Origin of the sequence: Streptosporangium sp. NPDC049644 (assembly GCF_040675205.1) — a bacterium.
Lineage (GTDB): Bacteria > Actinomycetota > Actinomycetes > Streptosporangiales > Streptosporangiaceae > Streptosporangium > Streptosporangium fukuiense.
In genome coordinates, this window is record NZ_JBFAOJ010000060.1 from 1 (window position 1) to 57,142 (window position 57,142).

The following is a 57,142-nucleotide window of genomic DNA, read 5'->3' on the forward strand; positions in this document are numbered from 1 at the left end:
TCGGTACGGCGGAACGCCTGCCCCTGCCCTGCTCCGCAGGAGTCCGAATCCTCCCCCGCCTGAAGGCGGGGGTCTCCACGGAGGTATCTGATGAAGACCGGCGAGTACGACGCGGTCTCCGCCTCGGGGGACGCCTCACTGCGGCTGATCGCCGGCGGGACCGTCGCCCCGGTCAACACCGCCCTGATCCCGAACTACGCCGACGTCTTCGCCGGCCTGAAGGACAAGGCGTGGAACTCGGCCGGCGGGGCCGCCTACGGCGTGCCGCACGGACGCGGGGCCAACCTGCTCATGTGGCGCACCGACCAGGTCAAGCCCGCACCCGACTCCTGGGGCGCGGTGTTCGACCCCGCCTCACCGTACGCGGGGAAGATCACCGCCTACGACTCCCCGATCTACATCGCGGACGCGGCGCTGTACCTGATGGCGACCAGGCCCGAACTCGGTATCAAGAACCCGTACTCCCTGGACGAGGGGCAGTTCCAGGCCTCGGTCGATCTGCTCAAGCAGCAGAGGAAGATCATCGGCGAGTACTGGTCCGACTACACCAAGGAGGTCCAGGCCTTCAAGAGCGGTGACTCCGTGCTGGGCACCACCTGGCAGGTCATCGCCAATGTGGCCCTGGCCGACAAGGCGCCGGTCGAGGTGACGCTGCCCAAGGAGGGGGCCACCGGCTGGTCGGACACCTGGATGGTCGCCGCCGCCGCCAAGAACCCGAACTGCGCCTACAGGTGGCTCGACTGGATCATCTCGCCCCAGGCCAACGCCCAGGTCGCCGAGTATTTCGGGGAGGCGCCCTCGAACGCGAAGTCCTGCGAGCTGACCGCCGACCCGAAGCACTGCGAGACCTTCCACGCGACCGACGAGGACTACTACTCGAAGGTCTGGTACTGGACCACCCCCATCGCCCAGTGCCTGGACGGGCGCACCGACGTCACCTGCAAGGACTACTCCGAGTGGACCAGGGCCTGGACCGAGATCAAGGGCTGAGCCCGGCCGGAACCACCCGTGCGGTGGGCACCCGGGTGCCCGCCGCGCCCGCCCCGCGAGAAGGGCCGGAAACCCGCCTCGCCCGGGGAGAGAACCGACATTGACCGGGAAGGAGCCGACGTTGAACACCGCGGCACCGGCGAGACCCACACCGCCCCGCACCCCTCGACGCAGGCTCGCGGCCTTCCTGCACCGGCACGCGGGTGTGCGGCTCTCACTGCTGCTGTCGGCCCCCGCGCTCTGGCTCGGCCTCGCCTATCTCGGCGCGCTGGCCTCCCTGTTCGTGACGGCCTTCTGGAGCACCGACACCTTCACCGGCGACCTGGTCAGGGTGCCGACCTGGAGGAACTTCCAGGACCTGCTCACCGCGGACGTCTACCGCACGATCGCGCTGCGCTCGGTGGGCGTGGCGGTCGCGGTGACGCTGATCGACCTGCTGATCGCGTTCCCGATGGCGTTCGCGATGGCCAAGCTGGCCTCGCCGCGCGCCCAGCGCTGGCTGGTGATCGCCGTGCTCACCCCGCTCTGGGCCTCCTACCTGGTCAAGGCGTACGCCTGGCGGGTGATGCTCGGCTCCGAGGGCCTTCTCGGCTGGGGGTACGGGCTGACCGCCACCGTCCTCACCCTGTCCTACCTGTGGCTGCCGTACATGATCCTGCCGATCTACGCCGGGCTGGAGCGGCTGCCGGACTCGCTGCTGGAGGCCGCCGGAGACCTCGGGGCGCGTGGCCGGCGGACGTTTCGCACCGTGGTGTGGCCGCTCGCCCTCCCCGCCGTGATCGCGGGCTCGGTCTTCACGTTCTCGCTGTCGCTCGGCGACTACATCACCGTGAAGATCGTGGGCGGCACCTCGCAGCTGATCGGCAACGTCGTCTACGACAACATCGGCGCGGCCAACAACCTCCCCTTCGCCGCCGCGGTCGCCACCGTCCCCGTGATGATCATGCTGATCTACCTCGCCGCGGTCCGCCGCACCGGTGCCCTGGAGAACCTGTGAACCTGTCCCGTACGGCGCGCACGGCGCTGTGGGCCATGCTGGCCGCCGGGCTCGGCGTCGTCTACGTTCCGCTGCTGATCGTGATGCTCAACTCCTTCAACACCGACCGGACGTTCGCCTGGCCGCCCAGCGGGTTCACCGTGCGCTGGTGGGAGGCGGCGTGGAACTCCACCGGCGTGCGTGACGCGCTGTGGACCTCGGTCCAGGCGGGGGCGGGCGCCACGGTGATCGCCCTGGTGCTCGGCACGATGGTGGCCTTCGCGATCCAGCGCTACGACTTCTTCGGCAAGAACGCGGTCTCGCTGCTGGTCCTGCTGCCCATCGCGCTGCCCGGCATCGTCACCGGCATCGCGCTCAACAACGCCTTCCGCGCGGTGCTGAGCCCGTTCGGGGTGAGTCTGGGGCTGTTCACGGTGATCGTCGGGCACGCCACCTTCTGTGTGGTGACCGTCTACAACAACGTGCTGGCCAGGCTGCGGCGGACCGGCACCTCCCTGGAGGAGGCCTCGGCCGATCTGGGTGCCGACACCTTCACCACGTTCCGGCTGGTCACCTTCCCGATGATGCGCTCGGCACTGCTCGCGGGCGGGCTGCTGGCCTTCGCCCTGTCCTTCGACGAGATCATCGTTACCACGTTCACCGCCGGGGCCGGGGTCAGGACCCTGCCTCTGTGGATCTTCGAGAACCTGTTCCGCCCCAACCAGGCGCCCGTGGTCAACGTGGTCGCCGCGGCTCTCATCGTCGCCTCGGTCGTCCCGATCTATCTCGCCCAGCGCCTGTCTGGCGGTGACGCGGGAGTCCGCTGAGCGGGGGCGGCTCAGCGGGCGCGGTCGTCGTCGAGCACGTCGGCGGCGTGCACGACGATCCTGGGGTCGGGGGTGCCGACGACCTCGTGGTCCTTGTTCTCGTACTCGAAAAGGCTCAGCACATGGCGCATGGCCTCGACCCTGGCCCGCTTCTTGTCATTGCTCTTGATCACCGTCCACGGGGCCTCCTCGGTGTCGGTGTGGACGAACATGTCCTCCTTGGCGGCGGTGTACTCCTCCCACTTGTCCAGCGACTTCAGGTCCATCGGCGACAGCTTCCACTGCCGTATCGGATCGACCTGGCGGATGACGAACCGGGTGCGCTGCTCGGAACGTGAGACCGAGAACCAGAATTTCACCAGGTGGATGCCGTCGCGGACGAGCATCCGCTCGAACTCGGGCGTCTGTTCCAGGAACTCCAGGTACTCCCCGGGAGTGCAGAAGCCCATCACCCGCTCGACCCCGGCGCGGTTGTACCAGGAACGGTCGAAGAAGACCATCTCTCCGGCGGACGGCAGGTGGTAGACGTAGCGCTGGAAGTACCACTGGGTGCTCTCGCGCTCGCTCGGCTTCTCCAGCGCCACCACGCTCGCCCCGCGGGGGTTGAGGTGCTCCATGAACCGCTTGATCGTGCCGCCCTTGCCCGCCGCGTCACGCCCCTCGAAGAGGACGACCAGGCGCCCCCCGGTGTCCTTGATCCAGTACTGGAGCTTGAGCATCTCGATCTGGAGCAGCCGCTTGAGCCGGTCGTACTCGGTCCGGTTCATCCGTTCCCCATAGGGATACTTCTCCCGCCAGGTGTCGACGGGGGTGCCGTCCAGGCGGATCAGGATGGGGTCGTCGTCGTCATCGTCGTCGACCCGCAGGCTGGACAGGTCGTCGAGCAGGCCGCCGCGGGCCAGTGCCGAACGGAGGTCCAGAACGGGAAACCGCCCTTCTGCGGGCTCCGCCTCCACCATTGTTCCCTTCCCCTCGGGCGGACACGGGATCCGCCCCCGTCCTGCCCTCTACCTCGCTTTGAGCAGGCTAATCATCGGCGGGTGGCCCGGTTCGCACCGATCCCGTACGGCGTCGCATAAAACCTACTAAACCAGTAGGTCTTGACGGGATTGTGGACGCGTGCTGAAGTGATGTCATGCGCCCAGAGCTCCGGCCGACGGTCCGCGGGCACATCGGCCCGCGCCCCCTCCGCCTTTCCTCGTGTCACCGCTGACCCGCTGACGATTCGCCGGCGACGCGCCCCCTCGCGCCCGCCCCCTCCTCCTGGACGGACCAGCCAGAAAGGCCTCGACCATGCCCGTCGAATTCTCGGACACCGACGGCGGTGACACACGTGGAGCATCCGCGAAGGCACCGCCCCCGGCCCTCCGGGTGCGCACCCATCGCGGCTACGGGGGAAACCGGGTGCCGCTCGTCGCCGCGCCCGCCCGGACCGCCACACTCCCGGCGGGCGGCACGGCGGACACGGAGGCCGGCGGGCCTCCGCCGAGAGTGGTCACCACCCGTCATCCCTGGCGGTGGGTGGCGGCCGCGGGCATCGCGGTGCTGCTGGCCATGGCGGCCAGCGCGCTGATCACCAATCCGGCCTGGGAGTGGGAGGTGGTCGGGGAGTACCTGTTCGCCCCCTCCGTGCTGCGGGCCGTCGTCTTCACCCTGGAGCTGACCGCGCTGGGGATCGTCTTCGGCTTCCTGCTCGGCACCGTCCTGGCGCTCATGCGGCTGTCGGGGAACCCGCTGCTCGGCTCGGTCGCCTGGGGCTACATCGCCCTGTTCAGGTCGGTCCCGCTGATCCTGCAGCTGCTGTTCTGGTACAACCTGGCGCTGCTGTATCCGAGGATCTCCTTCGGTGTGCCGTTCGGCCCGGCGTTCTTCGACATCGGCACGATGGACCTGATCGGCCCGGTCACCGCCGCCGCGCTCGGCCTCGCCCTGCACCAGGCCGCCTACGCCGCGGAGATCGTCCGGGCGGGGCTGCTCTCGGTGGACCGCGGCCAGCGCGAGGCCGCCGCCGCGCTGGGCATCCCCAGGACCAGGCAGCTGTTCCGGATCGTCCTGCCGCAGGCCATGCGGTCGATCGTGCCGACCGCGGGCAACGAGATCATCGGCCTGGTCAAGGGCACCTCGGTCGTCTACATCATGGCCCTGCCCGAGCTCTTCTACCAGGTCCAGGTGATCTACAACCGCAACGGCCGGGTCATCGCCCTGCTGCTGGTCGCGACCATCTGGTACCTCGTCATGACCTCGGTGATGTCCGTCGCGCAACACTACGTCGAGCGGTACTACGGCAGGGGCCGCGGATGAGCGCCGCGATGGTCGAACTGCGGGGCGTGCACAAGAGCTTCGGCCCCCTCGAAGTACTGCGCGGGGTGGACCTGCGGGTCGCCCCCGGCGAGGTCGCGGTGATCCTGGGTCCCTCGGGGTCGGGCAAGTCGACGCTGCTGCGCACCGTCAACCACCTGGAGAAGGTGGACAGCGGGTCGATCAGCGTCGACGGCGAGCTGGTCGGCTACCGCAGGGTCGGCGACCGGCTGTACGAGCTGCCCGAGCGTGAGGTCCTCCGGCAGCGGACCAAGATCGGCTTTGTCTTCCAGAACTTCAACCTCTTCCCGCACCTGACCGTGCACCAGAACGTCACCGAGGCGCCCCTGTCTGCCCAGCGCAGGCCGAAGGCGGAGGTGAACGCGCTGGCGACCCGGCTGCTGGAGCGCGTCGGGCTCGCCGACAAGGCCCGCGCCTACCCCGGCCGGCTCTCCGGCGGCCAGCAGCAGCGGGTGGCCATCGCCCGTGCCCTGGCCCTGGAGCCCAAGGTCATCCTCTTCGACGAGCCGACGTCCGCGCTGGATCCCGAACTCGTCGGTGAGGTGCTCGACGCGGTGCGGGACCTCGCCGGGAGCGGCACCACCATGATCGTCGTCACCCACGAGATCGGCTTCGCCCGCGAGGTCGCCGACACGGTGGTCTTCATGGACGAGGGCCGGATCGTCGAGCAGGGTCCCCCCGCCGAGGTGCTGGACGCCCCCCGGCACGAGCGCACCCGCCTATTCCTCAGCAAAGTTCTCTGAAACCCGAACAAGGACCGACATGTCGTTCATATCGAGGCTCGCCCCCGCCGCCGTCGCCCTGCCTCTCCTCCTCGCCGCCGCCTGCGGCACCACCGACCCCTCCGCCGGCGCCACGGACCGGGCCGAGGTCCCGGTCGCCGCCGCCCCGTCCGGAACCGGCGGCGTCAGGATCAACACATCGCCGGAACAGCACCGGATCCGCGCCGACATGGTGGACGCGATCGCCGCCAAGGTCCCTGAGGCGATCCGGTCCAGGGGTGAGCTCACCGTGGGCTTCAACGGCGAGGGCGCGCCGCCCCTGGTGTCCCTGGCCGACGACGACACCACCCTGATCGGCGTCGAGACCGATCTCGCCTATCTGATCGCCGACGTGCTGGGCCTGAAGGTGAAGGAGGAGAACACCTCCTGGGAGAACCTGTTCCTGGCCGTCAAGTCCGGCAGGTACGACGCGGTGCTCAACAACGTCACGGTGACCGAGGAGCGCAAGGACATCTACGACTTCGCCACCTACCGGGTGGACCAGCTCGCCTGGCAGGTGGGCACCTCCAGCCCGATCACCAGGATCGATAAGCCCGCCGACATCGCCGGTCTGAACGTGTCCGTCGGGTCGGGCACCAACCAGGAGAAGATCCTGCTGGAGTGGGACGCGCAGAACCAGAAGGCCGGGCTCGAGGCCGCGCGGATCCAGTACTACCAGAAGTACGGCGACGTCCTGCTCGCCCTGAAATCCGGGCGCATCCAGGCCTACCTGGGCCCGAACCCGCCCATCGCCTACCAGGTCGCCGTCGGCGGCGACAGTAGGATCGTCGGGACGCTCTCGGGCGGCGGGTCGGTCGAGGGCCTGATCGCGGTCATGACCCTGAAGGGCAACGGCCTGGTCCAGCCGATCAACGAGGCGATCAACACGCTGATCGAGAACGGCAGGTACATCGAGGTGCTCAAGCGCTGGGGCCTGGAGAACGAGGCGCTGTCCAGGTCACTGATCAACCCGCCCGGCCTGCCGAGGCAGCCCAAATGACCGTCGACTCCTCAAGGCTCGCCCCCGGCGCCGGCCACGTCCCTCCCGTCGCGCCGGGCGAGGGCATCGAGACGCACCACGTGGCGGTCCGCGACCCGCGGGTCAGGCCGCTCCTTGAGGACCTGCACGCCGAGTACAACAGCCGGTACGGTCCCAACGAGGAGATCAACCGCTACCCCGACGAGCGGTTCACCCCGGAGCGAGGGGGTGCGTTCCTCATCCTCACCGAGGGCGGGCAGACCGTCGCCGGGGGCGCGTTCTTCCGTCGCGACGAGGAGACCGCCGAGCTCAAGCGGATCTGGACCCATCCGGGCCACCGGCGCCGCGGCCTGGGCATCGCCGTCGTCCGGGAGCTGGAGCGGGAGGCCGCGCGGCAGGGCTACCGCCGGATCCACCTGACCACCGGTCCCCGTCAGCCCGAGGCCGCCGGGCTGTATCTCGCGACCGGATACACCCCGCTCTACGACCAGGACGCCGACCCCGAGACGATCGGCCCCCACCCCTTCGAGAAGACCATCCGGGAGGCGCGGACCGGCTGACCGCGCCACCGCCCGCCGGCCGTTCCGGCGCACACCTCCCCGGCGCTCGGCTCGCAGGCCGGAAAGGGCCGGAAAAGCGGTGGATCGCGGACTACCGGTTCCCGACGGCCCCCGTCCCGGTTTCCTAGGAACGGGCCGAGGAGACCCAGGAGGCGTGCAGGTCGGCGTAGACGCCCGGCTGCCGTACCAGTTCGGTGTGCGGGCCGCGCTGCACGATCCGGCCCCGGTCGAAGACGAACACCTCGTCGGCCGCCTCGGCGGTGGAGAGCCGGTGGGCGATGGAGACGGCGGTGCGGCCCCGGGTGACGCCCTCCAGGGCGCGGGCCAGCCGTACCTCCGTCGCCGGGTCCACCGCGGAGGTGGCCTCGTCCAGCAGCAGCAGGTCGGGGTCGGCCAGGTAGGCGCGGGCCAGCGCGACGAGCTGGCGCTCGCCGGCCGACAGTGACTCGCCGCGCTGGCCCACCCTGGTCGACAGGTCGGCGGGCAGCCCCTCCAGCCAGTCGGCGAGCCCCAGCTCGGTCATGGCCAGCCGGATCTCCTCCTCGGTCGCCGAGGGGCGGCCGAAGGCGATGTTCTCGGCCAGGGTGCCGTCGAACAGGAACCCGTCCTGCGGGACCATGACGATGCGCCGGCGCAGCGAGGAGAACCTCACGGTCCGCAGGTCGTGGCCGTCCACCGTGATCCGTCCCGAGACCGGGTCCATCAGGCGGGTGAGCAGCTTGGCGAAGGTGGTCTTGCCCGAACCGGTCTCCCCCACCACCGCGATCCGCGAGCGTGGCGGGATGTCCGCCGAGACCTCGTGCAGCACCGGCGCCCCGCCGGGATAGGCGAACCCGACGTTCTCGAAGGAGACCGAGATGGGACCGCGCGGCAGCTCGACCCCCTCCGGTCCCGGGTCGGCGACGTCGGGCGGGGTGTCGAGCACGCCGAGGATGCGCCGCCAACCGGCGATGGCGTTCTGCGCCTCGTTGAGCACCTCGGTGGCGATCTGCATCGGCGAGACGAACAGCGTGATGAGGAACAGGAAGGCGACCAGGCGCCCCACGGTGATCTCGCCGGCCAGGCCGAGCCGCACCCCGACCAGCACCACGGCGGCCAGGGCCACCGAGGCGACGATCTCGGTCAGCGGGAACACCGTCGCGACGATCCGCTGGGTGCGGGCCTGCGCCGCCTTGTTGGCGTCGATCGCGACGTCGAGCCTTTCCGCGGTACGGGCCTCGGAGCCGTGGGCCCTGATCACCGCGGCGCCGACCACCGACTCGCTGACCGCCGAGAGCATGTCGCCGGTGCGCTCACGGACCCGGGTGTAGGCGCCCGACAGCCACCGCTGGAAGCGCGGCAGGACGACCATGAGCGGCAGGAAGCAGGCCCACACGGTCAGGGTGAGCTGCCAGGAGTAGACGAACATCAGCACGGTGGCGACCAGGAGCTGCCCCAGGGCGATGATGATCATCAACCCGCCCCACTGCATGAACGTGCTGATCTGGTCGACGTCGCCGGTGACCCGGGAGACGAGGGCGCCGCGCCGCTCGGAGTTCTGGGTGAGCACCGACAGGTCGTGCACGTGCCGGAAGCCGCGCACCCTGAGCGTGGCCAGGGAGGACTCGGTGGCCCGGTAGAGGCGGACGTTCATCAGGTACGCGCACAGCGCGGTGAGCACCACGGCGGCGGCGCACCACAGCACCGCGGTGCGTACGTAGGCCAGGTCGGGGGCCGCTCCGCCGAGCCCGGTGTCGATGGTCTGCTGCACCGCGATCGGTACGATGATCTTGCCGACCGTGGCCACCACGGCCAGCGCGAGCGTCCCGGCCAGCCCCTTGCGGAACTCCGGCGTGAGCGAGAGCCCATGCCTGACGGTGGCCATCCCGGAACGCTCGACCCCCTGAAACGAGCTCAAGCGCTGACCTCTTCCTCTTGCTCGGCGTCGAGCGCCTCGCGCTCGGCCTCCTGACGTTCGTAGGCGGTGACCAGGTTGCGGTAGCCCTCGCAGCGGGCGAGCAGCTCCGCGTGGCCGCCCTGGTCGACGACCCGGCCGTGCTCCAGGTAGACGACCTCGTCGGCCAGGGCGATGGTGGCCATCCGGTAGGCGATGACGACCACCGTGGAGACCTGGGCCGCGCCCCTCAGCCCGTACAGGATCCTGGCCTCGACCTGCGGGTCGACGCTGGAGGTGGCGTCGTCCAGAACGAGCAGCCGGGGACGGCGCACCAGCGCGCGGGCCAGCGCGATCCGCTGGCGCTGGCCACCGGAGAGGCTGGTGCCGCGCTCGCCGACCTGGGTGTCCAGCCCCGAGGGAAGGGCGCTGACGAACCCCTCGGCCTGGGCCAGGCGCAGTGCCGCCCAGACGTCCTCGTCGCCGACCGGCCGGCCGAGGGTGACGTTGCCCCGTACGGTGTCGTCGAACAGGAACGTCTGCTGCGGCACCAACGCCACCGCGTCGCTGACCCCGCCCCTGGTGACCTTGCGCAGGTCCGTGCCGTCCACCAGGACGTTGCCCCGCGCCGGATCGACCAGGCGGACGAACATCTGGGCCAGCGTGGACTTGCCGGACCCGGTGGGGCCGACCAGGGCGAGGGTGCGGCCGGGGCCGACCTCCAGGCTCACGTCGTGCAGGACGGGGAAGTCACCTTCACCCTCACCGCCGCCGTAGGCGTAGCCGAGGCCGCGGACCTCCAGCCTGGCGGGGGCGGTGCCGGCCAGCTCGGCGGCGCCGTGCTCCATGGAGCCGGTCGCGTCGAGCACCGCCCGGATCCGCTGGTAGCCGACGACGGCCCGGGGCAGCTCGGCGAGCACCCAGCCCAGCGCGCGGATCGGGAAGGCCAGCAGGGTGAACAGGTAGGCGACCTGGACGAGCACGCCGGAGCCGATCGCGCCGCTCTCCAGCCGCATCGCGCCGATCAGCAGCACGGCGAGCACGCCCAGGGTGGGCAGCGCCTCGAGCACCGGGTCGAACAGGCCGCGGACCCGGCCGACGGCGATGTTGGCGTCGCGCAGCTCATCGGCCTTGGCCAGGAACCTGGCGGTCTCCTCGTCCTCGCGGCCGAGGGTCTTGACGACCAGGGCTCCGTCGAAGCTCTCGTGGGCGATCTCGCTGACCTCCGCGCGCAACTGCTGGGCGCGGGTGGCCAGCGGGTTGAGCCTGCGCTGGTAGATCAGGTTGAGCACGGCGATGGCGGGAAAGACCAGGAAACCGACGAGAGCGAGGATCGGGTCGGTGATCACCATTGCGACGGCCGCGGTGACCAGCATCACCACGACGCCGACCGCCATCGGCAGCGGCGCGAGCGGCGCCCACGCGGCCTCGACGTCGGCGCCGGCGTTCGACAGCAGCTGCCCGGTCGGGTGCCGGTGGTGCCAGGCCAGCGGGAGCCTCAGGTACTGGCGGGTGACGTCCCGGCGGGAGCGGGCCTGCATCCGGTACTGCATGACCCCGGCGAAATACCGCCGTCCCGCCACGCCCAGCGCCTTGAGCAGGGAGACCCCGAGGATGAGGAGCGCGCCGACGGCCAGCGCGCCGGTCGTGATCCGCCCGTTCTCGAAGGCGGGCAGCACGACGTGGTCGGTCGCCCAGCCGAGCGCCCACGCCGCGGCGACGGTCATCAGGCCGTACAGGGCGCTGGACAGCACCGCGGCAGCGAAGATCGACTTCTCTGTCCGGATCGCCACTCCGAGGACACCGAGCCCCTGTCGCATGACCGCGCCTGTCACCTTGCTCGCCACGCGGGAGGTGTCCTTTCGACGGGAAACGTTGCTACCTGAATCCCAATCACTCTGGATCACCCGGTTATTCCCGAACCACCTCCGGCAAGATCGCACCCACACCTCTGGTTGCTCGCACAACGACCTTGTTAGGATCACCGAATGAATCACGCCCGCGCCGAACGCGCCGCGCTCAGCGACCTGTTCGCCCGGCTCGGCCCGGATGCCCCCACGCTCTGCGAGGGCTGGACCACCTTCGACCTCGCCGCCCACCTCGTGCTGCGCGAGCGCCGCCCCGACGCGCTCGGCGGCATCCTCCTCAAGCCGCTGGCCGGATACACCGACAGGGTGCAGGAGTCGTTGAAGACCAGGAAGGGCTACCCGGGCCTCGTCGAGCTCGTGCGCTCGGGGCCGTCCGGGCTCTACCGCCTTCCCGGCCTCGACCAGACCGTCAACACGGCGGAGCTCTTCATCCACCACGAGGACGTACGGCGCGCGCAGCGGGTCTGGGAGCCGCGCGAGCTGCCCGCCGACCTTGAGGAGAGGTTCTGGAAGCAGATCCGCGCCGGCATCCGGGTGTTCCTCCGCCGCTCCCCCGTCCGGGTGGTCCTGCACCGCATCGGCGGAGGCGTCGCCATCGGCGGCCCCAGGGACGCCCCGCAGCAGGTCGAGGTGACCGGCCGGGCCGGGGAGCTGCTGCTGTTCTGCTTCGGCCGCCAGGCCCACGCCAAGGTCGACGTCAGCGGCGGCGACGAGGCGGTCGCCAGGCTGATGGACGCCCCCCTGGGCGTCTGAGCCGGACCGGCGGCGGCACGAGGCCGCCGCCTCCCGGGCCGTACGGGCCCGATCAGCCCACGTTCCGGCGCGGGGCCTTCGGCGGGAGCGGGAAGAAGCCGCTGGTGCGGCGGACGTAGTCGGCGTAGCCCGGACGAGAGCGCGACAGCTGACCCTCCAGCAGCGGCTTGCCGGTCTTGGCCACCAGGAAGTACGTCATGAGCACCGGGGAGAGCACCGTCAGGACACCGGGCCACTGGTCGGCGGCGATGAGGAACAGCCCCCACCACACGCAGGCGTCGCCGAAGTAGTTGGGGTGGCGGGTGTAGCGCCACAGCCCGGTGTCCAGCACCTTGCCCCTGCTGCCCGGATCCGCGCGGAAGCGGGCGAGCTGCTGATCGCCGACCGCCTCGAAGACGAACCCCACCAGCCAGACGACCGTCCCCGCCCAGGCGACCGGGCCCGGCGGCTCGGTGCCGAGCATGGCCACCTGGACCGGAAGCGAGACGAACAGCAGGCTGGCGCCCTGGATGAGGTAGACCACGCGAACCGCGTACCAGGTCCGGCTGCCGGGCGCGCGGGCGAGCATCCGCTCGTAGCGGGGGTCCTCTCCCTCACCGACGTTGCGCCGCCCGATGTGCACCGCCAGCCGGACCCCCCAGATCACGGTGAGCGCCAGCGCCAGCAGCCGCCGCAGCGGATCCCCTTCGGACAGCAGGTACGACACCAGGGCCACGAGCGCGAACCCGAGCCCCCAGGCCACGTCGATCACCGAGTGCCGGCCCACCCGCAGCGCCACGGCCAGGGTCAGCGCCAGCAGCACCGCGACGGCGGCGGCGGAGGCCGCCAGGGACCACCAGAACATCACGATCTCCTTCCGAGGGTAAACTGCCAGACATCCAGGTAGCGCGACCGGAAACCCGCCTCCGAGTAGGCGAGGTAGAGCGTCCACATCCGGTGGAAGACCTCGTCGAAGCCGAGCGCGCCGATGGCGTGGACGCGCTCCAGGTAGCGCTCGCGCCAGAGCCGCAGCGTCTCGGCGTAGTCCTCGCGCAACGAGAGGCGGTCCAGCACGCGCAGGTTCCCGAGGTTCTCCTCGACCGCCCGCACCGAGGGCAGCATGCCGCCGGGGAAGATGTACTTCTGCACCCAGGTGTGGGTGTCGAGGGTGGCCAGCATCCGGTCGTGCGGCATGGTGATCGCCTGGATCGCGATCCGGCCGCCGGGAGCCAGCAGCTCCTCCAGCGTGCGGAAGTAGACGGGCCAGTAGCGGGCGCCGACCGCCTCGATCATCTCGACGCTGACGATCGCGTCGTAGCTCCCGTCCACCTCGCGGTAGTCGGCCGGCAGGATCTCCACCCGGTCCGACAGCCCCGCCTCCGCGATCCGCGCGCCGGCCAGCGCCCGCTGCTGCTGCGAGAGCGTGACGGTGGTGACGGCCGCGCCACGCGAGGCGGCGCGCAGCGCGAGCTCGCCCCAGCCGGTGCCGATCTCCAGCAGCCGGGTGCCGGCACCGACCCGCGCCTGGTCGAGCAATCTGTCGATCTTGGCCCGCTGGGCGCCGGCGAGCGTCTCCCAGGACGCGGGCCCGTCGAACAGGGCGGCCGAGTAGGTCATCGTCCCGTCCAGGAACTCGGCGAACAGTTCGTTGGACAGGTCGTAGTGGCGACGCACGTTACGCCGGGCGTCCCGCTCCGCGCCGCGCTGGTCGCCGGGCATCCGGCGCACGGCCAGCCGCCGCAGCCGCTGCAGCGCGGGCGGCACCAGCGTGGTCAGCCGCTCGGCCAGCACGGTGAGCACCCCGGGCAGGTCGTCGGCCTCCCAGTCGCCCGCCATGTACGCCTCGCCGAAGCCGATCAGTCCCGAGGCGCCGACCCTGCGGTGGAAGTCCTCGGGGCGGCGCAGGCGCATCACCGGGCCGCCGGCGCCGAGCCGCTCGCCACCGGGCAGCTCGACGGTCAGGGGCAGCCGCCGTACGGCGCGCCGGAAGAGCAGCCGGGCGATCGCGCCGCGCGATCGCGAGCTGGGAACCGTGCGGACGTCTGGCCAGAACACGGGGGCGTGTCCGGTCGTCGCGGTCATCTGGACCCTCCCGGGGGAATTGTTTCGAGGCCGCGCAGGTACAGGGAGATGCCCTGGCGGCGGATCCTGGCGCTGCCCGCCAGGGGGGCCATCGGGTATCTGGCGGCCAGCCGGTAGAGCCAGGCCGCGGTCGCCGGGCGGCGGCGCCCGCGCAACCCCGCCACGAAGGGCGGCTGCCCCTCGCGGTGCAGCACGACGCTGAGCGCGAGCCGCTCACCGGGCTCGGGCAGGCTGAGCCGGTAGTGGCCGTCCACGCCGTTGAACGGCGAGACGCGGAACTCCTTGGCCACCTCGCTCTCGCCGGGGCGCAGCAGGTAGCGGTGACGCCCGCCGTAGGTGTTGTGCACCTCGGCGACCACGACGACGCCGTCGGCGGTGTCGCACCAGTAGACGGTCAGCGGGTTGAACACGTGGCCGAGCACCCGGGCGTGGGCGAGCATCCTGATCCGGCCCGCGACGATCCCGCACGCGGCCAGGAAGACCTCGACGTTCTCCCTGATGCTCAGCGCGGGGTCGCCGGCGTGGTCGCGCGCGTGGAACGCGGCCAGCGGGCGGTTGCGCGGCAGCCGGTCCAGGTCCACCAGCCACATGTAGGAGCGGTAGCCGAAGGCGTTGCGCACCGGCGCCGAGCGGACGTGAGTGATAACGCACTCGTACAGCGCGGCCTCGGCCGGCGCGCTCACCAGCGCGCCCCGAGCGCCTCGGCCGCGCGCACACCCGAACGGCAGCCGTCCTCGTGAAAACCCCAGCCGTGGTAGGCGCCCGCGTAGGCGACCACCCCGTCGTCGAGGCCGGGCAGCCGCTCCTGGGCGGCGACCGACTCGGGGGTGTGGACCGGATGCTCGTAGACCATCCTGGCGATCACCCGCTCGTCGGGGATCTCGGTGCCCAGGCTCACCAGGTGCGCCTCGGGCGCGCCCAGCCGTTGCAGCCGGTTCATGTCGTAGGTGACCCGCACCCCGTCCGCACCCGCCGCGCACGAGTCCATCCGGTAGTTCCACGAGGCCCGCGCGCGCCGCGCGCCGGGCAGCACCGAGGCGTCGGTGTGCAGGGTCGCCGGGTTGCGGGAATAGGCGAACGCGCCCAGGACGTCGTGCTCGCCGGGGGTGGGGTCGGCCAGCAGGCGCAGCGCCTGGTCGGGGTGGGTGGCGACGACCGCCGCGTCGAAGCGGTGTACGGCGCCGTCGGCCTGGAACTCGACTCCCGCACCGGTGCGGCGCAGTGCCCGTACCGGAGTGGAGGTGTGCACGGCGGTGAGGGACTTGGCTATCCGCTCGACGTACTCGCGCGAGCCCCCGGTGACCGTACGCCACTTCGGGGAGCCCGAGACGCTGAGCATGCCGTGGTTGGCCAGGAAGGCGAACAGGTAGCGCGCCGGGTAGCGCCCGACGACGGACGGGGGGCACGACCAGACCGCCGACACCAGCGGGGTCACGAAGTGGGCGACGAGGTAGGGGGAGAAACCCGCGACGAACTCTCCCAGCGTGCGGTCGTCGCCGCGCTCCAGCGCCGCGCGGGCCAGCCGGTGGAAGCGCGGCACCTCGGCGAGCATCCTCAGGTAGGCGGGGCGGGCCAGGCTGGAGGCGGTGGCGAACAGGCCGGACGCCTTCCTGCCGCCCGCGTACTCCAGGCCGCAGCCCCCGCACGAGACCGACATGCTCATGTCGGACGGCTGGGTCCGCACGCCCAGCTCGGCGAAGAGCCGGGTGAGGTGGGGATAGGTCCGCTCGTTGTGCACGATGAACCCGCTGTCCACCGCCAGCGTGCGACCGTCGCCCGACGGCACGTCGTGGGTGTGGGCGTGCCCGCCGATCCGCTCGTCGGCCTCGAACAGCGTGACGTCGTCGCTCCGCTGCAGCACGTACGCCGCGGTCAGCCCGGCCACCCCGCTGCCCACGACGGCGATCCTGCGCCTTTCCATCAATGTCCTCTCGTGGCAGGGCAGATCAGACCGTCAGTCGGAGCGGCCCCGCGGGCGGCCCACCGGAAGGCCGGGGGGCCGCCCGGTGGGCGGCACGCGTGCCCGCCGAGCGCCCGACCGGCATCGCGGGCGCGCCGGGCCGCTCGACGGTCTCGCGCGGGTCCGCCACCGGCGAGACCTCCTCGCCGTTCCGGCCACGCGTCCGGAACCTCGGCCGTGAGACCACGACGTCGTGTCCGCGCACGGCCCGGTACACGGCCCGGCACGCGGCCTGTTCGAAGGGGATCGGCCGCCGCGGGCCGACGGCTGCGAGCACGCCCGCCGTGCAGGGTGAGCACCGCGCGGACAAATTGGGTCATAGGGGGCCCCTCGGGTCGGTTCGCCCCTTTATTCGGAGCCCCGGGGCGCCCGGATGCCACCGGCCACCAAGTCCCCTTGGTTTTTCGGCAGAGGTTCCCGCGCACCGGTATCCGCGATCCCGCCGCCCGCCCCTAGCCCTACCGGTATACCTGGCTGTGAGGATTGGACAGGAGAGCCTCAGCCACCGCACGATGGCTGGTGTGACCTATGCCAAACTCGCGACCAGACCATGGTTTGCCCCTGTGGGACGGGTATGATCATCAAAATCCGGGAGCCACCCGGGCCGCAGATGCCAAAGATCGATAAAATTCGGGTATATACGGCTGGGATTGGAACTGCCAGGAGGCCCCCATGCAGGTCAAGAAGGTCCTCACCTACCTCGGGGTAGCGTTCGTGGTCTTCTATCTGTTCACCAAGCCCGCCGAGGCGGCGGGCGCGGTCAACGGAGTCTTCGACGGGATCGTGAGGGGAGCAGACCAGTTGGCTCTGTTCGTGACACGAGTACTTAGCTGACCGACCGGCGGGGACCCCCGCCCCGAACCATGTCATCCGCGCTCCCGACCGATCCACGGGGGAGCGCCACACTCCCCGACACCGGACCGCCGCACCGTCTGCTTCGCCGATCCCGAGAGCACGTCACGAGGATCGCCGCAGGCCGCCACCCCCTACCCGTGAGCCCTCCGACGAAACCCCGTCCGCCGCCCAGAGCCGCGCGGCGAACGCCCTGACCCGATCATGGACGACCACGGGAAACATCACGGCACTCCCTTGATGATCTTTCCGGCACCTTGAAGGGAAGGTCCGTTTCTCGTACGGGGAGATCGTTCATGCGGGGCACGCGGGGTTTCTCCCTGGTCGGGTCGCTCATCGCCGGAGCCGTCACGTTCGGCCTACCGGCGATCTCACAGGTCGCCTTCGCGACCCCCGTATCGGTCTGGGCACCGTCCCCCGCCCCGTCACCGGCCTCCACCCCGGTGTCCGGCTCCCATGACCCGGCAACGGCGGGAACGGCGGCCGGCGCCGCTCCCCCGCCGCCCTCCGCCCACCCGTTCCTCGGCCACTTCGGAGCCCCCGTCGACCGGCCGCTGAGGGGCAGGATCACCCTGGCCGACCCGACCGGCGCGAGGCTCGCCTTCAGGGTGGCCGACCCCACCCTGCTGCCCGCCGGGATCACGATCGACGCCGACGGCCTGCTCGGCGGCGCCTCCCGGGTGCCCGGCATCTGGACGGTCCCGGTCGAGGCGTGCACTCCCTCCGGCGCCTGCGCCGGAGGCGCGGTGACGATCACCATCACCTGCCGCTGCGCCCGCCCGCTCCCCCCTGCCGACCCCGCGACGCCGAACGCCCGGCAGTGGCGCGTTTCCACCACATGACAACAGGTCAAAGAGTGCTGGAACCCCCCGAACCGATCCAGCGGAAACACCGGGGTGCTTCCACTCCTCCCGGGGACGTGTTAGGCAGAAAGCGTGGGAGATCATCGCGACGCCGGCGGAGCCGACACGCTCGACGCCCCGACACGGCGCGTCGTCGAACGCATCATCGAACGCGTCGACACCGACGGCATCAAACTGATCCGCTTCCTGTACGCCGACCACGGCGGCGTGATCAGAGGCAAGGCCACCTCCCGCGCCATGCTGGCCGAACGGCTCCGTACCGGCATCGGGCACACCGTCGCGATGATGGCGATGAACATGCTCGACGAACTCCAGGACGTCAAGGGTCTCGGCCCGGTCGGCGAGGTCCGCCTCGTCCCGGACCCGACCACCTTCGTCCAACTGCCCTACGCCCCCGGCTCGGCCGCCATGCTGTCGGACCTGCGCCAGGTCGACGGCTCCCCCTGGCCCGCCTGCCCGCGCACCTTCCTGCGCGAGGCCGTGGCCGCCCTGGCCGGCGAGGACCGTGTCCTCGTCGCCGCCTTCGAACCCGAGTTCACCCTCGGCCGCCGCGAGCCCGACCCCGGCGGCGGCCTGGACCGCCTGATCCCCGCCGACGACAGCCTCTGCTACTCGACGACCGGCTTCAACCAGGCCCACGACTATGCGACGACTTTGATCCACGCCCTGGAGAGCCAGGGCCTGCGGATCGAGCACTACCACCCGGAACTGGGCCACGGCCAGCAGGAGCTGTCGATCCGCCACGCCTCCGCCCTGCACGCCGCCGACAACCACCTGATCTACCGCGAGACCGTCAGGGGCGTCGCCACCCGCATGTCGATGTGGGCCTCCCTCGCCCCCAAACCCCTCGCCGACCAGGCGGGCAACGGCACCCATCTGCACCTGTCCCTCTGGGACCCCGCCCTGCGCACCAACGTCTTCGCCGACCCCTCCGACCGGTACGGCCTGTCGATCACGGCCTACCACTTCATCGGCGGCCTGATCGCCCACCTGCCCGCGCTCACCGCACTGACCTGTGGCTCGGTGAACAGCTTCCGGCGTCTCACCCCGAGGGCGTGGTCGAGCGCGTACGCCTGCTACGGAATGGACAACCGGGAGGCCGCGGTGCGCATCTGCTCCCCCACCGGTCAGGACGCCGCGGCGTCCACCAACCTGGAGCTGAAACCCTCCGACTCCTCGGCCAACCCCTACCTGTCGCTCGGCGCCGTCATCCACGCAGGCCTGGACGGCATCCGCCGCCAACTCGACCCCGGTGCCCCCGTCAACGTCGACCCCGCCACCCTCCCCGCCGGCCGGGTCCCCCGCCTTCCGGCCAGTCTGGAGGAGGCCCTGGACGCCCTGGAGGCCGACGACGTCCTCATGCGCGCTCTCGGCCCGCTGCGCGCCTCCGCCTACCTCGCCGTCAAACGCTCCGAGGCCCGCTCCTTCGCCGCCCACGACGCCGCCTACGAACTGTTCCACCACTTCCGCGTCTTCTGACCGGACACCGAACCCCCCGAACCGTTCCAGCGGGCAGCACCGAGTGACCTCGACGGCAGGGCCGGGCAGGTTGCCGGCGTGGCGGGTGACAAACGGCCGGCACCGCCTAGGGGAGCCGGCTACGCCGACAGCCGGTGAGACACCGCGGCGCGAGCACCTTCAGGCGAGACCGCCCCCGTTACATGGCGGCCGGATACCCCCGCGTGTCAATCGTCAGCAGCACCGGCTCCGGCAGCGTGAACGGCTTGCCGAAGGAGCTCACACTCTCGCGGGTGTAGCGGTTGCCGTCGGGCTCACTGAACACCCTGATGGTCTCGCACTTACGATCGATGATCACGTAGACGGGAATCCTCATCGAGGCGTACGCCTCCGGCTTGTCGCCGTAGTCCTCGGAACGGGTGTTCTTCGACACCACCTCGACGACCGCCGCCACGATCTCCTTCCGAACCGGATTCTCGTCATCACTGAGGCTCCCAGCCGGAATGATCACGATGTCAGGCTGCGGCCCCCGGTAGTCGCCGGGGGTCCCGACCCTCATGTCGGGCAGAGCCCACCACGCGTCGGAGGGAATCTGCCGAATCGTCTCGCTGACGATCAGGTTGTGAAAGGCGGATGTGGACGCCTGCATCACGATCTTCCCGGCGTACCACTCGACCTTGTACCCGTCGCGCTCCGCCGCCAACGCGAGGAGCTCGCTGAACGTCCTCGAATCATCCGACATCTCAGCTCCTCGCTTCGCCCCCATCCAATGATGCCAGCGAACGAGATGCGACACCGCATCGCACGAATCATCTTCAGGCCGTGCTGATCACGGCTACCGCAGCCGCCCACGAAGCTCAGGCGAACCGGGGACTTTTCAGTCCGTCTCCCGTCCTTCGTCGGTGGGAGGCCCGTGAAAGCCCCCGGATTCCAGCGCCCGTGATCGGCTGGATCCCGTCCCAGGAGACGTGGGTACGAAAGACATCACCGCGAGGTCGGCCGGAACCTGAAGCCGTCAGACCGGGAAGATCTCGGCCCAGACCGCGTGGCCTGTTATCTGGGTGCCGCGGAGGCCGACCTTGGAGGCCGGGGCCGTAACGACGGCCAGGCCCCGGCCGTGCTCGGCGAACGGGTCGGCATCCCGGCGTGGGCCGAACCTGGGGGTGGCGCCCCGGCCCCGGTCGTAGACGGTGGCCCTTCTGGCCCATCTACACGGCCTGCTGGCAGACATGGCGCTCCACCGGAGGAAACCCACCGTCGCGATGGATCACAGTTTCGCCGCCGAAGGGTGGGCCAAGAAGAGCGGCGACACCGCCCAGATTGTCATAGGCCACAGCTCCACCAGGCTCGTCGACTCCATCCGGCAGACCCGCGCCCACCTCCGCCCCCTCTCCATCACCCCCTGAGACGACCCCGTACAGAACGAGACGTCGAACCCGTACAGCAAGCAGAGAGCCCAGCCCTGAGCTCCTTTCCGCAGCGGCGCTTCAGCTACGGCGATCAACCCTCGAACCAGCCCGTACGGAGGCTTCAGCACCAAAGCGCATTCTGTGCCCCCGGAAACGGAGCAACTACGGCCGACACCGCAGTACGGCCGGAAACAAGTGCGCGGAGGCGGGCCGGTGGTCCGGGCGGCTTATAAAAAAGCGCAACCCCAAGCGCCCGAGCAGGCCGAAGGCCTGAAAACCAGACCCCCACCACGACGGCCGCCCGGACCACCGGCCCGCCGCAGCGCGAACCAAGCACTAAAAAGGACCAAGCAGCGAAAAAGAACCATCAACGCCGTGAGAACCACAAACCTCCACACCGGCGAACGCACCGCCCGGCCCCGTTCCCCTGACCATCGCCCCCGGAACCCTCGCCTGAGACTACGGCCGCCCCGCGGCACGCATGATCGCCCGGCGGATGGGCTCGTACCCGGTGCACCGGCACAGGTTGGAGGTGAGCAGCTCCCGCAGCCGCTCCGGGTCGTCGGCGATCGCGGGGTCGGACTCCAGCGCGGCGACGGCGAGCATGAGGAACCCCGGCGTGCAGAAACCGCACTGCAGCGCGTGCTCGGCGGAGAACGCCCGCTGGAGCGGATGCGGCTCACCGTCGCGACCCGCCAACCCCTCCACGGTACGCACCGAACACCCGTCGCACTGCACGGCCAGCAGCAGGCAGGAACGGACCGCACGGCCGTCGACCACGACCGTGCACGAACCACAGACTCCCTGCTCGCAGCCTAGGTGCGTGCCGGTCAGCCCGCAGTCCTCACGCAACACGTCACCGAGAGCGCGCCGGGGCTCCACGTCCAGGCGGTGCACCCGGCCGTTCACCGTGAGCGTGATGTTCATCGCCACTCCCCAGCGGATCCGTCATGTCCGGCGTGCGCCTGCCGATCCGAGGCCGCCTGACACAGGGCACGGCCGACGAGGACGGCGACGACCTGCCGCTGGTATTCGACGTCGGCGTAGGGCTGAGCACAGGGGTCGGCGTCACCCTCGGCGGCGATCCGGGCGGCGTGACCGAACGGATGACCGTCGGAAAGAGCCGAACCGAAGATCACCGGGTCGGAGAAGGACGAACCGATCTCGGCACCGATCAACGACAGCTCGGCGACCTGCGCTCGTACCGGCCTGTCCGCGGCGTTGGCGAGTCCGATGAACGCCTGGGTGATCACTCCGTCGAGCACGGTCAGGGCCACCGCGACCGCGACCTGGGCGAAGCCGGCGCGCGTCCGCCGGTGCTCGACGAACGCGACCCCGACGGTGTCGTCGAGCAGCGGCAGCCGGACAGACGTGATCATCTCCTGCGGCCGGCACTCGGTCCGGTGGGGACCGTGGAAGTAGTCATGAGCCGCGACCGTCCGCGTTCCCGCGCGCCCGCGCAACTCGATGTCGGCGTCCAGGCCGACGGCGACGGCGCCCCATTCGGCGGCGGGATGTGCCCAGGCCAGGCTGCCCGCCATGGTGCCCAGAGCACGGATCGGCGGGTGCGCGATGTTGACGACGGTGCGCGAGAGCAGCCTGCCGAGCGGACCGGGCGCCACCCGGGGCGACTCGAAGGCACGGTGGCGGACCAGGGCCCCGACCTGCAACCCGCCGTCCTCCACCCGCAGCTGATCGAGGCCCTGGACCCGGTTGATGTCCACCACCAACTCCGGGAGACAGCGCCGGCAGCGCATCTCCAGGATCAGGCTCTGCCCGCCGGCGAGTATCCGCGCCCGCTCCCCGGCCTCGGCGAGCGCGCCCACCGCCTCGCCCACGGTCCCCGGCACGATGTAGTCGAAAGCGGCGGGCTTCACAACCCCTCCCCCACCGTCGGACCCGCGCCGGTCCCCGACACGATGCGGTCGACAGCGGCGGGCCTCACAGCCCCTCCCCCACCGTCGACCCCGCCTCGGAGCCGACCGCTGAAGCGCGGGCCGCTCGCCACACCGCGTCCGGGGTGAGCGGCATCCGCAGCAGGTCAGGATCGGTGACCCCCAACGCGTCGGCGACCGCGTTGACGATGGCCGCGGGAGTGCCGATGCACCCCGACTCTCCGGCCCCCTTGGCTCCCAGCGGCGTCCACGGCGTCGGAGTGCTGGTCTCCCGCACCTCCACCGGCGGCATCTCGGTGAACGTCGGCAGCAGGTAGTCCAGCAGGCCGTATGGCAGCAGCGGCACCCCGGCCTCGTCGTAGGGCACCCCCTCGTACAGCGCCTGCCCGATCCCCTGCGCGATCGACCCCCTGGCCTGCCCCTCGACCGCCGCCGGATTGAGCATCACCCCGCAGTCGTCCACCGCTACCAGCCGGAGCACCCGTACGGTGCCCAGCCCCGGGTCGACCTCGACGACGGCGGCGTGGGTGCCGAACGGAAACGCCATACCCGACTCGAACCGCTCGTCCACCCGCAACGACCCGGTGACCCGCACCAGCTCGCCGAGGTCCAGCGCGACCGCGTCGTCCGCGCGGGAACTCAGCGTGCCGCCGGACCAGGCCACCTCCCCGACCGGCAGTCGCCACAGCCGCGCGGCCCGTTCCCGCGCCAGGCCGATCAGCGCGGTGGCCGCGCGATGCAGGGCCGGGCCGCCCACCTGTGCCGAGCGGCTGGCGTACGAGCCGACCCCGTCGGCCAGTTCGTCGGTGTCTCCTTCCGCGAACCGGACCCGCGAGGAGTCCAGGCCGAGGGTGGCGGCCACCAGCGAGGAGAAGGTCGTCTGGTGGCTCTGCCCGCTGGAGGCGGTACCGCACCTGGCGATCACCGTGCCGTCCGGGCACGCCTCGACGCCGCCGAACTCGTGCAGGCCGCCCTCCTCGCCCCCGGATCGTTCGACGTAGCAGGAGAGCCCGATGCCCAGGGGCAGGGCGGTCACAGAGGCCCGGCGCCGAACCCGCTCGGCCCGCCACCCGTCGTAGTCGAGGGTCTTCAGCGCCAGATCCAGCGCCCCGGCGTAGTTCCCGCTGTCGTAGCGCCTGCCGGTGGGCGTCTCGTACGGGAAACGCTCGGGTGGGATGAAGTTGCGTCGCCGTAGTTCCGCCGGGTCCATGCCCAGCCGATCGGCCAGCACGTCCATCGACCTCTCCAGCGCGAACGCCGCCTCCGGCCGCCCGGCGCCGCGGTAGGGGTAGGTCGGCATGGTGGTGGTCAGCACCGAACGAACCGTGGCGTGCACCAGGGGCGTGGCGTAGGCGCCGGTGGCCATCCGGGCGGTCTGCATCGGCAGCCCCGCCCCGATGTGCGGATAGGCCCCCACGTCGGCGTCGATCCTCAGCTCGTACGCGAGCAGCAGCCCCTCGGCGTCGGCGGCCAGCCGGACCCGCTGGTCCTGCCCCCGGCCCCGGGTGGCGGCCAGCAGCGACTCGGCGCGGTCCTCGATCCACCGGATCGGCGCCCCCTGCGTCAACGCCAGAAAGGCGACCGTGAGGTACTCGGGAAAGGTGGCGCTCTTCGACCCGAACGCACCGCCGCTGTCGGGCGTCACCACCCTGATCCGCTCGACGGGCAGGTCCAGCGCCTCGGCCAGCTCCCGCCGGAGCCGGTACGGTGCCTGGTGGGAGCACCACACGGTCAGCCGGTCCTTCTCGGGGACCGCGAGGAAGGCCCGGCACTCCATCGGCGACGGCAGCAGCAGCTGCTGGCGGTAACGCGCCTCCACCACGACCGCCGCCCGTCCCCAGACGGCCTCGTCGATCGGCACACCGACCGACCGTTCCAGCACCACGTTGTCCAGGCCCTCGAACAACGGAACAGAGCCGTCCAGGGCCTCGGCCACCGACACCGCGGGCGGAAGCGGGTCCGTCCGCACGACGATCTCGGCCACCCCGTCCTCGGCCCGGTAACGGTCCTCCCCGACCACCACCGCGACCGCCTCACCCGCGTACCGCACCCGGTCGACAGCCAGCGACGGCCAAACCCGCCCCGCCACCACCTCCGCCGAGGACATCCCCGCGAGAGCCGTCAGGGGAACCGGCGGCAACCCCGGAAGATCGGCCGCCGCCCAGGCCCCCCGCACCCCGGGAACCCGACGAGCCGGAGCACAGTCCACCCCGCACAACCGGCCGTGAGCCACAGAACTTCGTACGAACGCCGCGTCCAGGCACCCCGGCACCGCGATGTCGGCGACGTAGCGGCCATGACCGGTGAGCAGCCGCGCGTCTTCCCGCCTAGCCCAGCCATGTGCCACGACGTCCTCCGCCCCCCGGATTCAGCCCAGCAATTCTAACTCACATAACGCCACAAAACTTATATATTACCTTGAATCAAGGCCAGTGGAATCCGAGCTGCAGTACAAATACCGCCAAAAATCCACTATGCCTGCACCAAGGTAACTACTCACTTCAAACCAGAAATAACTCCTGGGCCTCACAAATCGATAAAATGAACGAAGAAGGCACGACCGTCTCAAGCTTCGGAGAAGCCGAGGAAAGCAGCCCGGGCGGCGCACAGGAAAGCGCACCCCCGGGCAGGCCGCAGGCCGGAAGAACCAGACCCCCGCCACGACGGCCCCGCCCGGAACACCGGCCCGCCGCAGCGCGAACCACACCGACCGGCGAGCCGAAACAGACCCGGCCGCTCACCGCACGACGTCAGCGAACCGGATGCCCCGCCCCCCGCAAAGCGTCCTTCACATCACCGATCTTGAGCTGCCCGAAGTGGAACACCGACGCCGCCAGCACGGCGTCCGCCCCCGCCTCCACCGCCGGAGGGAAGTCGGCGACCGAACCCGCACCACCGCTGGCGATCACCGGAACCGACACCACCGCCCGTACCGCCCGGATCATCTCCAGGTCGTAGCCGTCCCGGGTCCCGTCACCGTCCATCGAGTTGAGCAGGATCTCCCCCGCCCCCAGTTCGGCGCCCCGCCGGGCCCACTCCACCGCGTCGATCCCGGTCCCCCGGCGGCCACCGTGCGTGGTCACCTCGAAACCGGACGGCGTCGGTGGCCCGTCGACGACCCGGCGGGCGTCCACCGAGAGCACGATGCACTGCGCCCCGTACCGCTGCGACGCCTCGGTCAGCAGCTCGGGCCTGGCGATCGCCGCGGTGTTCAGCCCCACCTTGTCCGCGCCCGCCCGCAGCAGCCTGTCGACGTCCTCGACCGAGCGCACTCCCCCGCCCACGGTCAGCGGGATGAACACCTGCTCGGCCGTCCGGCTGACCACGTCGTACATCGTCGACCGGTCGGAGCTGGAGGCCGTGATGTCAAGGAACGTCAGCTCGTCGGCCCCCTCCGCGTCATAGCGGCGGGCCAGCTCGACCGGGTCCCCGGCATCGCGCAGGTTCTCGAAGTTGACACCCTTGACCACCCGCCCGGCGTCCACGTCCAGGCAGGGAATCACTCGTACCGCGACACTCATCGACGACTCCTCACGAACGGACGGCGGCGAGGGCGTCTTCGAGGGTGAAGGCCTGCGCGTACAGCGCCTTGCCCACGATGGCCCCCTCGACGCCGATCGGGACCAGCGAGGCCAGCGCGCGCAGGTCCTCCAGGGACGAGACCCCGCCACTGGCCACCACCGGTCTGTCGGTGCGGGAGCAGACCTCGCGGAGCAGGTCCAGGTTGGGGCCGCGCAGCGTGCCGTCCTTCGTGACGTCGGTGACGACGTAGCGGGAGCAGCCGTCCTTCTCCAGCCGGGCCAGCACCTCCCACAGGTCACCGCCCTCCTGGGTCCAGCCCCGGGCGGCCAGGGTGGTCCCCCGGACGTCCAGGCCGATCGCGACCCGGTCACCGTACTCAGAGATGATCTTGGAGCACCAGGCGGGGTTCTCCAGCGCCGCGGTGCCGATGTTCACCCGGCGGCAGCCGGTGGCCAGCGCGAGCTCCAGGGAGACGTCGTCACGGATGCCCCCGGACAGCTCCACCTTCACATCCAGCGCGCCGACCACCGTGGCGAGCAACTCGCGGTTGCTGCCCCGGCCGAAGGCCGCGTCGAGGTCGACCAGGTGGATCCACTCGGCGCCGGCCTCCTGCCAGGCGAGCGCCGCGGACAGGGGGTCGCCGTACGACGTCTCGGTGCCGGCCGCGCCCTGGACCAGGCGGACCGCCTGACCGTCGGCGACGTCCACGGCGGGGAGCAGCTCAAGCGACATCTGTTCAAGACCTCCGGTCGAAGACAAGGGTGAGAAAAAGCGGAACGAACAGCAAGGAAAGCACGAGCACGCCGAACCGCGCCGCCCAGGAGGACCACAGCAGCCAGACGATCACCTGCACGATCAGGAACAGCACCGCCGCGACGCCGTTCTGCGCCCGGCGGCGGCGGGCCATGATGCCCCCCTGGGAGACGATCCGGACGGGCCTGCCCGGCAGCAACGCGGTCACCTTGCCGATGCGCTCGCGCCGCCGCGCCAGCCGCGCCTCCCGCTCGGCGCGCAGCGCGGCCAAGCGCGCCTGCTCGGCCTCCCGCTCGGCCCTGCGCCTGGCCCGTTCCTTACTCATCGAAGGCCCATCAAAAACTCACCCGACGGTCCCGAGCCAGTTGGTGAGCAACTGGGCTCCGGCGTCGCCCGACTTCTCCGGATGGAACTGGGTGGCCATCAGCGGGCCGTTCTCCACCGCCGCGACGAACGGCACCCCGTGCTCGGCCCAGGTGACCAGCGGGTCGGCGAACCCCGGCCCCGGCTGGAGCTCCCAGGATCGCACGCCGTACGAGTGCACGAAGTAGAAGCGGGTGTCCGCCTCAAGCCCGGCGAACAGCACGGTCCCGGCGGGTGCCTTGACGGTGTTCCAGCCCATGTGCGGCAGGACCGGCGCCTCCAGGGACTCCACCGTGCCCGGCCACTCCCCGCATCCCTCGGTCGTGACACCGTGCTCGACACCCGTCTCGAAGAGGATCTGCATGCCGACGCAGATGCCCAGCACCGGCCGCCCGGCCGCCAGCCGCCGCGCGATGATCCGCTCACCCCGCACCGCGCGCAGCCCGGCCATGCACGCGGCGAACGCCCCCACGCCGGGAACCAGGAGCCCGTCGGCCTCCATCGCCGCCTCGTAGTCGGCGGTCACCGTGACCTCCGCGCCGACCCGGGCCAGCGCTCGCTCCGCCGAACGGAGGTTGCCCGAGCCGTAGTCGAGAACGGTTACCTTCTTCACCACCAGAGCACCGCCGCCGTGGTCGCCAGGGCCGCGAGAGCGGCGAGCAGCACCGCGCCCTTCTTCAGCCCCTGTTTGAGGAATGAGACGATCCCACCCACCAGGAAAAGCGCGACGAAGGCCATCACCATGGCCGACCAGTTGTCACTCACGGCCGCCTCCCCCTCCCGTCGGGAAGAATCACAGCACACCCTTCGTGCTCGGCACCCCGGTGGCGCGCGGGTCACGCTCGGACGCCGCCCGCAGCGCCCTGGCCAGGGCCTTGAACTGCGCCTCCACGATGTGGTGGGCGTTGCGGCCGTAGGGGACGCGCACGTGCAGGCAGATCGCGGCCTGGGCGACGAACGACTCCAGGATGTGCCTGGTCATCGTCGTGTCGTACTCCGGGCCGATCATCGGAGCCATGCCCTCGGGCTCGCTGTGCACCAGGTACGGCCGCCCCGACAGGTCGACCGTGACCTCCGCCAGCGACTCGTCCAGCGGGCAGGAGGCGCTGCCGAACCTCCGCAGGCCCGACTTGTCGCCCAGAGCCTCACGGAACGCGGCGCCCAGCGCGAGCGAGGTGTCCTCGATCGTGTGGTGGGCGTCGATGTGCAGGTCACCCTCGGTCTTCACGAGCAGGTCGAACAGCCCGTGCTTGCCGAGCTGGTTCAGCATGTGGTCGAAGAACCCGACACCGGTGGACACCTCGACGTTCCCGGTGCCGTCGAGGTCGACCTCGACCAGCACCGAGGTCTCCTTGGTGACGCGCTCGACGCGACCGCGACGCGGTGCGGCCTCGCCGCCGGCAGTGATGCTCACAGGATCTCCTCCAGAGCGGCGCGGAACGCCGCCATCTCCTCTGTCGTTCCGATGGACACTCTCAGCCACCCGGGCGGTCCCACCTCGCGGATCAGCACCCCGCGCTCCAGCAGGCCCTGCCACACCGCGCGCCGGTCCGCGAACAGCCCGAACAGCACGAAGTTGGCGTCCGAGTCGGCGACCTTCAGCCCCCGGGCGCGCAACCAGTCCACCACGGCGTCGCGCTCGGCCCGCAGCTCGTCGACGGCGCCGAGCAGTTCGGCGCGGTGGGCGAGCGCGACGCGCGCCGCCGTCTGGGTGAGCGTGGACAGGTGGTAGGGCAGGCGGACCAGCAGCAACGCCTCGACCACCGCCGGATGGGCGGCCAGGTAACCGAGCCGGGTGCCGGCCATGGCGAACGCCTTGGACATCGTCCGCGTGACGATCAGCCGGGGGTTGTCCGGCAGCAGGGTCAGCGCCGACGGGGTGCCGGTACGGGCGAACTCGAAGTAGGCCTCGTCCACCACCACCATGCCCGGCGCCGCCTCGACGATCCGGGCGATCACCTCCGGGTCCAGGGCGGTACCGGTCGGGTTGTTGGGCGAGGTCAGGAAGACGACGTCGGGCCGGTGCTCCTCGATCGCGGCGACCGCCTTGCCCGGGTCGATCCCGAAGTCGTCCTCACGCGCCCCGGAGATCCACTCGGTCGAGGCGCCGGTGGTGATGATCGGGTGCATCGAGTAGGACGGCTCGAAACCCATCGCGGCGCGGCCGTGGCCGCCGAAGGCCTGCAGGATCTGCTGGAGCACCTCGTTGGAGCCGTTGGCGGCCCAGACCTGCTCCACGGCGAGGCCGTGACCGAGATAGTCGGCCAGCTCCCGGCGCAGGTCGAGCGCGTCGCGGTCGGGGTAGCGGTTGAGGTCGGCGGTGACGCCCCGTACGGCCTCCGCCAGCTCGGCGACCAGCGAGGCCGAGGGCCCGTAGGGGTTCTCGTTGGTGTTGAGCCTGACCGGGACATCGATCTGGGGGGCACCGTACGGCGTGCGCCCCCGGAGGTCGTCTCGGATCGGCAGGTCTTCGAGCTTCACGACGGGATCTCCACCTCGAACCGGAAAGGGAACGGCACTCACGAGGGCACCTCCCAGGCGAACCGCGCCCTGATCGCCGCACCGTGCGCCGGCAGGTCCTCGGTGTCGGCCAGCACGCACACGTGGGCGGCGGCACCGGCCAGCGCCTCGCGGCTGTAGTCGACGACGTGCACCCCGCGCAGGAACGTCTGCACCGACAGCCCCGACGAGTGGCAGGCGCAGCCGCCGGTGGGCAGCACGTGGTTGGAGCCGGCCATGTAGTCGCCCAGCGAGACCGGCGCGTACGCCCCGACGAAGATCGCCCCGGCGTTGCGGACCCGGGCGGCCAGCGCGGACGCCTCCGCGGCGTGGATCTCCAGGTGCTCGGCGGCGTAGGCGTCGACGACGCGCAGCCCCGCCTCCATGTCGTCGACCAGCAGGATGCCGGACTGGCGCCCGGAGAGCGCCTCGGTGATCCGCTCGGTGTGCTTGGTGGCGGCGACCTGCCGGGGCAGCTCCCGCTCGACGGCCTCGGCCAGCTCCATCGAGTCGGTGACCAGCACGGCGGCGGCGATCGTGTCGTGCTCGGCCTGGCTGATCAGGTCGGCGGCGACGTGCACCGGGTTGGCCGTGGAGTCGGCGAGGATCGCGATCTCGGTCGGACCCGCCTCGGAGTCGATGCCGATACGGCCCTTGAGCAGGCGCTTGGCCGCGGCGACCCAGATGTTGCCGGGGCCGGTGACCATGGTGACCGGCGGGCACTCCTCGGTGCCGTAGGCGAACATCGCCACCGCCTGGGCGCCGCCGACCGCGTAGACCTCGTCCACCCCGAGCAGCGCGCACGCCGCCAGGATGGCCGGGTGCGGCAGACCGCCGAACTCGCGCTGCGCGGGCGAGGAGACCGCCAGGGAGGCCACCCCCGCCTCCTGGGCCGGGACGACGTTCATGACCACACTGGAGGGGTAGACCGCCCGGCCGCCGGGGACGTACAGCCCCACCCGGTCGACGGGCACCCAGCGCTCGGTGACGGTGCCGCCCGGCACGACCTGGGTGGTGACGTCGGTGCGCCGCTGGTCACGGTGGACGAGGCGGGCGCGGCGGATCGACTCCTCCAGAGCCGCCCTGACCTTCGGGTCGAGCCCCTCCAGCGCCCCGGAGATCGCCTCGGCCGACACCCTGGTGGACTCCAGCTCGACGCCGTCGAACCTGGCGGTCAGCTCCCGCACCGCGGCGACCCCACGATGATGCACGTCGTCGCAGATGGGCCGCACCTTCTCCAGGGCGGCTTCGACGTCGAGGTCGGCGCGGGGCAGCACGTCGCGAAGGTCCTCGGGCAGAGGGCCTCGCAGGTCGGTACGCGAAATCACTCGTTCAGTCTACGGAGGTCCGCCACCCGGTATCGTCGCGTCCATTATCCGGACAGTGCCTTTACTATGTAGATTTTAACCAGCCGCTACGCTCTCCCCGTGAGCAAGAGCAAGAGCAAGGGCGGTCAGGGAACCCCCGCGACCGTGGCCCTGACCCAGGCGGGAGCCGACTTCACCCTGCACCCCTACGAGCACGACGCGAACGCGCAGGCCTACGGCGAGGAGGCGGCGGACGCCCTCGGCGTGCCGTACGGGCAGATCTTCAAGACCCTGGTGGCCGAGGTGGAGGGCGGGCTGGCCGTCGCGGTGGTGCCGGTGGCGGGCAAACTCGATCTCAAGGCGTTCGCGGCGGCGCTGAGGAGCAAGCGGGCCGCGATGGCCGACGCGGCCAAGGTGGAGCGGGTGACCGGCTACGTGGTCGGTGGCATCAGCCCGCTGGGGCAGCGCAAGCGTCTGCCGACCGTGGTCGACGCCTCCGCGCTGGACTTTCCGACGATCTACTTCTCCGCCGGCCGGCGCGGGCTGCAGATCGAGACCTCCCCCTCGGAGCTGGTACGCCTCACCGGAGCCGTCACCGCGCCCATCGGCAAGAGCGGCTAGCGAAGGCTTTCGGCCGGAGGAGAGCCGGCCAGACCCCGGCCCGCCGCACAAGGTGGGCCGGAGGTCCCCGGGCCGTCCTGTCGAAGGTTGCCGAGGCGGCACGCGGCGGCGTTCGGCCAGACTCTTCTGCGACAGGCCGTACCGATCGGGGGACAGATGCACTACCTCACCGCTACCGAGATGCTCGAACTGCTGCGCACCAGGCAGGTCAGCGCGGTCGAGCTGCTGGAGGCGCACCTGCGGCGGATCGAGGAGGTCAACCCGGCGGTCAACGCGATCGTCACGCTGACCGCCGAGCGCGCCAGGCGGGAGGCGGAGGAGGCCGACCGGGACCTGGCCCGCGGCCGCTGGCGGGGACCGCTGCACGGGCTGCCGGTCGCGCACAAGGACCTGGCCGACACCGCGGGGATCCGCACCACGTACGGCTCGCCGCTCTTCGCCGACCACGTCCCCGACACCGACGCGCCGATCGTGCGGCGGATGCGCGAGGCCGGGGCGATCACGGTCGGCAAGACCAACACCCCGGAGTTCGGCACCGGCTCGCACACCGTGAACGAGATCTTCGGCGCCACCCGCAACCCCTACGACCCGACCAGGTCGGCCGGGGGCAGCAGCGGTGGGGCCGCCGCCGCGCTGGCCACCGGCATGGTGGCGCTGGCCGACGGCTCCGACATGGGCGGCTCGCTGCGCAACCCCGCCTCCTTCTGCAACGTGGCAGGGCTGCGGCCCACCCCCGGGCGGGTGCCGGCGCCGTCGGCCGTCGCGGCCTGGTTCACCCTCGGCGTGCCGGGGCCGATGGCCCGTACCGCCGGGGACCTGGCGCTGCTGATGAGCGCGATCGCCGGGTTCGACGCCTCCTCCCCCCTGTCGATCGCCGAGAGCGGCACCGTCTTCGCCGGGCCGCTGGAGGCGGACCTGACCGGGCTGCGCGTGGCCTGGAGCCCGGACCTGGGCGGGCTGCCCGTCGACGCGGAGACCGCCAAGGTCACCGCGGACGCCCCGGCCGTGCTCGCGGAGCTGGGCGCACGGGTGGAGCTGGTGGAGCTGGACCTGTCGGACGCCGAGGACGCCTTCCGGATCTACCGGGCGTGGTACTACGCGCTCTGCTACGGCGACCTGCCGCAGGAGCGCCTGGGGGCGAACGTGCGCTGGAACGTCGAGCGGGGCCGCGAGGTGACCGGGGCCGACCTGGCCCGCGCCGAGCGGCTGCGCAGCGGGCTCTACCGGCGGATGGACGCCTTCTTCGACAAGCACGACTTCCTGATCGCCCCGGTCAGCCAGGTACCACCGTTCCCGGTGGACGCCCCGCACGTCTCGGAGATCAACGGGCAGGCGCTGCCCGACTACCTGGCGTGGATGCGCTCGGCCTACTGGATCAGCGTGCTGCACGCGCCGGCGGCGTCGGTGCCGTGCGGGTTCACCTCGGACGGGCTGCCGGTGGGCGTGCAGATCGTCGGGCGCCCCTTCGCCGACATGGCGGTGCTCCGGCTGGCCCACGCCTTCGAGCGCGCCACCGGGCACGGCGCGCGCAGGCCGCCCCGCTGACCGCGGCCGCCGCGCCTACCGGCCGTCGATGTCGTGCGACGGCAGCGGCCCGTAGGGGTCGGCGCCGAACGGATGGCGCAGCGGCGAGTCGCGGTAGCCCGCGACGCCCTCCAGGACGAAGAAGGCGCCGGCGGCCAGCGTCGGCCACGCGTACAGCACGCCCCTGGCGGTCAGCGCCAGCGGCCCCGGGACCAGCGGCACGGAGCTCCCCGAGGCGACGACGCTCACCGCGCCGAGGTTGGCCGCCTCGCCGACCAGCAGCGTGAGGTGCGCGCCGAGCAGGCCGCCCGCGGCCAGGCCCACCACCACCGGCAGCGGGCGGCCCCCGCGCGACACGCCGTAGCCGATGACCCCGCAGACCAGCCCGAGCACGCCCGTGATGACGGCGAACCAGCCGTCGGCGGCGATCAGCGCCTGCGTGGAGGGATCGGCCAGCAGCGGCCCCTTGCCCGTCATGACGTACGGGGGGCGCGGCGCGGCCAGCGACCACAGGATCCCGGCGCCGGCTCCGGCCAGGGCGAGCACCAGCACAGTGATCACGAAGTCACGCACAGCGCGCACCACGGCCCCCTCACCCTCTGTGCAGATGTGCCCGATGTTACCCATCCGCCCGCCCGGCGCCACCCGAGGTCCCGACCGAATCCCGTTACGCTTACGGGGTGAACGAAGAGGCATGGTTGATCGAACCCTCCGGGCCGCTCCGCGGTGACGTCGAGGTCCGCGGCTCCAAGAACGGCGTCTCCAAGCACATGGTCGCCGCGATGCTCGGCACCGGTGAGAGCACGATCCAGAACGCCCCGGACGTGGGCGAGGTGGGGATCACCGCGCAGATGCTGAGGGCGCTCGGCATCGACGTGGAGATCAGCTCCGGGGAGATCACCGTCGCTCCCGGAGAGCAGGTCAACCCGCACGTACCGGCGGCGTTCACCGGCCTCAACCGGATCCCGATCCTGATGCTGGGCCCGCTGCTGCACCTGGCGGGCGAGGCGTTCGTACCGCTGGTCGGCGGCGACCCGATCGGCCGCCGGCCCGTCGACTTCCACGTCGAGGCGCTGCGCGCGATGGGCGCCGAGGTCGAGGTGAGCGACACCGGCGTGTACGCCAAGGCCAAACGGCTGCGCGGCACCCGGCTCGAACTTCCCTACCCCAGCGTCGGCGCCACCGAGACGATCCTGATGTCCGCGGTGCTGGCCGAGGGCAAGACCGTGCTGAAGGGCGCGGCGATGGAGCCCGAGGTGGTGGAGCTCGCCCTGTTCCTGCAGCGCATGGGCGCGCGCATCGAGCTGAGCCCGGACCGGCGCATCGTGATCGAGGGGGTGGAGCGCCTGCACGGCGCCTCCACCTGGCTCAACGGGGACCGTATCGAGGCGTTCTCCTACCTGGCGGCCGGTCTGATCACCGGCGGCCAGGTACGGGTGCACGGCTGCCCGCAGGACCGGCTGGTCACCGCGATCACCACCCTGGCCAGGATGGGCGCCGAGGTCGACATCACCGACGACTACCTGTCGGCGTCGGCGCCGCACGGGCTGCGGGCCGCGGCGGTGCAGACCGACACGCACCCGGGGTTCATGACCGACTGGCAGACGCCCCTGATGGTGCTGTTCACCCAGGCCCAGGGCATGTCGGTGCTGCACGAGACCGTGTTCGAGAACCGCCTGGTCTACGTGCCCGCCCTGCAGAAGATGGGCTGCGAGATCGAGGTGTTCGACGTCTGCCTGGGCGGCCCGGCCTGCCGCTACCACGACACCAACGCCAAGCACTCGGCGGTCGTGCGCGGCGTGTCCAGGCTGAGCGGCGCCGACGTGACGCTGCCCGACATCCGGGCCGGATTCTCCGCCGTGCTGGCCGCGGCCGCCGCGGAGGGCGTCTCCACGCTGCGCGGGGTGCACCACATCGAGCGGGGCTACCACCGGCCGTTCGAGCAGTTCGCCTCTCTCGGGCTGAAGATCAGTCGAGAAAAGGTGCAGGACGGGTAAGGATTGGCAACCGGGTGTTTATGGGTGATCATCCGGTTGCACGTTACCTTGTGTGACATCGCACCCGGAGGTGAGACGCGGACCCGGCGCGTGCCTGCGCGTTCTGGCGGCCTGCGGGGTGCTCGGCGGGCTGCTGGCCGCCCTGGCCGCGCTGCCGCTGGTCGGCACGGTGGGGATCACCGTCAACAACGTCACGAGAACCCTGACGGACCTGCCGCCGAGCCCCCGGGAGAACCCGCTCGCCCAGCGCACCGTGCTCCTGGACCGGAACGGCAAGCGGTTCGCCCAGTTCTACACGGAGAACCGGACCGTCGTACGACTCGACCAGGTCGCCCCCGTCATGCGTGAGGCGATCGTGGCGATCGAGGACTCGCGCTTCTACGAGCACGCGGGCCTGGACGTCAAGGGCACCCTGCGCGCCCTGGTGACCAACACCAAGGCGGGCGGGGTGCGCCAGGGCGGCTCCTCGCTCACCCAGCAGCTCGTGAAGAACATCCTGGTCGAGAACTCCGAGACCGAGACCGAACGCGCCCAGGCCCGCGCGCCCAGCATCCAGCGCAAGATCACCGAGCTGCGGTACGCGTTGGCGATGGAGAAGAAGTACACCAAGGCCGAGATCCTGGAGCGCTACCTCAACATCGCCTATTTCGGCGCGGGGGCCTTCGGGGTGGAGGCCGCCGCCCAGCGGTTCTTCTCGGTCGCGGCCTCCCGGCTGTCCCTGGCGCAGGCGGCGACACTGGCCGGCGCGGTCCGCACCCCGTACGCCACGGACCCGTCGCTGGACGCGGCGCGCAGGAAGAGGCTGCGAGAGCGCAGGGACATCGTCCTGGAGCGGATGGCCCAGCTGTCGTACGTCCCCCGGCCCCAGGCGGAGGCCGCCATGAGACGGCCGCTGAACCTCCGGCTGCAGCCGCAGCCCGGCGGCTGCGACGGGAGCGTCTATCCCTACTTCTGCCTGTACGTGCACAGGGAGCTGCTGACCAACCCGGTCTTCGGTCACAGCCGCGCGGAGCGGGAGCGCCGCCTGGCCAGGGGCGGGCTGGTGCTCCGCACCACCCTGGCGCCGCGGGCCCAGCGGGCCGCGGAACGCGCCATCGCCGCGCGCGTCGGCACCAAGGACACCGAGGTCGCCGCCGAGGCCATGATCCAGCCTGGCACCGGGCGGATCCGGGCCATGGCGGCGAGCAAGAGGTACGGTCTCAACAGCGGCAACAAGAACAACGGCCCCCGCACCACCTACAACCTGGTCGCCGACACCGCGCACGGAGGCGGCCAGGGATTCCAGGCGGGGTCGACGTTCAAGGTGTTCACCCTGGCGACCGCGCTCGGCCAGGGCTGGCGGTTCGACCAGGGATTCATGACGCCCGGCAGTTTCGTACCCGACAGCGGTTTCAGGGACTGCCGGGGCCGCAAGGTCAACGACCCCGGCGCGGAGATCTTCAACGCGAGCGGCGAGGGCAAGGGCGGCCCGCAGAGCCTGTCCACCGGCACCTGGAAGTCGGTGAACATCTTCTACATGATGCTGGAGCAGCGGGTGGGCCTGTGCCCGGTCGTCAGGACCGCCAAGGCGATGGGCATCGCCCGCGCCGACGGCGCCCCGCTGCGGGAGGTGCCGACCTTCACCCTGGGGGTGAACGAGATGGACCCGGTGACCGTGGCGGCGGCGTTCGCCGCGTTCGGAGCGCGGGGCCGCTACTGCCGTCCGCTGTCCATCGTCGAGATCGTCGAGCGGAACGGCAGGCACTTCCGCGTCCCGCCCAGTTGCGCGCAGGCGATCGAGCGCGACGTGGCCGACGCGGTCAACTACCTGCTGTCCGGGGTGTTCACCAAGGGCACCATGACCGGTCAGAGCATCGGCCGCCCGGCGGCGGGCAAGACCGGCACCAACAACGGCTACACGTCGGCCTGGTTCGCCGGCTACACCCCCGACCTGGCCGCGGCGGTCAGCGTGGGCGACATCCGCGGCTCCTACCGCTACCCGCTGCGCGACGTCGAGATCGGCGGCGAGTACTACGGAGCGGTCCAGGGGGCCTCCCTGCCGGGGCCGATCTGGGTGTCGTCCATGTCCGCCGCCCTGCGGGACGTCTCGCCGCGTTCCTTCCACCAGCCGGACATGGGCCGTTTCGGCGGCGGGTTCACCCCGGGCCTGAAGGAGGCCGAGGAGGCCGAGAAGGCCAAGCGCCGTAATGGGGAGCGCCGTGACGGGGAGGACGCCCACGCGGACGGGCCCCGCCGGCCTCGCGGTTTCTTCCGGAACCGCGGTTTCCCCCGGGACCACGGCTTCCACCGGAACCGCGGCTTCCACCGGGCCGCGGCCTCGGAGGATCACGACGGGGAAAGCGGAAGCGGCCTGCCGCCCGGCGACGCGTGGTAGGACCGACCCGGGCCGGTCGTGGTCACCGGACCACGACCGGGGACGACGCCCCCCTCACCAGCGGGGCCGGGGCACCGGATCCGTCGGCGGGGACCGACCAGACGTCCGGCCCCTTGGCGTACATCACGGTACGCCCGTCGAGCCACGCCACCTGGTCGTCGATGCTCGCGGTCTCGGCCAGCGGCGTCTCCCGCATCGTCGACAGCTCCAGCAGGTGGAGCCGCCACATCCGGCGCGGGTCGGCGGAGACCCGCTTCTTGAACACCAGCCGGGTCCCGTCGGGAGACAGCGACGGGCACTCGGCGTTCTCCCTGAGCGCCCGCACCCGCCAGTTGGCGTAGTCGCCCTCGACGAGATAGGTCCTCCCGCCGGTGGCGAGGGTCGCGTAGAACCGGTTGTCGTCGGCGGCGAAGGTCACCCCCCAGTAGTTCACGTCGACCGCGTGGTGACGGCGGCCGTTCAGGGTCAGCGGGATGTCCTCCATGTTGGTGACGGCGTAGCCGGTGCGGGTGTCGAGGATCCCCGTCCAGGTGGAGAAGCCGCCCTCGTTGTAGGAGTCGCCGGTGACGAACACGGTCCACGACGCCATCCGGCCGCTCTGCGACATCCTCGCCCGGTTCGGGATCCCGGCCAGCCTGATCCGCCGGGTCTCCCGCATGGAGCGGTCGAGGATCACCGCGTCCGTGCTGACCAGCGCCCCGGGCCTGGCGACCAGGCAGATCGAGGTGCCACCCGCCGTGGAGAACCGGTCACAGACCGGACCCGCGGCGGCGGGCAGGGCCGAGATGTCGCCGAGCGGCACCCCGGCGACCTGGCCGGCGGCCGTACGGAACATCAGCCGCCCGGGACGGAGTACTCCGCCGTCCGCCGCCGGTGCCGAGACCGGGACGGGGTCGCGGCGTGCGGCCCAGGCCGCGTAGCCGACCGCCGTGCCGCCGAGGACGGCCACCACGACGAGCAGCGCCGGCAGGCGCCTGACCGGGGTCACGACCGCCTCCCCGCCCGAAGTGGCGACCCCAGGAGCGACGTCACAGGTACCTCCTCATCACGAACCAGGCGCCGGGCACGCAGGCCGCGAGGCCCGCCGCCATGACGGCCAGTCCCTGGGTGCTTCCCCACGCCGTCCAGACGGCGCCGAACAGGACGGATGACAGCGACCGGGCCGTCGCCTGACCGGTCTGGAGCAGGGCCAGGCCGCTCGTACGCAGGTGCTCGGGGAGCACCGGCCCGGCCACGGCCATCAGCACGCCGTCGGTCGCGGCGTAGAAGGTCCCGTGCAGGATCAGCACCGCGACGAGCCATCCCGGTCCGAGCAGCACGAGGTAGGCGACGATCAGGGCGACGTGCCCGGCCAGGAAGACCGGCACCCGGCCCAGCCGGTCCGCGAGCCGCCCGAGGGGCACGGCCAGCAGCAGGTAGACGGCGGCCGTGCCGATCGACAACAGCGGGAAGTACACCGCGTCGATCCCGCCGCGCCTCTGCAGCAGCAGGTAGACGAACGCGTCGCCGACGGTGACCAGGCCGAGAACCGCGGCCACCACGCACACCCGCCGGAACGCCGCGTCGCGCAGCAGTCCCAGCGCGGCGCGCGGCGAGGTGGCCGGGCGCGGGGCGGACAGCGGGGCGCGCCGGTCACGGACGTACATGACCAGCAGCAGCACGCCGAGCACGGCCACGCAGAAGCTGACCACGAACACCGCGTCGTAGGCCCCGCCGGTGCCCGTCAGGACGGCGAACGCCACCAGCGGGCCGAGCAGCGCGCCGACGGTGTCCATGGCCCGGTGCACGCCGAACGCCTGACCGAGCCTGCCGGCCGGGACGCTCAGCGAGATCAGCGCGTCACGCGGGGCCGTGCGCAGTCCCTTGCCGGTCCTGTCGACGGCGATCACCGCGCTCAGCGCCGCGACCGAGCCGCCCGCCGCCGGCAGGGCCGGCTTGCAGAGCGCGGACAGCCCGTACCCGATCCCGGCGATGAGTTTGCGCCGCTGCCACCGGTCGGCGAGGTTGCCCCCGGCGAGGCGGACCAGCGCCGTCAGGCCGAAGGAGAGCCCGTCGAGCAGGCCGAACTGCAGCGGGCTGAGACCGAGGAAGAGCGTCAGGTAGAGCGGCAGCACGGCCGTGACCATCTCCGAGGAGACGTCGGTGACCAGGCTGACCGCCCCGAGCGCGAACACGTTCCCGGGGACGGCCCAGGAGAACCGGGGCCGCGGACGTGCTCCGTCCGCGGTCCGGCTTGCCGAGACGTACATCTAGTGGCAGGCGTAGGTGGGGCCGGTGTCCTTGACCGAACCGTCGGCGCCGATCAGCTGCCAGGAGAACGCGGCCGGGGCGAAGGTCATCTTGACCACGCCGTAGACGTCCACCAGCCGCTTCTGGCTGTTGGGCTGGACGTTCGTGATCCCGTACGGTGAGGCGCCGCCCATGCCTCCGAGGATCTCCACCATGCCCTTGGGGTCGGCCTGGGCGTCGGGGTTCTGCGGGGCGAACCGTTCGTAGTGGTGGTCGTGGCCGTTGAGCACCAGGTCGGCTCCGGCGGCATAGAGGATCTTCCAGACCGGCTTGCCGACCGGGTCGTTGCCGTGCTCGCCGGAGCTGAACAGCGGGTGGTGCCAGTAGGCGGCGATACAGCCCTTGGTGTTCGCGGCCAGGTCGGCCTTGAGCCAGTTGATCTGGGCCGTCTGGTCGAAGTAGTTGGAGTCAAGGGCGATGAAGTGCCAGTTGCCCCGGTCGTAGCTGTAGTAGGTCTTGCCCTGCGGGGTGGCGATGGAGCCGAAGTAGCCCTTGTATCCCGCGTAGGTTCCGGCCGGGTCGTAGGTCTCGTGGTTGCCGACGGCGGGGCGCGTCTTGCTCTTGAACCTGCCCCACGTCTTGTCGTAGTAGTTCTGGAAGTCCGAGAGCCGGGCGTCGTCGTACTGGTTGTCGCCCATGGTGATGACGAACTCGGGGTTCATCGCCTGGACCTGTGCCGCCGTCTTGGGGTGGGCGCAGGAGCTGGAGCTCGCGGTGCACTGGGCCGCGATGTCACCGGCGGCCGCGACGACGAAGGTGTCGCCCGGAGTCACCGTCGGGGTGGGGCTGGGTGTGGAGGTGCCGCCGCCGAACACCTGGAACTCGTACAGGGAGTAGCCGTAGGAGGTGCCCCTGACCGTGCCGTGCATGCGGACGTAGCGCCCGGAGCCCGACAGGCCGGTCAGGTCGTCCTGGCCGCCGTCGCCGCTGCTCGTGGAGTAGACGGTGGTCCAGTTCGCGGCGTCGTCGGAGACCTGGATCGTGTACGCCTTGCCGTAGGCGGCCTCCCAGAACAGCTTGACCCGGGAGATCGGGGAGATCACGCCCAGGTCGACGCGGATCCACTGGGGATCGCTGCCCTCCAGGGAGGCCCAGCGGGTCGAGGTGAGGTCGCCGTCGACCGCCTTGCCCGAGCTGTAGGAGGAGCCCTCCTTGGACGAGGAGGAGGCGGGCCTGCCCTGCGACAGCAGGGTCTCGGCGGCTTCGGCGCGGCCGGTGGTGACCAGGACCCCGGCGAGGAGGACGGTAACCGCCGAGAGGATGAGAAGGAGGCGGTGGGGGGCGGGGTGAGGCGTGCTTGATGACACGTGCTTGTCTCCTGTGGGGGCTAGAGACGATGATCACGACGCCCGTCGCGGCGCCGTGCACAACGTGGCCGGGGCAGCACGATCCCTCGCTGAGCGCGTCACGTCCCCTCCGGGACGCCGCGCCAAGCCACTCTCCGGCATAGTGACAAGCCGCCGGGGAGGCTGTCAACGGAAGTTAGGAAGGTTTCCTAACCCGAAACCCGGCGCGCCGGAGGAGCACAACGCCGCCTCCGGGCACCTCGCGATGTGCCCGGAGGCGGCGTGCCACAGAGACGACTCGGCGCCCGCTCTCACGCCCCCAGGCAGGCGGGGCCGAGCAGCTGCTTCAGATCGCCCATCAGGGCCGGGGACGGCGAGACCCGCAGCCGGTCGTCGAGGCGCATGATGGTGGTCTTGGGGCCGTTGTGCACCTGCAGGTGCACCTCGGTGGTGCCCGGATGGGCGGTCAGCACCTCCTTGAGCCGGCCGACCACCGGCGGGGTGCAGCGGGTCAGGGCGAGGCTGACCGCCAGGGGACCACCGGCCTCACGGGTCAGGTCCGGAGCCGTCACCTCCATGGCGATGATCTTTCCGACGTCCTCGCGCTTGTCCAGGCGGCCCTTGACGAAGACGATGGCGTCCTCGGCGAGCACGGTCGCGCAGAGCTGGTAGGCCGAGGGGAAGATCATCACCTCGATGGCACCCTCCAGGTCCTCCAGCTGGGTCAGCACCCAGGTGTCGCCCTTCTTGGTGACCTTGCGCTGCACCCCGCTCAGGATGCCGCCGACGGTGACGACCTGACCGTCCGGCCGGTGCTCGTCCTGGAGCGAGGCGATCGAGCAGTCGGCGCCGGAGGCGAGGATGTGCTCCACGCCGAAGAGCGGATGGTCGGAGACGTACAGGCCGAGCATCTCCCGCTCGAACTGCAGCAGCGTGTTCTTGTCCCACTCGCCCACCGGGATCTGCACGTCGAAGGTCTGGTCCTCGGCCCCCTCGACGGCGCCGAACAGCGAGTCCTGTCCCTGGGCCTCGTTCTTCTTGATGCCGATGATGCTGTCGACCGCCTGCTCGTGGACCATCACCAGGCCCTTGCGCACGTGCCCGAAGGAGTCGAAGGCACCGGCCTTGATCAGCGACTCGATGACCCGCTTGTTACAGACGACCATGGGGACCTTGCGCAGGAAGTCCTTGAAGTCGGCGAAGCGGCTCTTCTCCCTGCGCGCGGCGATGATCCCGTCGACCACGTTGCCGCCGACGTTGCGGATGGCCGACAGGCCGAACCGGACGTCGGTGCCGCGCGGCGTGAAGTCGAAGTCGGAGTCGTTGACGTCCGGCGGCAGCACCTTGATGCCCATCCGGCGGCACTCGTTGAGATAGAGGGCCGACTTGTCCTTGTCGTCCTTGACCGAGGTCAGCAGCCCGGCCATGTACTCGGCCGGGTAGTTGGCCTTGAGGTAGGCGGTCCAGTAGGAGACCAGGCCGTAGGCGGCGCTGTGCGCCTTGTTGAAGGCGTAGTCGGAGAAGGGCAGCAGGATGTCCCAGAGCGTCTTGATCGCGGCCGCGGAGTAGCCGTTGTCCTTCATGCCCTGCTCGAAGGACTCGAACTGCTTGTCCAGCTCCGCCTTCTTCTTCTTGCCCATCGCGCGGCGCAGCAGGTCGGCCTTGCCGAGCGAGAACCCGGCGACCTTCTGCGCGATGGCCATGACCTGCTCCTGATAGACGATCAGGCCGTACGTGGTGCCGAGGATCTCCTGCAGCGACTCCTCGAACTCCGGGTGGATCGGGACGATCTCCTGCTGGCCGTTCTTGCGCAGCGCGTAGTTGGTGTGCGAGTTGGCGCCCATCGGGCCGGGCCGGTACAGCGCGCCGACGGCGGAGATGTCCTCGAAGTTGTCGGGCTTCATCAGCCGCAGCAGCGACCGCATGCCGCCGCCGTCCAGCTGGAACACCCCCAGGGTGTCGCCCCGGCCGAGCAGCTCGTAGGTCTTGCGATCGTCCAGCGGCAGCTTGAGCAGGTCGATCCGCTCGCCGGTGTTGGCCTCGATCATCTTCAGGCAGTCGTCGATGATCGTGAGGTTGCGCAGGCCCAGGAAGTCCATCTTCAGCAGGCCGAGCGTCTCGCAGGTCGGGTAGTCGAACTGCGTGATGATCACACCGTCGGAGTCCCGGCGCATGATCGGGATGTAGTCGGTCAGCACCTCGGCCGACATGATGACCCCGGCGGCGTGCACGCCGGTCTGCCGGATCAGGCCCTCCAGGCCCCTGCCGAGGTCCATCGCCGACTTGACGTCGACGTCCTCCTCGTACAGCCTGCGCAGCTCGCCGGCCTCGTTGTAGCGCGGATGATCTTTGTCGAAGATGCCGGAGAGCGGGATGTCCTTGCCCATCACCGCGGGCGGGAACGCCTTGGAGACCTTGTCGCCCAGCGCGTACGGATGGCCCAGGACGCGAGCCGCGTCCTTGATGGCGGCCTTCGCCTTGATGGTGCCGAAGGTGGCGATCATGGCGACCTTGTCGGCCCCGTACTTCTCCGTCACGTACCGGATCACGTCGCCGCGCCTGCGCTCGTCGAAGTCGATGTCGACGTCGGGCATGGAGACGCGGTCGGGGTTGAGGAACCGCTCGAAGATCAGCCCGTGCGGCAGCGGGTCCAGGTCGGTGATGCCCAGCGCGTACGCGGCCAGTGAGCCTGCGGCCGAGCCACGGCCGGGACCGACCCGGATGCCGTTGTTCTTGGCCCACATGATGAAGTCGGCGACCACGAGGAAGTAGGAGGGGAACCCCATCTGCAGGATGACGCCCATCTCGAACTCGATCTGCGTGCGGTGCTCGGAGTCGACGCCCTCGGGGAAGCGCCGCTCCATGCCCCGCCAGATCTCCTTGCGGAACCAGCTCTCCTCGGTCTCCCCCTCGGGCAGGGGGAAGGTCGGCATCAGGTTCTTGAAACCGAACATGCCGCTCGGATCGACCTTCTCGGCGACCAGCAGGGTGTTGCGGCAGCCCTCGGCCCACAGGTCCGAGGAGTCGACCGCGCGCATCTCGTCGGCGTTCTTGATGTAGTAGCCGCTGCCGTCGAACCGGAAGCGGTCGGGGTCGGACAGCTGCTTGCCGGTCTGGATGCACAGCAGCGCGTCGTGGGAGGTCGCGTCCGACTCGTAGGTGTAGTGGGAGTCGTTGGTCACCAGCGGCGGGATGTCCAGCTCGCGCGAGATGCGGGTCAGCCCGTCCCGGACCCTGCGCTCGATGTCGAGCCCATGATCCATGATCTCCAGGTAGTAGTTCTCCTTGCCGAACAGCTCCTGGAACCTGGCCGCCGCCGCGACCGCCTCGTCATACTGCCCCAGGCGCAGGCGGGTCTGCACCTCGCCCGACGGGCAGCCGGTGGTGGCCATCAGCCCCTCGGCGTGCTCGGCGAGGATCTCCGCGTCCATCCGCGCCCACTTACGGACGAAGCCCTCGGTGTAGGCGCGCGAGGAGAGCTTCATCAGGTTGCTCAGACCCTTGGCGTTCTTCGCCCAGATGGTCATGTGGGTGTAGTAGCCACCCGCCGAGACGTCGTCGCGCTTCTGGTGCGGCTCGCCCCACAGCACCGGCTTCTTCTGGTGCCGGGAGGCCGGGGCGACGTAGGCCTCGATGCCGATGATCGGCTTGATCCCCGCCCCGGTCGCCTGCTTGTAGAAGTCGTAGGCCCCGTGCATGTTGCCGTGGTCGGTGATCGCGATGGCGGGCATGCCCAGGTCGCCGACCTGCTTGAACATTTGCTTCAAACGGGCGGCTCCATCCAACATGGAGTACTCCGTGTGAACGTGCAGATGCACAAACGAGTCTGACATGCGGCCCCGTCCTCCCCTAGTCGCACCGTCGGCGGGGAAAGCGTATCCAAATCCGAGTTCCCGAAGTGACCCGTGTGCTTCGGGTCGTCTCTTCCTCTCAGTCCCGCTCGGCGGGCGCCGAGCGGCGTTCCTCGGCGAGGTGCAGGCCCGCCTCGATGACGGCGTTCATGATGGGGGCGAGCCGGGCCTCGCCCAGCACGGGGGCGCGGCGGGCCATCTCGGCGACCACCTGGCGCTCGCGGACGGCGTCACGGCCGGCGAAACCTCCGACGGGCTTGAGGCGCTGGATGGTTCCGGCGAGCTCGGCGCGGCGTTCCAGCAGGACGGCGAGGGCGGCGTCGACGCGGTCGATGGCGTCGCGGGCGGCGGGCACCGAGTCGGGCTCCTCCCTGCGGGTGACGGCACCGACGATCCTGGTGGCCTCCCGCGCGGCCAGCGCGTCCTGCTCGGTGACACCGGGATCCAGCAGGAGGCCGTCGGCACCGGCGGCGACCGCGGCGGCGGCCAGCGTGGGGTCCGTGCCGAGATCGGCCAGGACGGGGCGGCCCGACCTCGTCCGCGCGGCGCGCATCAGGGCGAGGTCGAAGGTGGCGCCGTCCAGGTGGGCGCGGCCGCTCTCGCAGAGCATGATCTGGTCGTTGCCCTCAGCCACGCAGTGGCCGGCGACCGCCAGCCACTCCTCCAGCGTCGCGGAGGAGGCCCGCTGGACGAGCACCGGCAGGCCGAGCCTGGCCGTGGCGCGCACCAGCTCCGAATCCCGCATCCAGGCCGCGCCGACCACCACGCCGTCCGCGCTCTCGGCGATCACCGGCAGGTCTCCCGCCGAGGACGGCTCCACCAGGAGCGGCCCCGCCCCCTCGGCGCGGGCCGCCACCACGGACTCGGCGGCGGGGACCTCACCGTGCCGGTCCCGCAGGCTGATCCAGCGGGCGTCCGCACCGTAGCCGCCTATCACCACGGCCGGCCCGGCCCCCACCGTGAGCGCGCCCAGCCCTACCGCTGCGCGTTCCAGATGTGCGGTGGTCGACATGAGGCTCCCCCATGCTCGGCCGGCGCGCGTCCCGCGAACCGGCGGCCGTTCGGAAAGAGGTGTTCTAAATGAGAAAGGCAGAGACTTCGCGTCTCCGCCCGGTGCCGGCTCCGGCTGGTCGCCGGGCCCTGTCCCTCGGATCTCCCGCCCACCGCTCTCCCGCCCGCCGCGGCTCACTGTTCCGTCTTGCGAGACACCGCCCGACCGGCCCTCGCCACGGTAAGATCCGCGGGACGGCGGACCAGATCACGCTGTCGCGACCGGTCTCTCCGGGGCCGGGCCGGTAAACACGAAACAACAGGTCATAGGCCCAATCTTAAGTCATCTACCGGACACCCGCCACGTACTGGACAGCGCATCTCAGGATATGGACTTTTCCCCAGCGAGTGAGTCGATCACTTTACTGGGCTATGAGAGTATTCGGGGGTTCCGAAGGAGGTAAGCCGGTTGATGGCCGAAGCACAGCCCGAGGGGCGCCGTATCGCCTCCCGTTACCACCTGCTCGAAGCCATCGGCCGGGGTGGCATGGGCATCGTGTGGCGGGCCCATGACGAGCTTCTGGACCGCGAGGTCGCGATCAAGGAGGTCCGCTACGCCGACATGCTCGGCGAGGACAACCAGGAGGACTTCAACCGGCGCACCAAGCGCGAGGCACGTGCCGCCGGGCGTCTGACCCACCCGAACGTGGTGGTCGTCCACGACGTCGTCGAGGAGGACGGGCGTCCCTGGATCGTCATGCAGCTGGTGGAGTCGCGCTCCCTCGGCAAGGTGCTGAGGCAGGACGGGCCGCTGCCGCCGCAGCGGGTGGCGGAGATCGGCCTGCAGGTGCTGGAGGCGCTGCGCGCCGCCCACGCCCAGGGGGTGCTGCACCGCGACGTCAAGCCGGAGAACGTGCTGCTGGCCGACGACGGCCGGGTGGTGCTGACCGACTTCGGCATCGCGACGCTCGAAGCCGAGACCGCGCTGACCATGACCGGCATCGCGGGCACCCCCGCGTTCATCCCTCCCGAACGCATCAAGGGCGGCGCCGCGCAGCGCGAGTCGGACCTGTGGTCGCTCGGCGCGACCCTGTACGCCGCCGTCGAGGGCAAGCCCCCGCACGACCGGGGCGGTGCGCTGCCCACCATGCACGCCGTCCTGAACGACGAGCCCGAACCCCCGGTCCACGCCGGGCCGCTGGCCCCGATCCTGGAGGGGTTGCTCCGCAAGGACCCGGCGCTGCGCATGCCCTACAAGGAGGCGGAGCGGCTGCTGCGCAGGGTGGCCGAGGGGGCGGGCAACCGTGACCGGCCCGCCAGGACCGCCGTCATGCCCACCGTCATGCCCACCGTCATGCCCGCTGTCATGCCCGCCGTGAGCCCGGCGGCCGACACCGATCCCGGAGCCCGTTTCCAGGCCGGCGCCCTCCCCGAGACGGGCGCGAAGCTGGACTCCGTACCCGCCGAGCCCAGGGACCCCGAGGACCAGGTGGCGCCCGCGCGGGGCGAGGAGCCACCGAAGGCCACCCCGGAGCCGCCCGCCGGAGCCGTACGGCAGGAGCCGGGCGCCGGAGCGAAGGCGAGCGGTTCGAAGGCGGCGCCGGGGGCGAGGCCCGGCGCCGGGAGCGGACCCGCTCCGAGGGTCGCGGACGACTCCGAGGCGAACCGGCCCACCAGCAGGGCACCCTCCGGCGCCAAGGCCGCCGGAGCCGCGGCCGGCACGGCCGGCGCGGCCGCGGCGGCGAGGTCCGCCGCGAGCTCCGGCACCGCTGCCGAGTCGGCGCCGGCCCCGGAGGTGAAGCCCGCCGCCGCGTCCCGTGCCACGCCCCCGCCCGCCGCGCCCGAGGAGCGCCCCGCGGCGAGCCGCGAGAGCGCCCCTCCCGCCGCGGCCGAGCAGGGGTTCGCCCGCCGGAGGCCCGTCCCCGTCTCGCGGCCCAACCCCTTCCCGCCGGTGGGCCGCGAGCCCTCGCCCAGGGCGGAGCCCGCGAGCGAGCCCGCACCCGCCGCCGAGCCCGCACCCGCCCGGCGGCGAGAGCCCGTGGCCCCCTCCTACGCCGACCATGACTACGAGGCGGCCACCCTGACCTCGCAGAAGCGCGGCGGCTCCCAGCTGAAGCGGGGGCTGCTGGTGCTCCTGCCCGCGCTGCTGGTCGTCGGCGGGGTCGCCGGCTGGCTCGGCATGCGCAGCCGCGAGAACGAGGAGGCCGCGCGGGCCGGTTCGGGGAAGCCGAGCACCTCCGGCGCGCCGAACGCCCCGAGCGACGGGGCCAGGACGACCCCGCAGGGCTCACCCGAGCCGACGTCCTCTCCCCCGCCCAGCCCGAGCCCCACCAAGACCGAGAAGAAGTCCGCCCTGCCCTCCGGCTGGCGGATGCACAAGGACTCCAACGGCTTCTCGATCGGCCTGCCCAAGGGGTGGAGCGTGGACAAACGGCCCGGCCAGCAGGTGTGGTTCCGCGGCCCCGACCGGAGCAGCTTCGTCTTCGTCGAGTACGTCGACCGCGCGGGCCCCGACCCCAAGCGGGACTGGGAGAACCAGGAGGGGTACAGCCGCGGCAACTTCCCCGGCTACAAGCGGATCAGGATCGAGAAGGTCGACTACATGGTGAAGGCCGCCGACTGGGAGTTCACCTGGCAGATGAGTTCGGGCAAGGCCCGGGTGCTCAACCGGGGGTTCGTCACCAAGGGCGGCCGGGGGTACGCCATCTACTGGCACACCCTGGCCAAGGACTGGAAGAAGAACCTGCACTACTTCGAGGGGTTCGCCGCGACCTTCTCCTCGAAAAAGTAGGGCGGATCCCTACCGGCTACGATTCGGGAGGCTGGGAGGGAGACGGGGAGATGTCGGAGAGAAAGGTGGCGGGCCGCTACCGGTTGCTCGAACACATCGGCGAGGGCGGCATGGGCATCGTCTGGCGAGCCCATGACGAGCTCCTCGACCGGATCGTGGCCGTCAAAGAGGTCCGTCACCGGGGGGCCGACGAGGCCGCCCGCGCCGACCTGAACCGGCGCACGATCCGCGAGGCCAGGACCGCCGGGCGCCTCGACCACCCGTCCGTGATCATCGTGCACGACGTGGTCGAGGAGGAGGGGCGTCCCTGGATCGTCATGCAGCTGGTCAGGTCCCGGTCGCTGGGGGAGATCGTCCGTGTCCACGGCCCCCTCCCGCCCGAGCGGGTGGCCTCGGTGGGACTGCACGTGCTGGGCGCGCTGCGGGCCGCACACGCCGCGGGGGTGCTGCACCGCGACGTCAAGCCGGAGAACGTGCTGCTGGCCGACGACGGCCGGGTGGTGCTGACCGACTTCGGCATCGCCTCCATGACGCAGGAGACCGGTATCACCCGCACCGGCGGGATGGTCGGCACACCCGCGTTCCTGCCTCCCGAGCGGCTGCACGGGCTGCCCGCCACCCCCGAGTCGGACCTGTGGTCGCTCGGGGCCACGCTGTACGCGGCGGCCGAGGGCCGGCCTCCGTTCGAGCGGCCCACGGCCGCCGCCACCATGATGGCCGTCCTGCACGGCGAGCCGAGTCCAATGGCCCGTTCGGGTCCCCTGGCGATGGCGATCCTCGGCCTGATGGCCAGGGATCCGGCCGCCCGGATGGCGCCCGACCAGGCCGAGGCCCTGCTCAACCGCGCCTCCTCCGGTCCCGCGTCCTCACCGGGCTCCTCGGGACCGGCCGCGGGGCCTGTAGCGGGGCTTGTAGCGGGACCTGTCGCGGGACCTGTCGCGGGACGGGAGCCGCACGGCTCCCCCGGAGCTCACCCCGACCCGTCACACGCCGCCCCCCTGTACCCCGGACAGCCGCACCCGGAGGCGGCGTGGAGCGAGTGGCGGCCGGGTCACCAGAACCCCCCGCCCCCACCCGCGCGCACCCGTCCCGAACAGCCCCCGTACGCGGCCGGGCACACCCGTCCCGAACAGCGGTCCCAGCCCCCGGCCGCGTACCGTGCCGAGCACACGCGCCCCGACCAGGGGGCGTACGGCTACGAGCACCCGCATCCGGGCTCCTGGCCGGTGCGGGAACAGCCCACCGGCACCGGGGACGAGCCCGTGCGGCGGAGCGGAGCGGGACGGCTGGCGCTCCTGGCCGGAATCCCCGTGCTCGTGGTGGCGGTCGGGGTCGGCGGATGGCTGGTCGTGCGGGCCCAGAACACCACGGCCGACACCGGTCACGGCCTGCCGGCGGCCACCACCCCGATCACCGACAGCGCCCCGCCCGAGACGCCCCGGGCCTCCACCCCGGCGGCGACTGTAATCCCGACGGTGACCCCACGTCCGAGCCGGACGATCCCCGCGGGCTGGCGGCTGCACCGCGACCCGATGGGCTTCTCCGTCGCGGTGCCCAGGGGATGGCAGGTCAAGCGGTTCTCCGGCCGCGACCGGGTGGAGTTCCGCGCCCCCGGGGCGAGCGGTTTCCTGTGGATCGAGTCGACGGACGACCCGGAGAGGGACCCGCTCAGGCACTGGCAGAAGGTGGAGCGGGCCGGCAGGGCCGACAACGTCTGGCCGGGCTACGAGCGGATCGGCATCACCTCGCTGAGATACCGGGGGGTGCCCGCCGCCGACTGGGAGTTCACCTACCTCAGGGACGGGGTCCGCACGCACGTCCTGGACCGGGGCTTCCGCACCCTCGCCGACCGGCCGTACGCGATCTACTGGGAGAGCCCGGAGTCGGAGTGGGACCGCTCCCTCTTCGACGGCTTCACCAGGACCTTCCGCCCATGAACGGGCCGGAGAGGGCGCGCTTCTGGCGCAGCCCGGGACTGCCCGGGGTGGACCTGCTCAAGGCCAGGTACGTGACCCACCGCTTCACCCCGCACGCGCACGAGAGCTACGCGATCGCGCTGGTCCTTTCCGGGGTGGAGGAGTTCGGCTACCGGGGCGCCCGCCACCGCGCGGGCGCGGGCAGCCTGAGCACGCTCAACCCCCAGGAGGCGCACGACGGCCACGCGGGCGTCCCCGAGGGGTGGAGCTACCGGGTTCTCTACCCGTCCGTCGAGTTCGTCTCCGGGATCGCCGCCGAGGTGATGACCGGGCGCGGCACCCCCTGCTTCCCCGAGACCGTCACCTACCACCAGCCCACCGTGGAACTGCTGCGGGCCGCGCACCAGGCCGCGGAGCACGGCGACGACCTCGCCTCCTCGACGCTGGCCCGCACCGCCTTCGCCGCCCTGCTCCGGCGGCACGCCGCCCGCCCTCCTGCGGAGGCGCGCTCCCGCGACCAGGACCCGGGGGTGCGGCGCGCCAGGGAGATCCTGCACGAGCGGCTCGTCGACCCGCCCACGATCGAGGACCTGGCACGGGCCGTCGACGCCAGGCCGTTCGCGCTGATCCGGGCCTTCAAGGCGGCCACCGGGCTGCCCCCGCACGCCTACCTGAACACGTTGCGGATCATGCGTGCCCGGCGGCTGCTCCAGGCGGGCACACCTCCCGCGCAGGTCGCCGGGGACGTGGGGTTCACCGACCAGGCCCACCTGAGCAGGCACTTCAAACGGATGGTGGGCGTTCCCCCCGCCGCGTACCAGCGTGCAGGAACGTACAAGACCGGAAGTTAAAACCAGACATAAGCTCCCTTTCCATGGAAACAACCACTCGCTCCTCCGCGACAAGGAACGGACTGGGCGTGGGGATCGCCGTCGGGCTGTCCGGGGTCGCCTTCGGCGCCGCGGCGGTCACCGCGGGGCTGAGCGTCGCGCAGGCGTGCGTGCTGAGCCTGTTCGCCTTCACCGGCGCCTCGCAGTTCGCCCTTGTCGGAGTCGTCGCGGGCGGCGGCAACCTGGTCGCGGGCACGGCCGGCGCGATGCTGCTGGGCGCCCGCAACAGCCTGTACGGCCTGCGCATGGCCGGCGTGCTCGACATCCGGGGCTGGCGCAGGCCGCTGACGGCCCAGGGCGTGATCGACGAGACGACCGCGGTCGCCCTGGCCCAGCCGGACGAGGAGTCGTCCAGGACGGCGTTCCTGGTCACCTTCGTCAGCCTCTACCTGACCTGGAACGCCACCACCCTCCTCGGTGCGCTGGGCACCTCCTGGGTGGCCGACCCCGCGGTGTTCGGCCTGGACGCGGTCGGTCCCGCGACGTTCCTGGCCATCCTGTGGCCCCGGCTCACCGGGAGCGGCCCCGAGACCCGCGCGCTGCGGCTGATCGCGGGCGGCGGCGCGGCGATCGCGCTGGCCTCGACCCCGTTCACCCCACCGGGTGTGCCCGTACTGCTCGCGTCCATGGCCGTGCTCGCGGTGATCCTGAGGAGGCCCAAGTGACCCTCTGGTGGGCGATCGTCGCCACCTGCGCGGCCTGCTACGCGCTGAAGCTCGCCGGACTGTCGGCACCGCGCCGGATCCTCGACCACCCGGGGGTGCAGCGCTTCGCGACGCTGGTCCCGGTGGCCCTGCTGGCGGCGCTGATCGCGGTGCAGACCTTCGGGCACGGGCAGGCGCTGCATCTGGACTGGCCGCGCACCGCGGGGATGGGCGCGGCCGTGCTGGCGCTGCTGCTGCGCGCCCCCTTCCTGGTGGTCCTCGCGGTGGCGGCCGTCGTCACCGCCGCGCTGCGCCACCTGCTGAGCTGAGAAGGTGACCTGCGTAGCTAATCCTGAATGTCGGGATTAATCCTGGGTAGGCGTCGGCGCATGACCGATTCTCAGGGGATCATCGGAGCCCGCTACCGCCTGCTCGAACATATCGGCCGAGGAGGCATGGGAACGGTCTGGCGAGCACGGGACGAGGTGCTGGGGCGCGATGTGGCGGTCAAGGAGGTCATCCCCTCCCCCGACCTCACCGGTCCCGAGCGCGAGGCCTTCACCGTGCGGACGCTCAGGGAGGCCCGGGCCGCCGGGCGGATCGGGCATCCGGGGGTCGCCACGGTGTACGACGTGATCGAGGAGCACGGGCGTCCCTGGATCGTCATGCAACTGGTCGACTCCCGCACGCTCGGAGCGGTGATCAGGGAGGACGGGCCGCTGCCGCCGGCGCGGGTGGCGCGGATCGGGCTGGAGGTGCTCGGCGCGCTGCTCGCCGCCCATCACGCGGGCGTCCTGCACCGGGACGTGAAGCCGGACAATGTCCTGCTCTCCAAGGACGGGCGGGCCGTGCTCACCGACTTCGGCATCGCCCTCCTGGAGGGCGACTCGTCGATCACCAGGACCGGCTCGCTCATCGGTACCCCGGCGTTCATAGCGCCCGAGCGGGCGAGCGGCGGACCCGCCGAGTTCGCCTCCGACCTGTGGTCGCTCGGCGTGACGCTGCACATGGCGGTCGAGGGACGCTCCCCCTTCGAGCGCGCCCACCCGCTGGCGACGCTCAGCGCCGTCATGCACCAGGAGCCCCCGCCACTGCGGTTCGCCGGGCCGCTCGCTCCCGTGATCTTCGGTCTGCTCCGCAAGGATCCCGCGCAACGCATGTCGGCCCAGGAGGTGCAGGTCCGCCTGACCTCGCTGGTGAACGGGACCGCCCCGCAGCCGACCATGCCGATCGAGCTGCCCCCGGCGGCCTCCGTACCGGCCGCCGCTCTCGCGGGCGCGCCCGCCACCCCCGCCGGGGCCGGGCGGCCGGGGCCCGAAGCCGGCCCGGTGGCCGCCCCGGGGAGGCGACGGCGCCCGGCGGTCGCGGCGATGGTCGCGATGGCGCTCGCCGTCGCCCTGACCTCGGCCGGGATGGCGTGGGTCGCCGCCAACTCCGTCGACCAGAACCCCGCGAGGCCGCCGACCCCGGCGAGCGTGCCCTCCGGGAAGGACACGCCGACCGCCGAGCCCGAGCGGGCGAAGGTCCCCGCGCGAAACGCCCCCGCCAGAGACGACGGCGCCGGAGACGACGGCGCCGGAGACGACGGCGCCGGGAACGACGGAGCCGGAGACGGCGCCGCCACCCGCCCGGCCCCCGAGAGGTCGGGGGCCGACGACCCCGCCCCTCGGGACAGACCGTCGGACAGGCCGACGGGTAAACCTTCGGGGAAACCGTCGGGCAAGCCGTCGCAGGACGATTCCGAGCAGCCCGAGGAGCCCTCCCCCGGCGAAGGCGGAGAGGGCGACCAGGGACAGGACGACGGGGGCGAGGGGGCCGAGGAGGGCTCGGGCCAGGGCGACGCGCCGGGGCGGGGGCAGCAGGGCGACTCCCCCGACCAGATCGCCCCCGACGCCGGGGCGGCCGCCCTCGGCACGAGCGCCCGGGACGGTGCCTGAGAGACCGCCGAACGGGGAGTCCGGCAACGGCCGGACGCGCCGACGGGGCGACCGGCGCGAGGGCACGCCCGCCGCGCAGCGGCCGGGTCCGGTCGCGGGGACCGGCGGGCCGCGCTAGGACTCGGCGGCGACGACCTTCAGGGCGTGGGCCAGGTCGTCGGGGTAGGCGGTGGTGAAGGAGACCCACTCGCCGGTGGCGGGGTGCTCGAAGGCCAGGGAGACCGCGTGCAGCCACTGCCGGCTCACTCCCAGCCGCGCGGCCAGGGTCGGGTCGGCCCCGTACAGCATGTCGCCGACGCACGGGTGGCGCAGCGCCGACATGTGGACCCGGATCTGGTGGGTCCGGCCCGTCTCCAGCTTGATGTCCAGCAGCGACGCCGCGCGGAACGCCTCGATCGTGTCGTAGTGGGTGACCGACTCCTTGCCCCCCGCCACGACCGCCCAGCGGCCGTCCCCGACGGGGTGGCGGTCGATCGGCGCGTCCACGGTGCCGCGGTGCGGGTCGGGGTGGCCCTGGACCAGCGCGTGGTAGCGCTTGTCGACGGTGCGCTCCTTGAAGGCCCGCTTCAGGTGGGAGTAGGCGTGCTCGCTCTTGGCGACGACCATCGCGCCGGTGGTGTTGGCGTCCAGCCGGTGCACGATGCCCTGGCGCTCGGCCGCGCCGCTGGTGGCCACCCGGTGGCCGGTGCCGAGCAGGCCGCCGATCACGGTGGGTCCGGTCCAGCCGGTGGTCGGATGGGCGGCCACGCCGACGGGCTTGTTGACGACGACGATGTCGTCGTCCTCGTACACGATGTGCATGCCGGGCACCGGTTCCGCCACCGGCATCGGCGCGGTGGGCGGCGGCGGGAGGATGACCTCCAGCCAGGCGCCCCCGTGGAGCCGGTCGGACTTGGCCGCGGTCGAGCCGTCCACCAGTACGTCACCGGCGACGATCAGTTCGGCCGCCCGGGTACGGGAGAGGCCGAACAGGCGCGACAGGGCGGCGTCGAGACGCTCGCCCTCCAGCCCGTCGGGGACGGGGAGACTCCGCCGGTCAGCCATTGTCGTTCTCCTTCGCTTCCTTCTCGGCTCCCGTGTCGCGCGTGCCGTCGATCTGGTAGCCCCGCCAGGCGAGGAAGACCGCCAGGATGCCGCCGCAGACGATCGCCGAGTCGGCGACGTTCCAGATCGGGAAGTGACCGGGGAAGGTCTCCACGAAGTCGACCACGTGTCCCTGCAGCGGCGCGGACCTGCCGGAACCGAAGCCCGAGGGCCAGCGGAAGATCCGGTCGGTGAGGTTGCCGAGCGCCCCGCTGAGCAGCAGGCTCAGCGTGATCGCCCAGGGCAGGCTGCGCAGGTTGCGCGCGGTACGCAGGATCGCCACCACGACGGTGGCCGCGACGCAGGTGAAGACGATCGTCATCCCGGTGCCGAGGCCGAAGGCGGCCCCGGAATTGAAGATCACCCGGAACTGGAGCACGCCGGGGATGACCACGACGGGTTCCCTGCCCTCCAGGGTCTTCAGCACGAGGGTCTTCGTGGCGAGGTCGAGGGCGTAGACGATGGGGACGATCACCGCGAGCACGGCGATCCGCCGCGCCGCGAGCGGGGCGGCGGGGGCCGCCCCGTTCTCGATGTCGCCGGTCAGCGGCGCTCCTCCCGCTGCTTGCAGGCCACGCACAGCGTCGCCCTCGGAAACGCCTGAAGGCGCTCCTTTCCGATCGGCTGATGGCACGATTCGCACACTCCGTAGGTCCCCGCGTCGATCCGGGCGATCGCTCGCTCGTTCTGCGCGACCAGGTCGCGCGAGTTCAGGGTAAGGGCGATTTCGCGCTCACGTTCATACGTCCGCGCTCCGGCGTCGGCCTGATCATCGCCCGCACCGTCGGTAACGTCGCTCGACGCGATCTCGATCTCGGCCTTGGCGATCTCCTTGGTGAGCTCGCGGCTCTCCGCGACCAGTCGCCCGCGGACCTCCGCGAGTTCCTCGGCCGACCAGGTGACGACGGCTCCGTCGGATGACGGCGCTGCCGCGCTGTTGTCTGCGCGCACGGTCGCGGCCATGGCGACCTCCTTGCTCGATCGGACCGTATCCAATGTGGTAAACGGTGCGGGCAGCTTAGGTCCCTCATAACAGAGCGGCAAACGACCCGCCGCAATATTTGCCAATCTAGTAACATCCGGTCGCTTCTCCCTGATTCCCCCCAGCCGTCTCTGATATGGGGAAGCTTCCGGCAGGCGAGTGCGTTATCGTTTGAGCCTGCACGGCGTTGATGGGGACAGCAACCTCCGCACCCCCTCGCACGAGCGACCCGGGGACGGTGCGAGCCCGGGGCGAGGCGCGGGGGGAAGATCACCCCGGAGCCGCCGGAAGAACGGCCGTGACGGCCCAGTAGACCCGGCAGCAGACCAAAGGAAGAGGGCCTTCTCGCACGCGAAGGCCAAGGAGGGTGGTACCGCGGGGCCCCGACAGCCTCGTCCCTCCACGCCACAGCCGATTCCAGCGTGGAGGTCCAGCCCATCATGTCCGCCTATTTCCGCTCTCTTCCTGCGCAGGTCGATCTTCCCGCGCTTGAGCACGAGGTGCTCGACCGCTGGCGGGACGGCAAGATCTTCGAGCGCTCGGTCGAGCAGAACGCCGGCGGCCCCACCTGGGTCTTCTACGAGGGCCCGCCCACCGCCAACGGCATGCCGGGCGTCCACCACGTCGAGGCCCGCGTCTTCAAGGACGTCTTCCCCCGCTACAAGTCGATGCGGGGCTACAGCGTGCCCCGCAAGGCGGGCTGGGACTGCCACGGGCTGCCCGTCGAGGTCGCCGTCGAGAAGTCCCTCGGCCTCTCCGGCAAGAAGGACATCGAGGCGTACGGCGTCGCCGAGTTCAACGCCAAGTGCCGCGAGTCGGTGCTGCGGCACGTGGACGCCTTCGAGGAGATGACCGAGCGGATGGGGTACTGGATCGACCTGTCCCAGGCCTACCGCACGATGGACCCGGCCTACGTGGAGTCCGTCTGGTGGTCGCTCAAGGTCATCTTCGACAAGGACCTGCTCTCCCGCGACTTCCGCATCACCCCGTACTGTCCCCGCTGCGGCACCGGCCTGTCCGACCACGAGCTGGGCCAGCCCGGCGGCTACGAGACCGTCACCAGCCCGTCGGTCTACGTCCGCATGCCCGCCACCTCGGGACCGCTGGCCGACCTCGGCG

Annotated in this window: 52 protein-coding genes (1 of these 52 cut by a window edge); 23 read left to right on the forward strand and 29 right to left on the reverse strand. The window is 71.3% G+C overall.

Going from position 1 to position 57,142, the window contains the following annotated elements:
- Positions 1-90 precede the first annotated feature (90 nt).
- The 3 genes from AB0J58_RS28500 (at position 91) to AB0J58_RS28510 (ending at position 2,793) form a co-directional block, all read left to right on the forward strand.
- Positions 91-990, forward strand: coding sequence for an extracellular solute-binding protein (locus tag AB0J58_RS28500; RefSeq protein ID WP_364221160.1), 900 nt, complete (start codon positions 91-93; stop codon positions 988-990).
- A 121-nt stretch (positions 991-1,111) separates the two neighbouring features.
- Positions 1,112-1,987, forward strand: coding sequence for an ABC transporter permease (locus AB0J58_RS28505; RefSeq protein ID WP_364221163.1), 876 nt, complete (start codon positions 1,112-1,114; stop codon positions 1,985-1,987).
- Positions 1,984-2,793 carry an ABC transporter permease gene (locus tag AB0J58_RS28510; RefSeq protein ID WP_343968691.1) on the forward strand — a complete coding sequence of 270 codons (810 nt, stop codon included), beginning with the start codon at positions 1,984-1,986 and terminating at the stop codon, positions 2,791-2,793. The genes AB0J58_RS28505 and AB0J58_RS28510 overlap by 4 nt, the downstream gene beginning before the upstream one ends.
- A gap of 11 nt (positions 2,794-2,804) precedes the next feature.
- Here AB0J58_RS28510 and ppk2 read toward each other — a convergent pair whose 3' ends face one another.
- The gene (gene ppk2 / locus AB0J58_RS28515; protein WP_364149566.1) at positions 2,805-3,752 is read right to left on the reverse strand and encodes a polyphosphate kinase 2; all 948 of its coding nucleotides are present in this window, start codon (positions 3,750-3,752) and stop codon (positions 2,805-2,807) included.
- A gap of 334 nt (positions 3,753-4,086) precedes the next feature.
- On the opposite strand from ppk2, the gene AB0J58_RS28520 reads away from it, so the two are divergent.
- From AB0J58_RS28520 to AB0J58_RS28535, 4 genes are read left to right on the forward strand one after another with little or no spacing between them, the layout of a single operon-like run.
- On the forward strand, positions 4,087-5,094 hold the full coding sequence (locus AB0J58_RS28520; protein ID WP_364221166.1) for an amino acid ABC transporter permease: 1,008 nt from the start codon (positions 4,087-4,089) through the stop codon (positions 5,092-5,094).
- Complete coding sequence (locus tag AB0J58_RS28525) at positions 5,091-5,855, forward strand: amino acid ABC transporter ATP-binding protein (protein WP_364221169.1); 765 nt, start codon at positions 5,091-5,093, stop codon at positions 5,853-5,855. Before AB0J58_RS28520 ends, AB0J58_RS28525 begins: the two co-directional genes overlap by 4 nt.
- A gap of 19 nt (positions 5,856-5,874) precedes the next feature.
- Complete coding sequence (locus AB0J58_RS28530) at positions 5,875-6,873, forward strand: ABC transporter substrate-binding protein (RefSeq protein ID WP_364221171.1); 999 nt, start codon at positions 5,875-5,877, stop codon at positions 6,871-6,873.
- Positions 6,870-7,412, forward strand: a complete 543-nt coding sequence (locus AB0J58_RS28535; RefSeq protein WP_364221174.1) for a GNAT family N-acetyltransferase — start codon at positions 6,870-6,872, stop codon at positions 7,410-7,412. The genes AB0J58_RS28530 and AB0J58_RS28535 overlap by 4 nt, the downstream gene beginning before the upstream one ends.
- Positions 7,413-7,536: 124 nt before the next feature.
- Here AB0J58_RS28535 and AB0J58_RS28540 read toward each other — a convergent pair whose 3' ends face one another.
- Positions 7,537-9,276 (reverse strand): ABC transporter ATP-binding protein, encoded by a 1,740-nt coding sequence (locus AB0J58_RS28540; RefSeq protein WP_364221274.1) that lies wholly within the window; start codon positions 9,274-9,276, stop codon positions 7,537-7,539.
- Positions 9,277-9,305: 29 nt separating this feature from the next.
- Positions 9,306-11,105, reverse strand: a complete 1,800-nt coding sequence (locus AB0J58_RS28545; RefSeq protein WP_364221277.1) for an ABC transporter ATP-binding protein — start codon at positions 11,103-11,105, stop codon at positions 9,306-9,308.
- Between the two features lie 168 nt (positions 11,106-11,273).
- Here AB0J58_RS28545 and AB0J58_RS28550 point away from each other — a divergent pair, with 168 nt between their 5' ends.
- Positions 11,274-11,906 carry a TIGR03085 family metal-binding protein gene (locus tag AB0J58_RS28550; RefSeq protein ID WP_364221177.1) on the forward strand — a complete coding sequence of 211 codons (633 nt, stop codon included), beginning with the start codon at positions 11,274-11,276 and terminating at the stop codon, positions 11,904-11,906.
- Between the two features lie 52 nt (positions 11,907-11,958).
- Here AB0J58_RS28550 and AB0J58_RS28555 read toward each other — a convergent pair whose 3' ends face one another.
- Genes AB0J58_RS28555 through AB0J58_RS28570 form a run of 4 tightly spaced genes read right to left on the reverse strand, consistent with a single transcriptional unit; the run spans position 11,959 to position 15,888 of the window.
- Positions 11,959-12,750, reverse strand: coding sequence for a DUF1295 domain-containing protein (locus AB0J58_RS28555; protein ID WP_364221180.1), 792 nt, complete (start codon positions 12,748-12,750; stop codon positions 11,959-11,961).
- On the reverse strand, positions 12,750-13,967 hold the full coding sequence (locus AB0J58_RS28560) for a cyclopropane-fatty-acyl-phospholipid synthase family protein (RefSeq protein ID WP_364221183.1): 1,218 nt from the start codon (positions 13,965-13,967) through the stop codon (positions 12,750-12,752). The genes AB0J58_RS28555 and AB0J58_RS28560 overlap by 1 nt, the downstream gene beginning before the upstream one ends.
- Complete coding sequence (locus tag AB0J58_RS28565; protein ID WP_364221186.1) at positions 13,964-14,650, reverse strand: DUF1365 domain-containing protein; 687 nt, start codon at positions 14,648-14,650, stop codon at positions 13,964-13,966. The genes AB0J58_RS28560 and AB0J58_RS28565 overlap by 4 nt, the downstream gene beginning before the upstream one ends.
- The gene (locus AB0J58_RS28570; RefSeq protein ID WP_364221188.1) at positions 14,647-15,888 is read right to left on the reverse strand and encodes an FAD-dependent oxidoreductase; all 1,242 of its coding nucleotides are present in this window, start codon (positions 15,886-15,888) and stop codon (positions 14,647-14,649) included. The genes AB0J58_RS28565 and AB0J58_RS28570 overlap by 4 nt, the downstream gene beginning before the upstream one ends.
- Positions 15,889-16,599: 711 nt before the next feature.
- On the opposite strand from AB0J58_RS28570, the gene AB0J58_RS28575 reads away from it, so the two are divergent.
- The 3 genes from AB0J58_RS28575 (at position 16,600) to AB0J58_RS28585 (ending at position 19,121) form a co-directional block, all read left to right on the forward strand.
- Entirely contained in the window at positions 16,600-16,761 is a 162-nt protein-coding gene (locus AB0J58_RS28575; protein WP_169750203.1) for a hypothetical protein, read from the forward strand.
- Between the two features lie 314 nt (positions 16,762-17,075).
- Entirely contained in the window at positions 17,076-17,621 is a 546-nt protein-coding gene (locus tag AB0J58_RS28580; RefSeq protein WP_364221191.1) for a hypothetical protein, read from the forward strand.
- Between the two features lie 93 nt (positions 17,622-17,714).
- Positions 17,715-19,121, forward strand: a complete 1,407-nt coding sequence (locus AB0J58_RS28585; RefSeq protein ID WP_364221194.1) for a glutamine synthetase family protein — start codon at positions 17,715-17,717, stop codon at positions 19,119-19,121.
- Positions 19,122-19,299: 178 nt separating this feature from the next.
- Here the strand turns inward: AB0J58_RS28585 and AB0J58_RS28590 are convergent, their stop codons facing one another.
- Entirely contained in the window at positions 19,300-19,842 is a 543-nt protein-coding gene (locus tag AB0J58_RS28590) for a Uma2 family endonuclease (RefSeq protein WP_364221197.1), read from the reverse strand.
- A 273-nt stretch (positions 19,843-20,115) separates the two neighbouring features.
- Positions 20,116-20,331, reverse strand: coding sequence for a hypothetical protein (locus AB0J58_RS28595; RefSeq protein ID WP_364221199.1), 216 nt, complete (start codon positions 20,329-20,331; stop codon positions 20,116-20,118).
- 31 nt (positions 20,332-20,362) lie between these two features.
- Between AB0J58_RS28595 and AB0J58_RS28600 the strand changes: the two genes are divergently transcribed.
- Positions 20,363-20,506, forward strand: a complete 144-nt coding sequence (locus AB0J58_RS28600; protein ID WP_364221202.1) for a hypothetical protein — start codon at positions 20,363-20,365, stop codon at positions 20,504-20,506.
- A 462-nt stretch (positions 20,507-20,968) separates the two neighbouring features.
- Here the strand turns inward: AB0J58_RS28600 and AB0J58_RS28605 are convergent, their stop codons facing one another.
- The 11 genes from AB0J58_RS28605 to hisD form a co-directional block, all read right to left on the reverse strand.
- Entirely contained in the window at positions 20,969-21,436 is a 468-nt protein-coding gene (locus tag AB0J58_RS28605) for a (2Fe-2S)-binding protein (protein WP_364221205.1), read from the reverse strand.
- Positions 21,433-22,386 (reverse strand): FAD binding domain-containing protein, encoded by a 954-nt coding sequence (locus tag AB0J58_RS28610; protein WP_364221208.1) that lies wholly within the window; start codon positions 22,384-22,386, stop codon positions 21,433-21,435. The genes AB0J58_RS28605 and AB0J58_RS28610 overlap by 4 nt, the downstream gene beginning before the upstream one ends.
- Positions 22,387-22,450: 64 nt before the next feature.
- On the reverse strand, positions 22,451-24,751 hold the full coding sequence (locus tag AB0J58_RS28615) for a xanthine dehydrogenase family protein molybdopterin-binding subunit (RefSeq protein ID WP_364221211.1): 2,301 nt from the start codon (positions 24,749-24,751) through the stop codon (positions 22,451-22,453).
- A gap of 403 nt (positions 24,752-25,154) precedes the next feature.
- Positions 25,155-25,925, reverse strand: a complete 771-nt coding sequence (hisF, locus tag AB0J58_RS28620) for an imidazole glycerol phosphate synthase subunit HisF (protein WP_364221214.1) — start codon at positions 25,923-25,925, stop codon at positions 25,155-25,157.
- Positions 25,926-25,935: 10 nt separating this feature from the next.
- A complete protein-coding gene (priA, locus tag AB0J58_RS28625) occupies positions 25,936-26,658 on the reverse strand; it encodes a bifunctional 1-(5-phosphoribosyl)-5-((5-phosphoribosylamino)methylideneamino)imidazole-4-carboxamide isomerase/phosphoribosylanthranilate isomerase PriA (RefSeq protein ID WP_364221217.1) in 723 nt (240 codons plus the stop codon).
- 4 nt (positions 26,659-26,662) lie between these two features.
- The gene (locus AB0J58_RS28630) at positions 26,663-27,004 is read right to left on the reverse strand and encodes a hypothetical protein (RefSeq protein ID WP_343968648.1); all 342 of its coding nucleotides are present in this window, start codon (positions 27,002-27,004) and stop codon (positions 26,663-26,665) included.
- Positions 27,005-27,022: 18 nt separating this feature from the next.
- On the reverse strand, positions 27,023-27,658 hold the full coding sequence (gene hisH / locus AB0J58_RS28635) for an imidazole glycerol phosphate synthase subunit HisH (RefSeq protein ID WP_343968646.1): 636 nt from the start codon (positions 27,656-27,658) through the stop codon (positions 27,023-27,025).
- Complete coding sequence (locus AB0J58_RS28640; protein WP_343968644.1) at positions 27,652-27,807, reverse strand: hypothetical protein; 156 nt, start codon at positions 27,805-27,807, stop codon at positions 27,652-27,654. Before AB0J58_RS28640 ends, hisH begins: the two co-directional genes overlap by 7 nt.
- A 28-nt stretch (positions 27,808-27,835) precedes the next feature.
- Positions 27,836-28,456: an imidazoleglycerol-phosphate dehydratase HisB gene (hisB, locus tag AB0J58_RS28645; protein WP_364221220.1), complete on the reverse strand. Its 621-nt coding sequence runs from the start codon at positions 28,454-28,456 to the stop codon at positions 27,836-27,838.
- Positions 28,453-29,523 carry a histidinol-phosphate transaminase gene (locus AB0J58_RS28650; protein ID WP_364221222.1) on the reverse strand — a complete coding sequence of 357 codons (1,071 nt, stop codon included), beginning with the start codon at positions 29,521-29,523 and terminating at the stop codon, positions 28,453-28,455. Before AB0J58_RS28650 ends, hisB begins: the two co-directional genes overlap by 4 nt.
- Before the next feature lie 38 nt (positions 29,524-29,561).
- Positions 29,562-30,869 (reverse strand): histidinol dehydrogenase, encoded by a 1,308-nt coding sequence (gene hisD, locus AB0J58_RS28655; protein ID WP_364221225.1) that lies wholly within the window; start codon positions 30,867-30,869, stop codon positions 29,562-29,564.
- A gap of 99 nt (positions 30,870-30,968) precedes the next feature.
- Here hisD and ybaK point away from each other — a divergent pair, with 99 nt between their 5' ends.
- Positions 30,969-31,469 carry a Cys-tRNA(Pro) deacylase gene (gene ybaK / locus AB0J58_RS28660; RefSeq protein ID WP_030919497.1) on the forward strand — a complete coding sequence of 167 codons (501 nt, stop codon included), beginning with the start codon at positions 30,969-30,971 and terminating at the stop codon, positions 31,467-31,469.
- Between the two features lie 87 nt (positions 31,470-31,556).
- The gene (locus tag AB0J58_RS28665) at positions 31,557-33,014 is read left to right on the forward strand and encodes an amidase (protein WP_364221229.1); all 1,458 of its coding nucleotides are present in this window, start codon (positions 31,557-31,559) and stop codon (positions 33,012-33,014) included.
- Between the two features lie 15 nt (positions 33,015-33,029).
- On the opposite strand, the gene AB0J58_RS28670 is transcribed toward AB0J58_RS28665, so the two are convergent.
- Positions 33,030-33,566 carry a hypothetical protein gene (locus AB0J58_RS28670; protein ID WP_364221232.1) on the reverse strand — a complete coding sequence of 179 codons (537 nt, stop codon included), beginning with the start codon at positions 33,564-33,566 and terminating at the stop codon, positions 33,030-33,032.
- A 107-nt stretch (positions 33,567-33,673) separates the two neighbouring features.
- On the opposite strand from AB0J58_RS28670, the gene murA reads away from it, so the two are divergent.
- A complete protein-coding gene (gene murA, locus AB0J58_RS28675) occupies positions 33,674-34,990 on the forward strand; it encodes a UDP-N-acetylglucosamine 1-carboxyvinyltransferase (RefSeq protein WP_343968630.1) in 1,317 nt (438 codons plus the stop codon).
- A 70-nt stretch (positions 34,991-35,060) separates the two neighbouring features.
- Positions 35,061-37,364, forward strand: coding sequence for a transglycosylase domain-containing protein (locus tag AB0J58_RS28680; RefSeq protein ID WP_364221235.1), 2,304 nt, complete (start codon positions 35,061-35,063; stop codon positions 37,362-37,364).
- A gap of 22 nt (positions 37,365-37,386) precedes the next feature.
- Here the strand turns inward: AB0J58_RS28680 and AB0J58_RS28685 are convergent, their stop codons facing one another.
- From AB0J58_RS28685 to AB0J58_RS28705, 5 genes are all read right to left on the reverse strand, one after another.
- Positions 37,387-38,352, reverse strand: a complete 966-nt coding sequence (locus AB0J58_RS28685) for a hypothetical protein (protein WP_364221238.1) — start codon at positions 38,350-38,352, stop codon at positions 37,387-37,389.
- 40 nt (positions 38,353-38,392) lie between these two features.
- Positions 38,393-39,613, reverse strand: a complete 1,221-nt coding sequence (locus tag AB0J58_RS28690; protein WP_364221241.1) for an MFS transporter — start codon at positions 39,611-39,613, stop codon at positions 38,393-38,395.
- On the reverse strand, positions 39,614-40,960 hold the full coding sequence (locus AB0J58_RS28695) for a discoidin domain-containing protein (protein ID WP_364221244.1): 1,347 nt from the start codon (positions 40,958-40,960) through the stop codon (positions 39,614-39,616). It lies immediately after the preceding gene.
- Positions 40,961-41,250: 290 nt separating this feature from the next.
- The gene (gene dnaE / locus AB0J58_RS28700; protein WP_364221247.1) at positions 41,251-44,772 is read right to left on the reverse strand and encodes a DNA polymerase III subunit alpha; all 3,522 of its coding nucleotides are present in this window, start codon (positions 44,770-44,772) and stop codon (positions 41,251-41,253) included.
- Between the two features lie 97 nt (positions 44,773-44,869).
- Complete coding sequence (locus tag AB0J58_RS28705) at positions 44,870-45,802, reverse strand: chorismate mutase (protein ID WP_364221250.1); 933 nt, start codon at positions 45,800-45,802, stop codon at positions 44,870-44,872.
- Between the two features lie 450 nt (positions 45,803-46,252).
- Between AB0J58_RS28705 and AB0J58_RS28710 the strand changes: the two genes are divergently transcribed.
- Genes AB0J58_RS28710 through AB0J58_RS28735 form a run of 6 tightly spaced genes read left to right on the forward strand, consistent with a single transcriptional unit; the run spans position 46,253 to position 53,958 of the window.
- Positions 46,253-48,571, forward strand: a complete 2,319-nt coding sequence (locus tag AB0J58_RS28710) for a protein kinase (protein ID WP_364221253.1) — start codon at positions 46,253-46,255, stop codon at positions 48,569-48,571.
- 50 nt (positions 48,572-48,621) lie between these two features.
- Complete coding sequence (locus tag AB0J58_RS28715; RefSeq protein ID WP_364221256.1) at positions 48,622-50,508, forward strand: protein kinase; 1,887 nt, start codon at positions 48,622-48,624, stop codon at positions 50,506-50,508.
- A complete protein-coding gene (locus AB0J58_RS28720) occupies positions 50,505-51,338 on the forward strand; it encodes an AraC family transcriptional regulator (RefSeq protein WP_364221259.1) in 834 nt (277 codons plus the stop codon). Before AB0J58_RS28715 ends, AB0J58_RS28720 begins: the two co-directional genes overlap by 4 nt.
- Before the next feature lie 23 nt (positions 51,339-51,361).
- Complete coding sequence (locus AB0J58_RS28725; protein ID WP_364221262.1) at positions 51,362-52,042, forward strand: AzlC family ABC transporter permease; 681 nt, start codon at positions 51,362-51,364, stop codon at positions 52,040-52,042.
- Complete coding sequence (locus tag AB0J58_RS28730) at positions 52,039-52,350, forward strand: AzlD domain-containing protein (protein ID WP_343973915.1); 312 nt, start codon at positions 52,039-52,041, stop codon at positions 52,348-52,350. Before AB0J58_RS28725 ends, AB0J58_RS28730 begins: the two co-directional genes overlap by 4 nt.
- Positions 52,351-52,410: 60 nt before the next feature.
- Positions 52,411-53,958: a protein kinase gene (locus AB0J58_RS28735; protein WP_364221265.1), complete on the forward strand. Its 1,548-nt coding sequence runs from the start codon at positions 52,411-52,413 to the stop codon at positions 53,956-53,958.
- Positions 53,959-54,072: 114 nt separating this feature from the next.
- On the opposite strand, the gene AB0J58_RS28740 is transcribed toward AB0J58_RS28735, so the two are convergent.
- The 3 genes from AB0J58_RS28740 to AB0J58_RS28750 are packed head-to-tail and all read right to left on the reverse strand — an operon-like array spanning position 54,073 to position 56,004.
- The gene (locus tag AB0J58_RS28740; RefSeq protein WP_364149521.1) at positions 54,073-55,002 is read right to left on the reverse strand and encodes an RluA family pseudouridine synthase; all 930 of its coding nucleotides are present in this window, start codon (positions 55,000-55,002) and stop codon (positions 54,073-54,075) included.
- Positions 54,995-55,621 carry a signal peptidase II gene (locus AB0J58_RS28745; RefSeq protein ID WP_364221268.1) on the reverse strand — a complete coding sequence of 209 codons (627 nt, stop codon included), beginning with the start codon at positions 55,619-55,621 and terminating at the stop codon, positions 54,995-54,997. Before AB0J58_RS28745 ends, AB0J58_RS28740 begins: the two co-directional genes overlap by 8 nt.
- Positions 55,585-56,004, reverse strand: coding sequence for a TraR/DksA C4-type zinc finger protein (locus AB0J58_RS28750; protein ID WP_343980722.1), 420 nt, complete (start codon positions 56,002-56,004; stop codon positions 55,585-55,587). Before AB0J58_RS28750 ends, AB0J58_RS28745 begins: the two co-directional genes overlap by 37 nt.
- Before the next feature lie 459 nt (positions 56,005-56,463).
- Between AB0J58_RS28750 and ileS the strand changes: the two genes are divergently transcribed.
- Positions 56,464-57,142, forward strand: partial view of an isoleucine--tRNA ligase gene (gene ileS / locus AB0J58_RS28755; RefSeq protein ID WP_364221271.1) — the start only. 2,480 nt of this gene lie beyond the right edge of the window; the window shows 679 of its 3,159 coding nt (coding positions 1-679); the start codon lies at positions 56,464-56,466; its stop codon lies beyond the right edge, outside the window.

Excerpts from the sequence above, each read along its gene's own strand:
- AB0J58_RS28715 (WP_364221256.1), top strand. The coding sequence starts at position 48,622 with ATGTCGGAGAGAAAGGTGGCGGGCCGCTACCGGTTGCTCGAACACATC.
- hisF (WP_364221214.1), bottom strand. The coding sequence starts at position 25,925 with ATGAGTGTCGCGGTACGAGTGATTCCCTGCCTGGACGTGGACGCCGGG.
- AB0J58_RS28735 (WP_364221265.1), top strand. The coding sequence starts at position 52,411 with ATGACCGATTCTCAGGGGATCATCGGAGCCCGCTACCGCCTGCTCGAA.
- priA (WP_364221217.1), bottom strand. The coding sequence starts at position 26,658 with ATGTCGCTTGAGCTGCTCCCCGCCGTGGACGTCGCCGACGGTCAGGCG.
- AB0J58_RS28690 (WP_364221241.1), bottom strand. The coding sequence starts at position 39,613 with ATGTACGTCTCGGCAAGCCGGACCGCGGACGGAGCACGTCCGCGGCCC.
- AB0J58_RS28605 (WP_364221205.1), bottom strand. The coding sequence starts at position 21,436 with ATGAACATCACGCTCACGGTGAACGGCCGGGTGCACCGCCTGGACGTG.
- AB0J58_RS28530 (WP_364221171.1), top strand. The coding sequence starts at position 5,875 with ATGTCGTTCATATCGAGGCTCGCCCCCGCCGCCGTCGCCCTGCCTCTC.
- AB0J58_RS28520 (WP_364221166.1), top strand. The coding sequence starts at position 4,087 with ATGCCCGTCGAATTCTCGGACACCGACGGCGGTGACACACGTGGAGCA.
- AB0J58_RS28575 (WP_169750203.1), top strand. The coding sequence starts at position 16,600 with ATGCAGGTCAAGAAGGTCCTCACCTACCTCGGGGTAGCGTTCGTGGTC.
- AB0J58_RS28555 (WP_364221180.1), bottom strand. The coding sequence starts at position 12,750 with ATGTTCTGGTGGTCCCTGGCGGCCTCCGCCGCCGCCGTCGCGGTGCTG.
- AB0J58_RS28710 (WP_364221253.1), top strand. The coding sequence starts at position 46,253 with ATGGCCGAAGCACAGCCCGAGGGGCGCCGTATCGCCTCCCGTTACCAC.
- AB0J58_RS28705 (WP_364221250.1), bottom strand. The coding sequence starts at position 45,802 with ATGTCGACCACCGCACATCTGGAACGCGCAGCGGTAGGGCTGGGCGCG.
- AB0J58_RS28580 (WP_364221191.1), top strand. The coding sequence starts at position 17,076 with ATGCGGGGCACGCGGGGTTTCTCCCTGGTCGGGTCGCTCATCGCCGGA.
- ppk2 (WP_364149566.1), bottom strand. The coding sequence starts at position 3,752 with ATGGTGGAGGCGGAGCCCGCAGAAGGGCGGTTTCCCGTTCTGGACCTC.
- AB0J58_RS28540 (WP_364221274.1), bottom strand. The coding sequence starts at position 9,276 with ATGGCCACCGTCAGGCATGGGCTCTCGCTCACGCCGGAGTTCCGCAAG.
- AB0J58_RS28595 (WP_364221199.1), bottom strand. The coding sequence starts at position 20,331 with ATGTCTGCCAGCAGGCCGTGTAGATGGGCCAGAAGGGCCACCGTCTAC.
- AB0J58_RS28725 (WP_364221262.1), top strand. The coding sequence starts at position 51,362 with ATGGAAACAACCACTCGCTCCTCCGCGACAAGGAACGGACTGGGCGTG.
- AB0J58_RS28740 (WP_364149521.1), bottom strand. The coding sequence starts at position 55,002 with ATGGCTGACCGGCGGAGTCTCCCCGTCCCCGACGGGCTGGAGGGCGAG.
- AB0J58_RS28550 (WP_364221177.1), top strand. The coding sequence starts at position 11,274 with ATGAATCACGCCCGCGCCGAACGCGCCGCGCTCAGCGACCTGTTCGCC.
- AB0J58_RS28630 (WP_343968648.1), bottom strand. The coding sequence starts at position 27,004 with ATGAGTAAGGAACGGGCCAGGCGCAGGGCCGAGCGGGAGGCCGAGCAG.
- AB0J58_RS28750 (WP_343980722.1), bottom strand. The coding sequence starts at position 56,004 with ATGGCCGCGACCGTGCGCGCAGACAACAGCGCGGCAGCGCCGTCATCC.
- AB0J58_RS28525 (WP_364221169.1), top strand. The coding sequence starts at position 5,091 with ATGAGCGCCGCGATGGTCGAACTGCGGGGCGTGCACAAGAGCTTCGGC.
- AB0J58_RS28600 (WP_364221202.1), top strand. The coding sequence starts at position 20,363 with ATGGATCACAGTTTCGCCGCCGAAGGGTGGGCCAAGAAGAGCGGCGAC.
- AB0J58_RS28535 (WP_364221174.1), top strand. The coding sequence starts at position 6,870 with ATGACCGTCGACTCCTCAAGGCTCGCCCCCGGCGCCGGCCACGTCCCT.
- AB0J58_RS28500 (WP_364221160.1), top strand. The coding sequence starts at position 91 with ATGAAGACCGGCGAGTACGACGCGGTCTCCGCCTCGGGGGACGCCTCA.
- AB0J58_RS28545 (WP_364221277.1), bottom strand. The coding sequence starts at position 11,105 with ATGCGACAGGGGCTCGGTGTCCTCGGAGTGGCGATCCGGACAGAGAAG.
- AB0J58_RS28560 (WP_364221183.1), bottom strand. The coding sequence starts at position 13,967 with ATGACCGCGACGACCGGACACGCCCCCGTGTTCTGGCCAGACGTCCGC.
- AB0J58_RS28590 (WP_364221197.1), bottom strand. The coding sequence starts at position 19,842 with ATGTCGGATGATTCGAGGACGTTCAGCGAGCTCCTCGCGTTGGCGGCG.
- AB0J58_RS28720 (WP_364221259.1), top strand. The coding sequence starts at position 50,505 with ATGAACGGGCCGGAGAGGGCGCGCTTCTGGCGCAGCCCGGGACTGCCC.
- dnaE (WP_364221247.1), bottom strand. The coding sequence starts at position 44,772 with ATGTCAGACTCGTTTGTGCATCTGCACGTTCACACGGAGTACTCCATG.
- AB0J58_RS28570 (WP_364221188.1), bottom strand. The coding sequence starts at position 15,888 with ATGGAAAGGCGCAGGATCGCCGTCGTGGGCAGCGGGGTGGCCGGGCTG.